Raw genomic sequence first — 57,671 nt, 5'->3', positions numbered from 1 at the left:
CCACGGCTCCCGACGGCCAGGAGCGCCTGGTCGTGCACCGCATCGTGGAGCCCGGCCAGAGCAAGGGCGAGTGGGTCACGCAGGGCGACGCGAACGCCGACCCCGACAGCGCCGCCCTCACGCGCGACGACATCACCGGTCAGGGCCGGCTCCTCGTCCGGTGGGTCGGCCTGCCCAGCACGTGGCTCCGCACCGGACAGCTCGCCCCGCTCGCCGGCTGGCTCGCGCTCACGGTGGCGGCCGTGTGGGTCGCGGCGTGGTCGTGGCCGCGGCGGCAGCGTCCCGACGACCGTCCGACGGGCTCGCTCCACGGGGGCGCCGGTGGGCCGGCGCTGACGCGGGGCGCCGCCCTGGTGACCGCCGTCGCGCTCGTCGGCGGCGGGATGCTGCTGCCCGCCGAACGCGCGTCCGCCGCGTTCTCGGCCAGGACGGCGATGAGCGGCAACTCCTTCACGGTCGGCACCTGGCCGACGCTCGCGCTCGGGCGGGTCTCGTCGTACGCGGTCCTGGCGTCCACGAGGATCGCGAACGTCGCGCTCCTCGGCATCGGCAGCTCTGTCGGCGGCAGCGTCGCCGTGAGCCCGGGCACCTCCGTCACGGGGTTCTGGCCGTGGGACGTCACCGGCAGCACCGACCGGGACACCGCGGCCGCGCGCAACGCGCGCGTCGACGCGCTCGCCCTGTACGAGGGCGCCCGCACCCGGACCGCCACCGCGACGGCGCCCGCGACCGTGACCGGTGCTCTGACCCCGGGTGTGTACCGCCGCACCGGACCGGTCGCCGTCTCGGGCACGCTGACGCTCGATGCGCGGGGCGACTCGTCCGCGCTCTTCGTCGTCCAGGGCAGCTCGCTGACGTTCGGCCAGAACGCGAGGGTCGTGCTGGCCAACGGCGCCTCGCCCGACCGGGTGTTCTTCGTCAGCACCTCGACGACGAGCGTCGGCGACGGCGCCGCCGTCCGCGGTGTCCTGCTGTCCTCGGGGGACATCGTCCTGGGCCGCTCCTCGACGCTCGCCGGACGCGCGGTGTCGGTGAACGGCGCCGTCACGCTCACCGCGGCGAGCGTCACCCAGCCGTAGCGCCCGGAGGAAGCGCGACGAGCGTGATCCCGGCCTGGCCGGTGCGGTTGTTCCACAGCCTCGGCCGGGTGCGCGGGCGGGACGGGTGGCTCGACAGCGCTCCGCAGCCGCCGTGCGCCGCCCCCCGGCGCGCCGGTGCACGAGCGCCTAAGGTCGCCAGATGCGGGAGAGCCGTCAGCGCAGGCCGCGGCGATCGCACGTGACGACGGTCGTGGTCGTCGCCGGCGTCCTCGGGGTCCTGGCCGGCGGTGCGGTCCTGCGCCCGTGGGCCGTGACCGGCACGACGTCGCGGGCGGTCGCCGTCGCGCCGACCACCGGCACGTCCAGCCCGCCGCCGACACCCGCGGCGCCTGCGCCGCCCGTGACCGCCACGCCGACACCCCTCGTGCCCGCGATCGACCTGGCAGGGCAGTCGACCGAGGACCCGTCGAGCACGTGGGTGGTGGTGAACAAGAGCCGACCCGTCGCGCCCCTCGACTTCGAGCCGGCCGACCTGGTCGGCCTCGGCGACGAGAGGGTGCGGACGGTCGTGCACGACGACGCGGTCGCGATGCTCGCCGCGGCGTCGACGGCCGGTGTGCAGCTGACCGTGCTCAGCGGCTTCCGGTCCTACGCCTCCCAGCGCGAGATCTTCGACAGCATGGTCGGCCACCACGGGGTGGCCGAGGCGGAGCAGGTGTCCGCCCGGCCCGGGCACAGCGAGCACCAGACCGGCCTGGCCGTCGACGTCGGGGACCTCACGGACCCGTCGTGCGACTTCCTCCCGTGCTTCGCCACCACACCGGCCGGGCTCTGGGTGGCGGCGCACGCCCAGGACTTCGGCTTCCTCGTGCGGTACACCCCGGAGAACAGCGCGGTCACGGGGTACGCGGCGGAGGGCTGGCACCTCCGGTACGTGGGCCGGGAGCTGGCCGGGCACATGCGGAGCGCCGGGCTGACCACGCTCGAGGAGACGTTCGGTCTGCCCGGCGGGCCGGTGTATCCCTGACCGCGCCATGGATGCATGTTTGCGTGAGCACGCAGATATGCACATACTGATTCGGTGCTCCGTGCCCTGGCTCACCCGGTCTACCGGCGCCTCTTCGCCGCGCAGGTGATCGCCCTGGCCGGAACCGGGCTGGCGACCGTCGCCCTCGGTCTGCTCGCCTACGACCTCGCGGGGGAGCAGGCGGGCAGCGTGCTGGGCACCGCTCTCGCGATCAAGATGGTCGCCTACGTCGTCGTCGCACCGCTGGCTGCGGCCCTGGTCGCCCGGCTCCCGCGCCGACGTGTCCTCGTCGGCTCGGACCTCCTGCGCACGGCGGTGGCGCTGAGCCTGCCGTTCGTCGGGGAGATCTGGCAGGTGTACCTCCTGATCTTCGTGCTGCAGGCGGCGTCCGCGACCTTCACCCCGACGTTCCAGTCCGTCATCCCCGACGTGCTGACCGACGAGGAGGACTACACCGCCGCGCTGTCGTTGTCGCGGCTGGCGTACGACCTCGAGTCCGTCCTGTCCCCGATGCTCGCCGCCGTACTGCTCGTGGTCGTGCCGTCCTCGTCGTTGTTCGTCGGCACCGCTCTGGGGTTCGCCGGTTCGGCGCTGCTCGTGCTCTCGGTCGCGCTGCCCCGCCGAGGCGCTGCCCGCAGCGACGACCCGCCACCGCAGCTGCCCTTCGGGCAGCGCGCGCGCCACGGCGTGACGCTGCTCGTCCGCACGCGTGCGCTGCGCCCGGTCCTGGCGCTCAACCTGGCCGTCGCCGCGGCCGGCGCCCTCGTCCTCGTCCAGACCGTCGTCATCGCCCGCGCGACCTTCGCCCAGGGGGAGGGCGTCGTCGCCCTGCTGCTCGCCGCGGTCGGCGCGGGGTCGATCGGCGCCGCCGTGCTCCTGCCGGGCCTGCTGCGGCGGGTGCCCGAGCGCCGGGTCATGCTCACCGGCGCGTCGCTGCTCACGGCGGCGACCGCGGCGGTGCCGCTCGCGATCGCGGCCTCCACGCCGCTGGTCGGCATCCTGACGGTGGCCGCCCTGTGGCTGGTCGTCGGGGCGGGGTGGTCCGCGACGGAGACCCCCGTCGGACGCATCATCCGCAGGGCCGTCCCGCGCGAGGACCTGCCCGCCGCGTTCGCGGCGCAGTTCTCGCTGTCCCACGCCTGCTGGCTGCTCACCTACCCGGTGGCGGGCTGGCTGGGGAGCGCCGACCTCACGGCCGCCGCGATCGCCCTGGCCGTCGTCGCCGGGGTCGCGACTGCGACGGCGTCCCTCTGGTGGCCGAGAGACGATGCGACGCGCGGCACGGCCGCGGTCGAGACGGCTGTGGTGCCATCATGATCGCCGTGACCGAACAGCACACCGCGGTGCCGGCCCAGGCGGAGCTCGAGCACGCGGTCGAGGTGCTCCGGCTGCTCGCCGACCGCACGCGCCTGGCGATCCTGACCATGCTCGACGGCTCCGAGATGTCGGTGACGTCCATCGCCGAGACGCTCGGGCGACCGTCCGCAGCCGTCTCGCAGCACCTGGCCAAGCTGCGGTCCGGGCGGCTGGTCACCGCCCGCCGCGACGGCACCACCATCTACTACAGCCAGCCCGACGAGCACGTCGCGGCGCTCGTCGCCAACGTCCTGCAGCACACGGAGCACGCGCTGTACGAGGTTCCTCCGCACCACCGCTGAGCCGACACCCGGCCGCACGCGCGAGACCCGTCGCAGCGCGCGGGGGGCGGTGACTCCCTGTACGTTCGTGGGCTCCGGCAGCCGTAGGCAGTGCACGTTGGGGGGAGCCTCATGGGTCCGTTCTCTCGCAGGTCAGCGCAGGTCCCGCGGTCCCGGGAGGTGGCGCCTCCGCGCGACGAGCCACCCGCCTCGACCCGGGGTACCTCGTCGCTGTGGTCCGACGGCTTCGGGCGTGCGGGCACGCGGTCGCTGCAGATCCTCGCGGTCCTGGCCGTCGTCGCGGTGTTCGTCCTCGTGGTCACCCAGCTGACCCTCGTGGTCATCCCGGTGCTCATCGCGCTCGTGCTGGCTGCCGCGATCTCGCCGCTCGTGTCGTTCCTGCGTCGCAAGGGCATGCCGTCGCTGGCGGCCACCTGGATCGCGCTGGTCACGCTCGTCGCGCTCCTGGCGCTCATCCTCTGGCTGGTGGTCGCGGCCGTGGTGAACCAGTGGAGCCAGCTGCGCGACCAGGCCCTGGACGGGTTCGACGAGCTCCAGGCCTACGTCGAGGGACTGCCGTTCGACATCACCGAGGAGCAGATCCAGTCGGTCCGGGACTCCGTCACCGGCCTGCTGCAGTCGGACGCGGTCGGCTCGGGCGCGATCGCCGGGGTGTCGCAGACGGTCGACTTCGTCGCCGGCTTCTTCATCATGATCGTGGTGCTGTTCTTCTTCCTCAAGGACGGTCCGCAGATCTGGGAGTTCCTGCTCCGGCCGTTCGAGGGCCACCGCTACCAGCGCGGCAAGCGCATCGGGGACACGACCGTCCGCACGCTGGGCGGCTACATCCGGGGCACCGCGATCGTCGCGGCCGTGGACGCCGTCTTCATCGGCATCGGGCTCGCGATCGTCGGGGTCCCGCTGGTGATCCCGCTGTCGGTGCTCGTGTTCCTGCTGGCCTTCATCCCGCTCGTGGGCGCGACGGTCGCCGGCATCCTCGCCGCGCTGGTCGCCCTCGTCGCGGTCGGGCCCGTCGAGGCGCTGATCGTGGTCGCGATCGTCGTCGTGGTGAACCAGCTCGAGGGCGACTTCCTGCAGCCCATCGTCATGGGGCGGACGCTGCGTCTGCACCCGCTGGTCATCCTGTTCGCGCTGACCGCGGGGACCGTGCTGGCCGGCCTCACGGGAGCGGTCCTCGCCGTGCCGATCGCGGCGTCGATCTGGCGGGCGGTCCAGGTGTGGGACGGCCACGACCTGCCCGCGCGGTTCGCCCGGCAGAAGCGGCACGAGGCCGTCGAGGCGTGAGCTGAGGCAGGGGTTCCCTGCGGTGGAGCTGGTGCCCGCGAAAGGACTCGAACCTTCGACCTTCTGCTCCGGAGGCAGACGCTCTATCCACTGAGCTACGCGGGCCGCTCACCGACCCGGGGGTCGATGCGGTGCACGACACTACCAGCCGTCGGTCACTCACCCAGCAGTGCGGACAGGTATCGAGTGGTCTCGTCGGCCGCCTTGCCGTCGTCGCCGGCGACGATCGCCTCGACCAGGATGTCGTGCGCGTCGTGGCCGTGCGCGTCGGTGACGAAGTTGAACCGGATGTTCTCGCCGATGGCGTCGAGCAGGTTCTCGTAGAGGGTGACCAGGAGCGGGTTGGCGGTCGCGCGGACGATCGCGCGGTGCAGGTCGAGGTCGGTGCCGACCATCGCGTCGAGGTCGCCGGCGCGGTAGGCGGCCGCCCGCTCGTCGCGACGCTGGAGCAGCGCGGCGGCGTCGGAGGCGGTGCGGCGGCGGGCGGCGAGCCGGGCGGCCTCGACCTCGAGCGCGCGGCGGACCTCGACGACGTCGCGCTGGCGGGCGTCGGCGATCTGGCGGCCCATGGTCACGGCCAGCTCGGAGCGGGACAGCACGTAGGTGCCCGATCCCTGCCGCCGCTCGAGCAGCCCGGCGTGGACCAGCGACTGCACGGCCTCGCGGACGGTGTTGCGGCCCACGCCCAGCAGGTCCACCAGCGCGGGCTCGGGCGGGATCCGCGTCCCCACGGGCCACTGCTCGGTCTCGATGCGTCCGCGGAGCTCGTCGACCGCGGTGTCGATCAGTCCGGTCCGTCGCGCCATCCGGTTAGGCTCCGTTCCGAGGAATCGACGTCTGGTCGTGCAGTCAACACCGGCGGTCGGGCACACGCCAGACCCCGGGGCGGATGATTCCGGCCGCCGCGCCCGCCCGGATCAGGAGTGTCAGTCGTGCCGTCCCTCATGCCGCCGCCGGCCCCCTGGCGGGGCCGCCTCATCGTGCTGGCCGGCATCGTCCTCGTCGGCCTCAACCTGCGCATCGCCGTGGCGGCGGTCTCGCCGATCATCGAGGTGGTCCGGCAGGACTTCGCGATGAGCGCGACGCAGGTGGGCCTGCTGGGCACCGTGCCCGTCGCCTCGTTCGCGCTGTTCGGCTCGCTGGCCACCCCGGTCGCACGCCGGCTCGGCCTCGAGCCGACGATGATCCTCGCCCTGCTGCTGTCGATGTCCGGGGAGCTGCTGCGCGCGCTGGCAGACAGCGCGCCGGCGTTCCTCGGCTGGTCGGTCATCGCGCTCGGCGGTCTCGGGATGGGCAACGTCCTGCTGCCCCCGCTGGTGAAGCGCTACTTCCCGGACCGCATCGGTACCGTCACGGCGTCGTACTCGGTCGCGATGTCCGTCAGCACCGCCGTCCCGCCGCTCGTCGCGCTGCCCGTGGCGCAGGCCGTCGGCTGGCGGTGGTCGGTCGGGATGTGGGCCGTGCTCGGGTTCGCGGCCGTCGTGCCGTGGGTGGTCGTCGTGGCCCAATCCGTGTCGGCACGCTCGCACCTGCGGGACCTCGTGCGCCGCGCACCGCGCAGCGAGCGGCCCGCGGTCCTGGTCCGCGCGGGGGCGGCCGAGAGCCGGCTGGTCTGGCGGTCGCGGCTGGCCTGGGCGCTGGTCCTCACGTTCTTCGCCAACACCACCTGCACCTACGTGCTGTTCGCGTGGCTGCCGCAGATCCTGGCCGACGCGGGGCTCGGTGCCGAGGTCGGCGGCCGGTGGCTGGCGGTCTTCGCGATCCTCGGCCTGCCGGCGTCGATCCTGTCCCCGGTGCTCGCCGCCCGGATGCGCAACCCCTACCCGCTGGTGGTCGGGTTCGCCGCGTGCTGGACCGCCGGGCTCCTCGGCCTGATGCTCTCGCCCGCGCAGGGCACGGCGCTGTGGATGGTCCTGCTCGGCATCGGTCCTGGGACGTTCCCGATCATGCTCGCGCTCATCGGGCTGCGGTCGCGCACGCCCGCGATCGCCGTCGCGCTGTCCGGCATGGTGCAGGGCCTCGGGTACGCGCTCGCGGTCGTCGGGCCGGTCGGCATCGGGGTCCTGCACGTCGCGACGGGCTCCTGGCGCGAGCCGCTGCTCGTGCTGCTGGGTCTCGTCGGGCTGCTGCTCGTGTCCGGCTGGTTCGCCTGCCGGCCGACGATGCTCGGCCCCGAGCCGGGTCGTCAGCCTAGTCCTGAGCCGGCTGCATAAGCCCTCCCACCGGCTCGGTACCCTTCTCCGGTGACTCCCGCCCAGCTCTCCGAGGCCCTCCGGGCCGCCCTCGTGCACGCCGTCGATGACGGGACGTTCGCCCTCGACCCCGCCGCGATCCCTGCGACCGTGCACCTCGAGCGACCCCGGCAGCGCGACCACGGGGACTGGGCCACCAACGTGGCGATGCAGCTGGCCAAGAAGGCCGGCACCAACCCGCGCGCCTTCGCCGAGGAGCTCGCCCGGCGGCTGACCCAGACCGAGGGCATCGCGACGGTCGAGGTCGCCGGCCCCGGATTCCTCAACATCCGGCTCGACGCGGCGGCCGCGGGCGAGCTCGCCCGCTCGGTCGTCGAGCAGGGGGCCGAGTACGGGAAGAACGAGACGCTTGCCGGTGTCTCGCTCAACCTCGAGTTCGTCTCCGCCAACCCCACGGGTCCGCTACACATCGGCGGCGTGCGCTGGGCGGCCGTCGGCGACAGCCTCGCCCGCGTGCTGCAGGCGTCCGGCGCCGCCGTGAGCCGCGAGTACTACTTCAACGACCACGGCGCGCAGATCGACCGGTTCTCGCGCTCGCTGCTGGCGCGCGCGCTGGGCCAGCCCGCGCCCGAGGACGGGTACGGCGGCAACTACATCTCCGAGATCGCGGAGCAGGTCGTGGCCGACGCCCTCGCCGCCGGCGAGACGGACCCGCGGACCCTGCCCTTCGACGAGGCCAACGAGGCGTTCCGCGCGCGGGGCGTCGAGCTGATGTTCGCCGAGATCCGCAAGTCCCTGGAGGACTTCGGCGTCGAGTTCGACGTCTACTTCCACGAGGACTCGCTGCACAAGTCCGGTGCCGTGGACCGCGCCGTCGCCCGCCTGCGGGAGCTCGGGCACGTCTTCGAGGCCGACGGCGCCGTCTGGCTGCGCACCACCACCTTCGGCGACGACCGCGACCGCGTGATCATCCGGTCCAACGGCGAGGCCGCCTACATCGCGGGCGACATCGCCTACTACCTCGACAAGCGCGAGCGCGGCTTCGACCGCGTCGTCATCATGCTCGGAGCCGACCACCACGGGTACATCGGCCGCATGATGGCGATCTGCGCCGCGTTCGGGGACACCCCGGGCGTCAACCTCGAGATCCTCATCGGGCAGCTGGTGAACCTGGTCAAGGACGGCGCCCCGGTCCGGATGAGCAAGCGCGCCGGCACGGTCGTCACCATCGACGACCTCGTGGACGCCGTCGGCGTCGACGCCGCCCGGTACGCGCTGGCCCGCTCGTCGGCGGACTCGATGATCGACCTGGACCTCGACCTGCTGTCCAGCGCGAAGAACGAGAACCCCGTGTTCTACGTGCAGTACGCGCACGCGCGGACCGTCAACGTGGGTCGCAACGCCGCCGAGGCCGGGGTCCGTCGCGAGGACGGCTTCGACGCCTCCCTGCTGGACCACGAGAGCGAGTCCGTGCTGCTGGGGCGCATCGCCGAGTTCCCGCGGGTCATCGCGCAGGCGGCCGAGCTGCGCGAGCCGCACCGCGTCGCGCGGTATCTCGAGGAGCTCGCCGGCAGCTACCACAAGTGGTACGACCAGCGCCGCGTCGCGCCCTTCGGCGACGAGGTGGTCGGCGACGTGCACCGCACCCGCCTGTGGCTGAACGACGCCACGCGGCAGGTCCTGGCCAACGGGCTGGGGCTGCTGGGCGTCTCCGCGCCGGAGCGCATGTGAGCACCACGATCCCCGGCGAGCCCTGGTCCACGGGTGTCGCCCGCGCGGCCGACGGCGCGACGACGGTCGCCGGGGTCGACGTGCGCGCGCTCGCGGCCGAGCACGGCACGCCCGCATACGTCCTCGACGAGACCGACCTGCGCAGCCGTGCCCGCGGCTACCGCCGGGCGTTCGAGACGGCGTTCGCGGAGATCGGCGCCGGGGTCGACGTGTACTACGCGGGCAAGGCGTTCCTGTCCGTCGCGGTCGCGCGCTGGGTGCACGAGGAGGGGCTGCGTGTCGACACCGCGACGGGCGGCGAGCTCGCGGTCGCGCTGCGGGCGGGCGTCCCCGGTGCGGACATCGGCCTGCACGGCAACAACAAGTCCGACACGGAGATCGCCCGGGCGCTCGAGGCCGGGGTGGGCCGGATCATCGTCGACTCCCTGGTCGAGATCGAGCGGGTGGCCGACGCGGCCGCCGCGCGCGGGGGAGCGCCGGCGCCCGTGATGGTCCGCGTGACCACCGGGGTGCACGCGGGCGGCCACGAGTACATCTCGACGGCGCACGAGGACCAGAAGTTTGGCCTCTCGATCGCGTCGCCCGACGGAGACTCTCCGGCCATGCGCGGGCTGCTCGCGGTGCTCGCACGCCCCGAGCTGCGGCTGCTCGGCATCCACTCGCACATCGGCTCGCAGATCCTCGACCCGTCGGGCTTCGAGGTCGCCGCCCGCGCCGTGCTGACCCTGCGCGCGCAGCTCGCGGAGCGCACCGGTGTGCTGGTCGAGGAGGTCGACCTCGGCGGCGGCTACGGCATCGCGTACCTGCCGGGGGAGGTCGCGCTCGACCCGGACCGGATCGCGAAGGACGTCGCCGCCTCCGTCCAGGCGACGGCCGCCGACCTGGGCACCCCGCTGCCGCGGTTCTCCATCGAGCCCGGCCGTGCGATCGTCGGCCCGGCCGGCCTGACGCTCTACACGGTCGGCACGGTCAAGCCGGTGCGGACCGACGACGGGAGCGTCCGGACGTACGTGTCCGTCGACGGCGGCATGAGCGACAACATCCGCCCGGCCCTGTACGGGGCGGCGTACCACGCCGAGGTCGTCGGCCGGCTCGCGAGCGCGCAGACGGTGCTCGCGCGCGTCGTCGGCAAGCACTGCGAGAGCGGCGACATCGTCGTGCACGAGGTGCAGCTGCCCGCCGACGTCCGCGCCGGGGACCTGCTCGCCGTCGCGGCGACGGGGGCGTACGGGCGGTCGATGGCGTCCAACTACAACCACGTCCCGCGTCCGCCGGTCATCGCGGTGAGCGACGGGGAGACCCGCGTGCTGGTCCGCCGCGAGACCGAGGACGACCTCCTGGCGCTCGACCTCGGCTGACCGGCCCACCGGTCGGACCGCTCGTCCCGACAGGCGGGACGCACCCCTATCCTGGGGGCGCTCCCGCCCGATCCGACTGGAGGCCGTCCCGTGCCCTCGCCCGTGCCCGCCCATCCGCCCCTGCGCGTCGCCGTCCTCGGCTGCGGCGTCGTCGGCACGGAGGTGGTGCGGCTGCTCACGACGCAGGCGTCGGACCTGGCGTCCCGCGTGGGTGCACCGCTCGAGCTCGTCGGCATCGCCGTGCGCGACGTCGAGACCGAGCGTGACGCCGTGGTCGACCGGGCGCTGCTCACCGCCGACGCCGAGTCGCTGGTCGAGCGCGCGGACGTCGTCGTCGAGGTGATGGGCGGCATCGAGCCGGCGCGCAGCCTGCTGCTGCGGGCGGTCGCCGGTGGTGCGTCCGTCGTGACCGCCAACAAGGCGCTGCTCGCGCAGGACGGTCCCACGCTGTACGCCGCGGCCGACGAGGCCGGTGTCGACGTGTACTTCGAGGCCGCCGTCGCGGGCGCCATCCCGATCGTGCGCCCGGTGCGCGAGTCGCTCGCGGGGGACCGGGTCACCCGGGTGCTCGGCATCGTCAACGGCACCACCAACTACGTGCTCGACAAGATGGCGTCCGAGGGCCTCGACCTGGACCAGGCCGTCAAGGAGGCCCAGGCGCTGGGCTACGCGGAGGCCGACCCGACGGCGGACGTCGAGGGGTACGACGCCGCCGCGAAGGCCGCGATCCTCGCCTCGCTCGCGTTCCACACCCGGGTGTCCATCGAGGACGTCTCCCGCGAGGGCATCACGTCCCTGACCGCCGACGACGTCCTGTGGGCGCAGCGCACGGGCTACGTGCTGAAGCTGCTGGCGATCGCGGAGCGTGGCACGGCCGACGGCGTCGAGGGTGTCCAGGTGCGCGTGCACCCCGCGCTGGTCCCCGTGAGCCACCCGCTCGCCACGGTCCGTGGTGCGTACAACGCGGTGTTCATCGAGGCGGAGGCGGCGGGCGAGCTGATGTTCTACGGCCGCGGTGCGGGCGGCGAGCCGACCGCGTCCGCGGTGCTCGGTGACGTCGTCTCGGTCGCCCGCCACCGGGTGCTCGGCGGCAAGGGCCCCATCGAGTCCCGCTACGCCGACCTGCCGGTGCTGCCCGCCACGTCCGCCCGCACGCGCTTCCAGGTGCGGCTCGAGGTCGCGGACCGCCCGGGCGTGCTCGCCCAGGTGTCGACGGTCCTGGCGTCGCACGACGTGTCGATCGAGGCTGTCCGTCAGACCCCCGTCACCGAGCTGCCCGACGCCGACTACGCGCGCCTGGTGATCACCACGCACGCGGCCCCCGAGCACGCGTTGCGCAGCACCGTCGAGGCGATCGCCGGTCTCGACGTCGTGCGTCGTGTCGTGTCCGTCCTGCGAGTCGAGGGAGCCTGATGGCCCACCAGTGGCGTGGCGTGATCGCCGAGTACGCCGACCGTCTGCCCGCCCACGTCCAGGAGCGCGTCATCACGCTCGGGGAGGGCGGCACCCCGCTCGTCCCGTCGCCGACGCTCTCGCAGCGCACGGGCGCCGAGGTCTTCCTCAAGGTCGAGGGCATGAACCCGACCGGCTCGTTCAAGGACCGTGGCATGACGACCGCCATGTCGGCCGCCGCCGGGCGCGGGGCCAAGGCCGTGGTCTGCGCCTCCACCGGCAACACGTCGGCGTCGGCCGCCGCGTACGCCACCCGGGCGGGCATGGTCTGCGCGGTGCTGGTGCCGGACGGCAAGATCGCGATGGGCAAGCTCAGCCAGGCGATCGCGCACGGCGCCACGCTGCTGCAGGTCGACGGCAACTTCGACGACTGCCTGATCGCCGCCCGCAAGCTGGCCGAGGCGTACCCGGTCGAGCTGGTGAACTCGGTCAACCCCGACCGCATCGAGGGCCAGAAGACGGGCGCGTTCGAGATCGTCGACGCCCTGGGTGACGCCCCCGACATCCACGTGCTGCCGGTCGGCAACGCGGGCAACATCACCGCCTACTGGCGGGGGTACCGCGAGTACGCGGGACTCGACGCCGGCGCCTCGCACGCCGCGGTCGCCACGCGGACGCCGATCATGTGGGGCTTCCAGGCCGCCGGGGCCGCCCCGATCGTCCAGGGCCACCCCATCGACCAGCCGGAGACCATCGCCACGGCGATCCGGATCGGCAACCCCGCGTCCTGGCCGCAGGCCGAGGAGGCCCGCGACGTGTCCGGCGGCCTGATCGAGGCGGTCACCGACGAGCAGATCCTCGCCGCGCACCGCGTGCTGTCCGCAGAGGTCGGCATCTTCGTCGAGCCCGCGTCCGCCTCCGGGGTCGCGGGGCTGCTGCGGCTCAGCGACGAGGGCCGGGTCCCGGCCGGTGCCCGCATCGTCATCACGGTCACCGGGCACGGGCTCAAGGACCCGCAGTGGGCGCTGCGCACCGCCGACGGCAGCGACGTCGTGCCGGTGCGGATCTCGTCCGACGTGGTGTCCATCGCCACCGCGCTCGGCCTGGACTGAGGCCCGCGATGCGCCTGGGTGCGGACCACGTCCGCGTCCGCGTCCCCGCCACCAGCGCCAACCTCGGTCCGGGCTTCGACGCCTTCGGCCTCGCGCTGGGGCTGTACGACGAGCTCGAGGTGCGGGCGCTCGCGTCGCCGGGCGTGACGGTCGAGGTCACCGGGGAGGGCGCCGGCCAGGTGCCCGACGACGAGCAGCACCTCGTCGTCAGCTCGCTGCGGGCCGCCCTCGACGAGGTCGGCGCGTCACAGACCGGCCTGCACCTCGTCTGCCACAACCGCATCCCGCACGGCCGCGGGCTCGGGTCGTCGGCAGGTGCCGTCGTCGCGGGCATCGTCGCGGCCCGCGGCCTGATCGCCGAGCCGGAGGCGCTGTCCGACGACGTCGCCATCGACCTGGCCGCCCGCATCGAGGGCCACCCGGACAACGCCGCGCCCGCCGTCCTGGGCGGCGCGACCCTCGCGTGGCGCGACGACGGCCGGTTCCGAGCGCTCGACCTGCCGGTCCACGACGACGTCGCCGTCCTCGCGATCGTCCCGCCCAACCACCTGTCCACCAAGGCAGCCCGCGGGGTGCTGCCCGCGACGGTGCCGCACGAGGACGCCGCGTTCCAGGCGGGCCGCGCGGCACTGCTCGTCGAGGCGCTCGGGCGCCGCCCCGACCTGCTGCTCACCGCGACGCAGGACCGGCTGCACCAGGAGTACCGGCGGTCGGTCATGCCGGGGTCCCTCGCGCTCGTCGACGTGCTGCGGGCGGCGGGTGTCGCCGCGGTGGTGTCGGGCGCGGGGCCGACCGTGCTCGTGCTCGCGCGGCGTGCCGGAGAGGGCGCGACGGACGCCGACGAGGCGGTGCGGGCCGCGTTCGGCGGGGCGATGGGCGGCTGGCAGATCCTGCCGCTGCCGGTGGACCGCACGGGCGCGACCGTCCAACGGGTGACATGACCGGGTGAAGTACACCCGCGTCGTTCACCCGGCCGGGTGGTCGGGCCGACAGTGGTAACATCGTCGCGTTCCCCGGACCCCCTCCTCCGGTGGCCCGCGTCGTACGTGACCGGCCACCTCAGAATGAGTAGACGAGCCGGGAGCGATCCAGCCCACCGTGCGCAGACGTCGTCGTACGCAGCGCGTGTGTGGCTCCAGCACCGTCTCGGTCACCTCGACCGGACGTCGGCCGATCCCCGAACCATCGGGTCCCGGCCACCGACGAGGGGAAGGGTCCTTCGTGACAGACATCATCGAACCCGCCGTGAGCAGCTCCGGCGGGTCCGCCCGCAGCGCAGGCATCTCGGCACTCCGCCTGCCCGAGCTGCAGGCGATGGCGTCCGACCTGGGCGTCAAGGGCACGTCCAAGATGCGCAAGGGCGACCTCGTCCAGGCCATCTCGGACGCCCGCGGGGGCTCGCGACCGCAGGCACTGGAGCCGCGCCGCGACCTCAGCAGCGAGCAGAGCACCGCCGTGGCCGGGCCGCCGCCCGCGCGCCGCGCCCGTGCCGCGCGCAGCCGCGCCCCGCAGCTCGACCTCGACGGCGACGCCGCTGCGCCGGTGCAGGAGAGCCCCGCTCGGGAGCGCGCACAGCAGGACCGTTCCACCCCGCCCCACGGTGACGCGCTCGCCGGCCTCGAGGCCGCGCTGGACGCGAGGCTCGCGCCCGTCGAGCACCGCGACGACCGGGCTGCTCGTGCGGCCGAGGCCGTCGGCGGGGTGACGGGGGAGCGCCGCTCGCGCCGTGCCGGCCGGGGCGCCGGTGCGCCGCAGGGCGACGAGGGCGACCGCGCCCAGGCCAACGGGCAGCAGGCGGCCGACGGTCAGCAGACCGACCGCCAGCAGAACGAGCGCCAGCAGAACGACCGCCAGCAGAACGACCGCCAGCAGCGCGACAACCAGCAGGGCGACCGCGCGCAGCGTGACGGCCAGCAGCGGGACGGCCAGCAGGGCGGCCGCCAGCAGGGCACCGCGCAGCAGGGCACCGCGCAGCAGGGCACCGCGCAGCAGGGTGGCCAGCCGCGCCGGGAGTCGGACGAGGACGGCCTCGACGAGCGCGGCGGTCGCCGTCGCCGCTCGCGGGACCGGTACCGCGACCGCGACCGTGACCGTGACCGCAAGGGTCGTGGCACGCGCGGCCGTCCGGGCGCCGGCGAGCTCGCCGGTCTCGACGACATCGAGCTCAGCGACGACGACGTCCTCCTGCCGGTCGCGGGCATCCTCGACCTGATGGACAGCTACGCGTTCGTCCGGACCACGGGCTACCTGCCCAGCGCCAACGACGTGTACGTGTCGCTCAACCAGGTCAAGCGGTACGGCCTGCGCCGTGGCGACGCCGTCACCGGTGCCGTGCGGCAGCCGCGCGAGGGCGAGCAGCCGCCGCAGGGCAACCGCCCGAGCAAGTTCAACGCGCTCGTGCGCCTCGACTCGATCAACGGCGCGGAGCCCGACGCGGCGCGCGTGCGCCCCGAGTTCAACAAGCTCACGCCGCTGTACCCGCAGGAGCGGCTGCGGCTCGAGAGCGAGCAGAACCGCCTGTCGCCGCGCGTGATCGACATCGTCGCGCCCATCGGCAAGGGTCAGCGCGGCCTCATCGTCGCGCCCCCCAAGGCGGGCAAGACGATCATCATGCAGCAGATCGCGAACGCCATCACGACCAACAACCCCGAGGTCCACCTCATGGTCGTGCTCGTCGACGAGCGCCCCGAAGAGGTCACGGACATGGAGCGGACGGTCAAGGGCGAGGTCATCGCCTCGACCTTCGACCGCCCGGCCTCCGACCACACGATCGTCGCCGAGCTCGCCATCGAGCGCGCCAAGCGGCTGGTCGAGCTGGGCCAGGACGTCGTCGTGCTGCTCGACTCGCTGACGCGCCTCTCGCGGGCGTACAACCTGGCCGCCCCGGCGTCCGGGCGGATCCTGTCCGGTGGTGTCGACGCCTCGGCGCTGTACCCGCCGAAGCGGTTCTTCGGTGCGGCGCGCAACATCGAGAACGGCGGCTCGCTGACCATCCTCGCCTCGGCGCTGGTGGAGACGGGCTCCAAGATGGACGAGGTCATCTTCGAGGAGTTCAAGGGCACCGGGAACATGGAGCTCCGGCTCTCCCGCGGCCTGGCGGACAAGCGCATCTTCCCGGCGGTCGACGTCAACGCGTCGGGCACGCGCCGCGAGGAGATCCTCATGCCGCACGACGAGCTGAAGATCATCTACAAGCTCCGCCGGGTCATGGGCGCGCTCGACCAGACGCAGGCCATCGAGCTGCTCATCGGCAAGCTCAAGGAGACCAAGTCGAACGTCGAGTTCCTGCTCCAGGTGCAGAAGACGACGCCCGGCGGCGAGTGACCGACTGACGCGCGGCCCTGTTCCCCCGGGAGCAGGGCCGTCGTCATGTCCGCGCGCTAGCGTGCGAGGGTCCGCCCGTCGCACAGCCGGAGGTCCGAGATGACGAAGACGTGGAGCACACCGCCGCAGGAGGCCCTTCGCGTCGGGCCCGGGTTCGACCTGGCGGCGCTCGACGCGTCGTCGCACCCCGGCTGGGAGCACGGGCGCTCGTCGGCCGAGAACAAGCTCGAGGCGGACGGGAACCGGCTGAGCGAGGTGCAGGAGCGCCTCTACGCGCACGGCCGGACCGGCGGCTCGCGCGCCGTGCTGCTGGTGCTGCAGGGCATGGACACCTCGGGCAAGGGCGGGATCGTCCGGCACGTCCTGGGCATGGTCGACCCGCAGGGCGTGCAGCTGCGCTCGTTCGGGGTGCCGACGGAGAAGGAACGGTCGCAGCACTACCTGCAGCGGATCCGGGAGGCGCTGCCGGTGGGCGGGCGCATCGGTGTCTTCGACCGCTCGCACTACGAGGACGTGCTGGTGGTCCGCGTGAACGAGCTGGTGCCGCGCGAGGTGTGGGAGCCGAGGTACGACGAGATCAACGCCTTCGAGCGGGAGGTCGTCGACGCGGGGACCGTGGTCGTCAAGGTGATGCTGCACGTCTCGCCGGAGGAGCAGAAGGCGCGGCTGCGCGAGCGGTTGGAGCGTCCCGACAAGTACTGGAAGTACAACCCGAACGACGTCGACGAGCGCGCGAGGTGGCCTGCCTACCGGGAGGCGTACCAGGCGGTGCTGGACCGGACGAGCACCGAGCACGCGCCCTGGTTCGTGGTCCCCGCCGACTCCAAGTGGTACGCCCGCCTCGCCGTCGGCGCCCTCGTGCTCGACGCCGTCGAGAGCCTCGGCCTGGACTGGCCGCCGGCGGACTTCGACGTCGAGGCGGAGAAGGCGCGGCTCGACGCCCAGCCGTTCTGACTCCTGAGCCGGGGATGATTTCGGGCCCCGTCGCTGTTCTGGCACAATGGTTCGCTGGTCTGCGGTTCACCGGCGCCAGTCGCGCGTCCGGACCCGGAGACACCCACCCAAGGAGATAGATCTGTGAAGGCTGACATCCACCCCGAGTACGTGACCACCGAGGTCACCTGCACCTGTGGCAGCACGTTCGTCACCAAGTCCACCGTGACGTCCGGCAAGATCCACGCCGACGTCTGCAGCGCCTGCCACCCGTTCTACACGGGCAAGCAGAAGATCCTCGACACCGGCGGCCGCGTGGCCCGGTTCCAGGCGCGCTACGGCAAGAAGGCCGACGCCTAGCACTCCCTCAGCGCCGGTGCCCGGCGCGGACGACCGCCCTCCATGGCGGTGTCCGCGCGGGCACCGGCGCTGTGTCGTTGCCGGAGCCTGAACGAGCCTCAGTCGTCAGAAGGACACCCGTCATGAGCGAGGCATTCGCCGCCGCCGAGCCGCTGCTCGCCGAGCACGCGCAGATCGAGGCCCAGCTGGCCGACCCCGCGGTGCACGCCGACGCCGCGAACGCGCGCCGGCTGGGCCGCCGGTACGCCGAGCTGGGCCGGGTCGCGCAGGCGTACACGGCGTGGAGGGCCGCGTCCGACGACGCCGAGGCCGCCGCCGAGCTGGCCGAGGTCGACGAGAGCTTCGCCGCCGAGCTGCCGTCGCTCCAGCAGGCCGCCGACGCCGCCTCCGCCCGGCTGCGCGAGGTCCTCATCCCGCGCGACCCCGACGACTCCCGCGACGTGATCCTCGAGGTCAAGGCGGGGGAGGGTGGCGAGGAGTCGGCGCTGTTCGCCGCGGACCTGCTGCGGATGTACACGCGGTACGCGGAGAAGATGGGCTGGGCGACGCAGCTGCTGGGTGCCACGGAGTCGGACCTCGGCGGCTACAAGGACGCACAGCTCGCGATCAAGGCCCGGGGCGCGGTCGCACCGGAGGACGGTGTCTGGGCGCACCTGAAGTACGAGGGCGGCGTGCACCGCGTCCAGCGGGTGCCGGTCACCGAGTCGCAGGGGCGCATCCACACGTCCGCCGCGGGCGTCCTGGTCTTCCCCGAGGCCGAGGACGAGGCCGAGGTGGCCATCGACCCGAACGACCTGCGCATCGACGTCTACCGGTCCTCCGGGCCCGGCGGCCAGTCCGTCAACACCACCGACTCCGCCGTCCGCATCACGCACCTGCCCACGGGCATCGTCGTGTCGATGCAGAACGAGAAGTCGCAGCTGCAGAACCGTGAGGCCGGCATGCGCGTGCTGCGCGCCCGGATCCTGGCCGCCCGTCAGGAGGAGGCGGCAGCCGCGGCGAGCGAGGCCCGGCGGTCGCAGGTCCGCACGGTCGACCGCTCCGAGCGCATCCGGACGTACAACTTCCCCGAGAACCGCATCGCGGACCACCGCACCGGCTACAAGGCCTACAACCTCGACGCGGTGCTCGGCGGTGAGCTGGCGCCCGTCGTGCAGTCCGCGATCGACGCCGACGAGGCGGCGCGGCTGGCGTCGGCGGGGCAGTCATGAGCGCTCCCGACCTGCGTGCGCTCGTCGAGGGGGCGTCGCGGATCCTGGCCGACGCCGGGGTCCCGTCCCCGCGGCACGACGCCACGGCGCTCGCCGCCCACGTCCTCGGGCAGGAGCGGCTGGAGCTGGTGCTCGCACCGCCCGTGCCCGACGGGTTCCCCGAGCGGTTCGCCGGCCTGGTCGAGCGACGGCGGAACCGCGAGCCGCTCCAGCACCTGGTCGGCTCGACCGGGTTCCGCTACCTGACGCTCCTGGTCGAGCCCGGCGTGTTCGTGCCGCGCCCCGAGACCGAGGTCGTCGCGCAGGTGGCCATCGAGGAGGCCGCCCGGCTGACGGACCCCCTGGTCGTCGACCTCTGCTGCGGTGCCGGGGGGATCGCGCTGTCGGTCGCCACCGAGGTGCCCGGCGCGCGGGTGGTCGCGGTGGACCTGTCCCTGGAGGCGGTCGACCTGACCCGTCGCAACGCCGTCGCGGTGCAGGCGGACGTCCGCGTCGAGCACGGCGACGTCGCCGACCCGGCGCTGCTGCAGGAGCTCGACGGGACCGTCGACGTCCTCGTCGCCAACCCGCCGTACATCCCGCCCGACGCGGAGCCGGTTGACCCCGAGGTGCGCGACCACGACCCGGACCTCGCTCTCTACGGCGGCGGTCTCGACGGGCTGGACGTACCACGCGCGGTCCTTGGTGCGGCCGCGCGGCTCCTGGTCCCCGGCGGGCTCCTGGTGATGGAGCACGCAGAGGTGCAGGACGCGGCCGCCCGCGAGGCCGCCCGCGCGACGGGAGCGTTCGTGGACGTCGAGTCCCGGCCCGACCTGACCGGCCGCCCGCGGATGCTCGTCGCGCGGCGAGCCGCACAGCCGCACGTGACAGACTCGGCGCCGTGAACGAGCGGATCACCCCCGCGAGCGACCCCGCCACCTGGGGCCCGGCGCTCGACGAGGCGGTCAACGTCCTGTCCCGTGGGGGACTCGTGGTGCTGCCCACGGACACCGTCTACGGCATCGCGGCCGACGCCTTCACGCCACCGGCGGTGCAGGCGCTGCTGGACGCCAAGGGTCGTGGCCGGCAGATGCCGCCCCCCGTGCTGATCGCGGACGTGCGCACGCTCGACGGCCTGGCCACCGACGTGCCTGCGGGCGCGCGCGCCCTCGCGGAGGCGTTCTGGCCCGGTGGGCTCACGCTCATCGTGCGCGCCCAGCCCTCGCTGGCGTGGGACCTGGGCGAGACGCGCGGCACGGTCGCGCTGCGGGTGCCGGACCACGAGACCGCCCGGGCGCTGCTGCGCCGCACGGGCCCGCTCGCGGTCTCCAGCGCGAACCGCACGGGCTCGCCGGCCGCCGTGACCGCCCAGGACGCGTACGAGCAGCTCGGTGACTCCGTCGCGGTGTACCTCGACGGCGGCGACGCACCCGGCCAGGTCGCGTCCACCATCGTCGACGCCACAGGACCCGCCCTGCGCCTGGTGCGCGCCGGGGCGCTCACCCTCGACCAGCTCAACGAGATCGCGCCCGTCGAGGAGCCGCCCGCGTGAGGGTCTACCTGCTCGCGCTGCTCATCTCCGCCACGGTGGCGTACCTGATGACGCCGCTGGCCCGCTGGTGCGCGCTGCGCTGGGGGGCCATCACGGCCGTCCGGGACCGCGACGTGCACGCCATCCCGACGCCTCGCCTGGGCGGGATGGCGATGTTCGCGGGGATCCTCGTCGCCATCGTCATGACCAGCCGCCTGCCGTTCCTCGAGAACGTGTTCGCCAACCCGCGGCCGATCGTCGGCATCGTCGGGGGCGCGGCGATCGTGTGCGCGCTGGGGGTGGCCGACGACATCTGGGACCTGGACTGGCTCACCAAGCTCATGGGACAGGTGCTGGCCGCCGGGTTCCTCGCGTGGCAAGGCGTGCTGCTCTACCAGCTGCCCACCGGGGACGTGCAGACGATCGGGTCGACGCGGATGTGGGCGTTCTTCACGGTCCTCACGGTCGTCATCGCCATGAACGCCGTGAACTTCGTGGACGGCCTCGACGGTCTCGCGGCCGGCGTCCTGGCCATCGGCGGCACCGCGTTCTTCCTGTACGCGTACCTGCTGACCGAGGGCGCCAACCCGGGCGCGTACGCCAACGCCAACCTCGCGGCCCTCGTGCTCGCCGTGCTGGTCGGTGCGTGCGTCGGCTTCCTGCCGCACAACGTGTACCCGGCCCGCATCTTCATGGGCGACTCCGGTGCGATGGTGCTCGGCTTCGTGTTCAGCGCGGCCGCCATCGTCGTCACCGGTCAGATCGACCCCGAGCAGGCACTGGTGCGCCAGCGGTTCCCCGCGTTCCTGCCGATGCTCCTGCCGTTCGCGGTGCTGCTGCTCCCGCTGCTCGACATGGGGCTCGCGATCGTCCGCCGCGTCGGCGCCGGCAAGTCCCCGTTCCACCCCGACCGCATGCACCTGCACCACCGGATGCTGCAGCTGGGCCACTCGCACCGCCGCGCGGTCGCGATCATGTACGTCTGGACCGCGGTGTTCGCGTTCGGCGTCGCCGCCCTGGTCCGGTGGGAGACCACTGTCGTCCTCATCACGTTCGGGGTCGCCGTGCTCGTCGCCACCCTGCTCACGCTCGGGCCGCTGCGCGGCCGGTCCGCCACACCGCCCCTGGAGGCCGTCCGATGACCACCCCAGCCCCCACCCCGGCTGCCACCCCGCCCTCCGCCAACGAGGCGGTCTTCCGGCAGTCGCTGCGGGACATGCTCGTCCTGCTCGGCGTGCTGACCGTGCTCGGTGTCGGCATCGGCTACCTGGTCGACGGCATGGCCGGCGTCTGGGGTGCGCTGATCGGGGTGGGCATCGCCCTGATCTTCTCCGGGACCACCGTGATCTCGGTCCTGAAGACGGCTCGCTCGGCGCCGACCACGATGATGGCCGTGATCATGGGCGCCTGGCTGGGCAAGCTCGTCGTGGTCATCGTCGTGCTCGTGATCCTCAAGCAGTTCGACTTCTACAACCCGCAGGTGCTGTTCCTCGTGTCGATCGCGGGGGTCATCGGGTCGGCCGTCCTGGACGCCCGTGCGGTGCAGCGCGGACGGGTCGGCTACTTCGAGGCGTAGACCCTCCCGGAGGGCCTTCCCGGGCGTCCGGGGAGCCTGGACCACGTCCTGACCAAGCCCGTCCATAGGTTAGGCTTTCGCCATCCAAGACGGCCCGGCGCCGTGCTCGTGCCCGCACTGATGCGGCACTCGGCGCACACGACCACAGGAGACCGCCCTGTTCAGCCTTGCGACGATCATGCCGCTCGCCGCGGAAGAAGACGGCGGCGCCACGTTCCACCCGCCGTCTCTCGCGGACTTCTTCCCGCCGGCCATCTGGTTCGAGGGGACGCCGTTCGAGATCAACCGGATCATCCTGGTCCGGCTGATCGCCGTCGTCGCGCTCATGCTCATCTTCATCATCGGCGCCCGCCGGGCCAAGCTGGTCCCGGGCCGCTTCCAGAGCATCCTCGAGATGGGTCTGGACTTCTGCCGGAACTCGATCGCCTACGAGATCCTCGGGGAGAAGGACGGCAAGAAGTACGTCCCGATCATCACGACGATCTTCTTCGCGGTCTTCTTCTTCAACATCACGGGCGTGATCCCGTTCCTGAACATCGCGGGGACGTCGGTGATCGGCCTGCCGATCATCTTCGCGCTGTGGGTGTACTTCATGTACCTGTGGCAGGGCGTCAAGAAGTTCGGCGTCGGCGGGTACCTCAAGCACAGCCTGTTCCCGCCCGGCGTGCCGTGGCCCATCTACATCCTGCTGACCCCGGTCGAGGCGCTGCAGGTCTTCATCCTGCGGCCCGCGACGCTGGTCATCCGGCTCCTGGCCAACATGATGGCCGGCCACCTGCTGCTCGCCCTGTGCTTCGCGGCGACCTCGTTCCTGTTCTTCGAGGCGTCCGGCGCGCTGAAGGCGTTCGGTGCCGTGACGTTCGTCGCCGGCTTCGCCTTCTTCCTGCTCGAGGTCTTCGTGGCCGCCCTGCAGGCGTACGTGTTCTCGATCCTCACCGCCGTCTACCTGCAGATGTCGATCACCGAAGAGCACTGATCGACAGCCTCACCGCGACGGGCTGATCCCCGGACCGTCGCCCCTGACCGGACGCGCCGCGCGGCGCGCAGATGAAAGGAACCACCCCGTGGAAATCTCCGGACTCGCTCTCGTCGGATACGGTCTCGCGGCCATCGGCCCCGGCATCGGCCTCGGCATCCTGTTCGGCAAGACGATCGAGGGCATGGCGCGCCAGCCCGAGATGGCCGGCCAGCTCCGCTCGACCATGTTCGTCGGCCTGGCCTTCATCGAGATCCTCGCGCTCCTGGCCATCGCCACCCCGTTCTTCCTGTGATCACCGCGCCGCTCGTCGCTGCCGCGCACAGCGCGGTGGTGGCTGCTGAGGAAGTCGAGGAGGTCAACCCCCTCCTCCCGCACACCTACGACATCGTCTGGTCGTTGGTGATCGTGGTGATCATCGCCGTCGTGTTCATCAAGTACGCCCTGCCGAAGTTCCAGGCCGTCCTCGACGAGCGCGCGGAGAAGATCGAAGGCGGTCTCAAGCACGCCGAGACCGCACAGGCCGAGGCAGCCGAGCTGCGCGCGGAGTACGAGCAGCAGCTCGCCGACGCCCGCACCGAGGCGGCCCGCATCAAGGAGGCCGCTCGCGCCGAGGGCGGTGCCATCGTCACGGAGCTCAAGGCGAAGGCGGCGGCCGAGGCTGCGCGCACGGTCGAGACGGCCCAGCGCCAGATCGAGGCCGAGCGTCAGCAGGCAGCGGTCTCGCTGCGCAACGACGTGGGCGCGCTCGCCACCGAGCTCGCCTCGAAGATCGTCGGCGAGTCCCTCGAGGACACCGCCCGGCAGTCGCGTGTCGTCGACCGGTTCCTCGAGGAGCTCGAGGCGAACGCGAGCGCAACGGCATCGTCGACCACGAGCGCCGGCAAGGAGAACTGATGCGCGGCACGAGTCTGGCGTCGCTCGACGCGGCACAGCTCCGGTTCGAGCCGGTGCTGTCCGCGGCGGGTGCGCAGGGGATCACGCTCGGCGAGCAGCTGTTCGCCGTCGTCGACGCCCTGGACTCCTCGGGCTCGCTGCGGCGGACCCTGTCGGACCCGGCCATCGACGGTGACGCCAAGGCAGGGCTGGTCTCGAGCGTCCTCGGCCGGCTCGACCCCCGCGTCGTGGACGCGGTGTCGGGCCTGGTGAAGGCGCGCTGGTCGTCCGCCGACGACCTGATCGAGGCCGTCGAGCACCTGGGCTTCGACGCCGTGCTCGCGTCCGCGCAGGCCGGTGGCGAGCTCGAGCGCGTCGAGGACGAGCTCTTCCGCATCACGCGGTCCCTCGTGGGCCAGCGCGAGGTGCGGCAGGCGCTGTTCGACCCGCGGGTCCCCGGCGACAAGCGTGCGGGCCTCGCGGAGGACCTGCTGCGCGGCAAGGTCGCCGACGCCACCCTCGCGGTGGCACGGCGCGCGGCCGCCTCGCCGCGCGGACGACGGTTCGTCGCGACGCTCGGCCTCGTGGGCGACCTCGCGGCTGCACGGCGCCAGCGCATGGTGGCGTCCGTGACCTCCGGCAGCGAGCTCTCGCAGGCGCAGATGGACCGCCTCGGCGCCATCCTGCAGCAGGCGTACGGGCAGGAGCTCCAGCTCAACGTGACGGTGGACCCCGCGATCATCGGGGGCCTGCGCATCCAGGTGGGCGCGGACGTGGTCGACTCGACCGTGCTCGCCAGGCTCGCCGACGCACGACGACGACTTGCCAGCTGAGAATCGGCCCCCGGCCGGTCCCTTGAACGACGTGCACGAACGTACGACCGCCCGACCGGCGGTCACGACAGGAGAAGAGCAATGGCTGAGCTGACGATCCGGCCGGACGAGATCCGGGCCGCGCTGGACAGCTTCGTGAAGTCCTACGAGCCGACCGGCGTGGTCTCCGAAGAGGTCGGCCGCGTGACCCTGACGGCTGACGGCATCGCCCAGGTCGAGGGCCTTCCGGGCGCGATGGCGAACGAGCTGCTGCGGTTCGAGGACGGCACGCTCGGCCTCGCGCTCAACCTCGACGTGCGCGAGATCGGCGTCGTCGTCCTGGGTGAGTTCACGGGCATCGAGGAGGGCCAGGAGGTCCGCCGTACCGGTGAGGTGCTGTCCGTCCCGATCGGTGACGGCTACCTCGGCCGCGTCGTCGACCCGCTGGGCCAGCCCATCGACGGTCTGGGCGAGCTGGCCACCGAGGGCCGTCGCGCCCTCGAGCTGCAGGCGCCCGGCGTCATGGCGCGCAAGAGCGTGCACGAGCCCCTGCAGACCGGCCTCAAGGCCATCGACGCGATGATCCCGATCGGCCGCGGCCAGCGCCAGCTGATCATCGGTGACCGCCAGACGGGCAAGACGGCGATCGCGATCGACACGATCATCAACCAGAAGGCCAACTGGGAGACGGGCGACACCGACAAGCAGGTCCGCTGCATCTACGTCGCCATCGGTCAGAAGGGCTCCACCATCGCCGCCATCCGCGGCGCCCTGGAGGAGGCCGGCGCGCTGGAGTACACGACCATCGTCGCGGCGCCCGCGTCCGACCCGGCCGGCTTCAAGTACCTCGCGCCCTACACCGGCTCGGCCATCGGCCAGCACTGGATGTACCAGGGCAAGCACGTCCTCATCGTCTTCGACGACCTGTCCAAGCAGGCCGAGGCCTACCGTGCCGTGTCGCTGCTGCTGCGTCGCCCGCCGGGCCGCGAGGCGTACCCCGGTGACGTGTTCTACCTGCACTCCCGTCTGCTCGAGCGTTGCGCCAAGCTGTCCGACGAGCTGGGCGGCGGCTCGATGACGGGTCTGCCGGTCATCGAGACCAAGGCCAACGACGTCTCGGCGTACATCCCGACCAACGTCATCTCCATCACGGACGGTCAGATCTTCCTGCAGTCCGACCTGTTCAACGCCGACCAGCGCCCGGCCGTCGACGTCGGCATCTCGGTGTCCCGCGTCGGTGGTGCCGCGCAGGTCAAGGCGATGAAGTCGGTCTCCGGCACGCTGAAGCTGGACCTCGCGCAGTTCCGGTCGCTCGAGGCGTTCGCGATGTTCGCGTCCGACCTGGACGCCGCGTCGCGCGCCCAGCTGACCCGTGGCGCTCGCCTCATGGAGCTGCTCAAGCAGGCGCAGTACTCGCCGTACCCGGTCGAGGACCAGGTGGCGTCCATCTGGGCCGGCACCAAGGGCAAGCTGGACGACGTCCCGATCGCCGACGTGCGCCGGTTCGAGTCCGAGCTGCTCGACCACCTGCGCCGCAACACCGAGGTGCTCTCGACCATCGCGTCGACCGGCAAGCTCGACGACGACACCGAGAAGGCTCTCGGCGCGGCGGTCGACGAGTTCCGGAACGGCTTCCTGGTGGGCGACGGCACGACGCTGGTCGGCTCGTCCGACGACGGCGCCGAGGTCGAGATCGAGCAGGAGCAGATCGTCCGGCAGAAGAAGGGCTGACGTGGCAGGTCAGCAGCGCGTCTACCGGCAGCGGATCCGGTCGACAGAGTCGCTGAAGAAGATCTTCCGTGCGATGGAGCTCATCGCTGCCTCGCGCATCGGCAAGGCCCGCGACCGGGTGACGGCGGCGACGCCGTACTCCCGTGCGCTGACCCGTGCGGTGTCGGCCGTGGCCACGCACTCGAACGTGTCCCACTCGCTCGTCACCGAGCGGACGGACACCAAGCGGGTCGCGGTCCTGGTCGTCACGTCGGACCGCGGCATGGCCGGTGCCTACTCGGCCAGCGCGATCCGTGAGGCCGAGCGCCTCATCGGTCGCCTGACCGAGCAGGGCTTGGAGCCGATCGTCTACGCCGTCGGCCGCCGCGCCATCTCGTACTACACGTTCCGCGGCCGCGAGCTCGTGCAGCAGTGGGCGGGCAACTCGGACGCCCCGTCCGTCGAGACGGCCGCCGACATCGCCGAGACGCTGCTCGCGGCGTTCGAGGCACCGGTCGACGAGGGCGGTGTCGCGGAGCTGCACGTCGTGTACACGCACTTCCGGAACATGGTGTCGCAGGCCCCCCGGGTCATCCGCCTGCTGCCCCTCGAGATCGTCGAGGGCGTCGAGGCGCGCGACGAGAACGAGATCCCGCCGCTGTACGAGTTCGAGCCCTCCCCGGAGGCCGTGCTCGACGCGCTGCTCCCGATGTACGTGCGCAGCCGCATCTACACCTGCCTCCTGCAGGCGGCGGCCTCCGAGCTCGCTGCCCGGCAGCGCGCGATGCACACCGCGACCGAGAACGCCGAGGACCTGGTGCGCATGTACACCCGGCTCGCCAACCAGGCCCGCCAGGCCGAGATCACCCAGGAGATCAGCGAGATCGTGTCGGGCGCCGACGCGCTCGCCTCCTGACGACTACGTCCCCACAGACGAACCGGAGAAACACCATGACTGCTACCACTACCGAAGCTGCCGTCGAGCACGCGTCCGGTCCTGGCGTGGGTCGGGTCGCGCGGGTCATCGGCCCCGTCGTCGACATCGAGTTCCCGTCCGACCAGATCCCCGAGATCTACAACGCGCTGCAGGTCGACATCGACCTGTCGACGCAGGGCGAGGGCGAGGCCGAGGGCGTCACGACGATGACGCTCGAGGTCGCCCAGCACCTCGGCGACTCGCTCATCCGCGCCATCGCGCTGAAGCCGACCGACGGCCTGGTCCGCGGCGCGCTCGTGCGCGACACCGGCGAGGCGATCAGCGTGCCCGTCGGCGACATCACCAAGGGTCACGTCTTCAACGTCATCGGCGACGTGCTCAACCTCGGCGAGGGCGAGAAGCTCGAGATCACCGAGCGCTGGCCCATCCACCGCAAGCCCCCGGCCTTCGACCAGCTCGAGAGCAAGACCGAGATGTTCGAGACCGGCATCAAGGTCATCGACCTGCTGACGCCGTACGTGCTCGGCGGGAAGATCGGCCTCTTCGGTGGAGCGGGCGTCGGCAAGACGGTCCTCATCCAGGAGATGATCCAGCGCGTCGCGCTCAACCACGGCGGTGTGTCGGTGTTCGCCGGTGTCGGCGAGCGCACCCGTGAGGGCAACGACCTCATCGTCGAGATGGAGGAGGCCGGCGTCTTCGACAAGACGGCGCTCGTCTTCGGCCAGATGGACGAGCCGCCGGGCACGCGTCTGCGTGTCGCCCTGTCGGCGCTGACCATGGCGGAGTACTTCCGCGACGTGCAGAAGCAGGACGTGCTGCTCTTCATCGACAACATCTTCCGGTTCACGCAGGCCGGCTCCGAGGTGTCGACCCTGCTCGGCCGCATGCCGTCCGCGGTCGGCTACCAGCCGAACCTGGCCGACGAGATGGGCCTCCTGCAGGAGCGCATCACCTCGACGCGTGGTCACTCGATCACCTCGCTGCAGGCGATCTACGTGCCCGCCGACGACTACACCGACCCGGCCCCGGCCACGACGTTCGCGCACCTCGACGCGACGACGGCGCTGTCGCGTGAGATCGCGTCGCGCGGTCTGTACCCGGCCGTGGACCCGCTGACGTCCACCAGCCGCATCCTCGACCCCCGCTACGTCGGCCAGGCGCACTACGACGCCGCGACGCGCGTGAAGTCGATCCTGCAGCGCAACAAGGAGCTCCAGGACATCATCGCGATCCTCGGCGTCGACGAGCTGTCGGAGGAGGACAAGACGGTCGTCGCACGTGCCCGTCGCATCCAGCAGTTCCTCTCGCAGAACACGTACATGGCCGAGAAGTTCACGGGTGTCGTCGGCTCGACGGTGCCGCTGAGCGAGACGGTGGAGGCCTTCGGCAAGATCGCCGACGGCGAGTTCGACCACATCTCCGAGCAGGCGTTCTTCAACATCGGTGGCCTCGAGGACCTCGAGCGCAACTGGGCCCGCATCCAGAAGGACTACGGCGTCTGAGAACGCCCTCGCGGGGCGCCGTCGTCCGACGGCGCCCCGCGCGTAGTCCCGCACACCACTGAAGGAGGGTCTCGTGGCAGACATCGAGGTCGAGCTCGTCGCCACCGCCGGCAAGCTCTGGTCCGGCACCGCCCGCATGGTCTCGGCCAAGGCCGGGGAGGGTGAGATCGGCATCCTGGCCGGTCACGAGCCCGTGCTGTCCGTGCTGCAGCCCGGCGAGCTCCGCGTGTTCCCGGTCGGGGGCGGCGAGCCGAAGCGCTGGCAGGTCGAGGGCGGGTTCCTGTCCTTCGACTCGAACCACCTGACCATCGTCGCCGACAACGTCGTCGAGGGCGCTCGCCCCGCGTCGTCCGCCGCCACGCACTGAGGGCGCCGGGACGGTGAGCGGACACGTCGTCGCACTCGTGAGTGTGATCGTCGTGCTGCTGCTCGCCGTCGTCGCCGTGTGGTTCTCGCGGGTCCACACGCTGAACCGCCGGGTCGGGTCGTTCCACTGCGCGCTGGGTCGTACCGCCCAGGGGCCCTGGTCCTTGGGCGTCGCGCAGTACGGCACGGACCGGCTCTACTGGTGGCGCTACCGGTCGCTGAGGGCTCGACCGCACACGCGGTGGCAGCGGGTCGGGCTCGCGGTGCTGGAGCGCACCGACTGGCACGCCGGCCAGGTCGTCGTGACGTGCCGCCCCGGCGCCGAGACGGAGCCCGTCCACCTGCTGATGAGCGCCGAGGCGTACGCCGGCCTCACGTCGTGGATCGAGGCGACGCCGTCGCGCGTCGGCTCGGTCATCTGATCCCCCAGGAAGAGAGCTCATGCGCCTCGTCGTGGCGTCCTGCTCCGCGCGCTACAGCGGCCGGCTGAACGCGCACCTGCCCCTGGCCAGGCGCCTCCTGGTGGTCAAGGCCGACGGCAGCGTGCTGCTGCACTCCGACGGTGGGTCGTACAAGCCGCTGAACTGGATGAGCCCGCCGTGCACGCTCGCGGTGTCGGAGCCGTCCGCGGAGGCCCAGGCTGCGGGGGTGACGGCCGTCTGGACGGTCCAGCACCAGAAGTCGGACGACCGCCTGGAGATCGACCTCTACGAGGTGGTGCACGACTCCGCGCACGAGCTCGGGGTGGACCCCGGGCTGGTCAAGGACGGCGTGGAGGCTCACCTGCAGGAGCTCCTCGCGGCGCAGATCCTCCTGCTCGGCACGGGGCACACCCTCGTGCGTCGGGAGTACCCGACGGCCATCGGCCCGGTCGACATCCTCGCCAAGGACCCGGCGGGCGGCACGGTCGCGGTCGAGATCAAGCGTCGCGGGGACATCGACGGGGTCGAGCAGCTGACCCGCTACCTCGAGCTGCTCAACCGTGACCCGCACCTGGCGCCGGTGCGCGGGGTGTTCGCCGCGCAGGAGATCAAGCCGCAGGCCAGGGTGCTGGCCACGGACCGGGGCATCGGCTGCCTCGTGCTCGACTACGACACCATGCGCGGCGTCGACGACAGCAGCACGCGCCTCTTCTAGCCGGACCACGTCACATCGCCGACCTCTTGAACCTGTTCAGTTGAACGTGTTCAAATGCTCTCATGAGCGACGACACCAAGGCCCTCGTCCGGTCCACGGCCCTCCGGCTCTTCCGTGAGCGCGGCTATGCCGCCACGACGATGCGCGCGATCGCGCAGGAGGCTGGCGTCGCGACCGGCAACGCCTACTACCACTTCGCCTCCAAGGACCACCTCGTCCAGGAGCTCTACCTCGACGTCACCAGCGAGCACGCGGTGGCCGCCCGCGCCGTGCTGGCGCAGGGCGGCGACCTGACCGCGCGTCTGCGCGGGGTGATGCTGGCGGGGGTGGACGCGTTCGCCGAGTACCACGCGTTCGGCGCCGAGTTCGTCACGGTGGCCATCCGGCCCGGGTCGGCGGCCAGCCCGTTCTCGGCGGAGTCGAGCCGGTCGCGCGAGCTGAGCCAGGACGTCTTCCGCGAGCTGGTCGAGGGTGCGTCGCCCGCGGTGCCGACGGCACTCCGCGAGGAGCTCCCGGACCTGCTCTGGCTGGCGCAGCTCGGCGTCACGCTGTTCTGGGTCTACGACGGGTCGCCGGGCCAGCGCCGCACCCGCACGCTGGTGGAGGGCGCGGCGCCGCTGATCGGCCGGCTGGTCCGGCTGTCGCGGCTGCCGGTGCTGCGCGGCGCGGCCGACGACGTCCTGGCGCTGGTCCGGGCGGTGCGCTCGTGAGCGAGCTGTCGCCGGTGGCCGAGGACGCCCTGCGCGTGGTCGTCGGGCTCGGCACCGTCGTCGTCCTGCCGCTGGGGCTCCGGCTGCTCGGGGACCGCGCCGTCCCGCGGTCCCGCTCGCTGCTGTGGCCGCTGGCCGGCCTGCTCGCGGCGGTGAGCGTGTGGTTGCCCGTCGGAGCGCCGGCCGCACTGCTCGCGACGCCCTTCGCGGCCGCGTGTCTCGTGCTGGCCGTGTGCACCGTGCGCGTCCGGACGTTCCCCGTCGCCGTCGCGCTGGCCACGCCGCTGGTCGGAGCGGCGGCCCTGGTCGCCGAGCGGGCGGGCTGGGGCCTCCTCGGGTTCTCCGGCGGCTACCTCGCCCTCACCGTCCCGCACATGCTCTTCGCCGGGTTCGGCGCGTGCCTCGTGGTCGGTCTGGTGGCGCAGACGACGGCGACCCCGTTGACCCGCGTGGCGGGTGTGGCCGTCCCCCCCGGCGTGCTCCTCGTCCTGGCCGGCTACTTCGTCTCCGACGCCGCCGAGCTGGTCGGGGCGGTGGTCCTCACGGCCGGCCTGTGGTGCGCCGCGGCCGCGACCGTGGGGCTCGTAGGCTCCCGGACGGCTCGGCTGCTCCTGCGGGTGGGCGCGGTGACGATCGCGGTGTCGATGCTCCTCGCGCTCTGGTGGGCGGTCGGTGAGGCGACCGGCCTGGCGCACCCGAGCCTGTCCTGGATGGCGGTGACGCACGGGGTCGCCAACGCCGTGGGCTTCGTCCTGTGCAGCCTCCTCGGGCTGCGGCTCCTGCCGACGACCCCGCAGCCGCCCGGGCTGACGTACGCCGAGATCGGCGCCACGCAGGCAGGTCGGCTGCCGCAGGGGTACCGGCACCTGCGGGTGCGGCACCTGCTGATGTCCGGGGCGACGACCCTCGACCTCGCCTCCGTGGGCGACGCGCTGCTGCGCTGGCGGGTGCACGAGGCGGCCCTGGTCCAGGTGCTGCCGGACGGTCCGGAGGCCGTCCCGGGTCTGCGGGTGGTGAGCCGTCCGGGTGCCGGCCCGGTGTCCCTGCCCGTGCCGTGCGAGGTGGTCTGGGTCGAGCGCACCACGGACCGGGTCGGGTTCGCGTACGGCACGCTGCCCGGTCACCCGTTCCGCGGGGAGGAGGCGTTCACCGTCGAGCGCGACGACGCCGGGGACCTCTGGTTCGTCGTGACGGCCTTCTCGGTGCCGGACCGGTGGTGGGTCCGGCTGGCCGGTCCCCTCACCGTGGTCGGTCAGCGGCTCTACCTGCGGGTGCTCGCGCGGGGCGCCCGCCGGCTGGCCGTCGTCCGGCAGCTCGGCCGCGTGTCGTGACCGCGCAGGACGTCCGAGGCGTGGGCGTGATCGCGGCGCTGTGCGTGCGCTGCGTCGCGGTGCTCACGGTGGTGAACACGGTGCTGTTCGTCGTGGCGGTGGTGGTCAGCACGACGCTCGACCCACAGGCCGGGGTGTCGCCCACCGCGGTCTACATCCTCGTCGTGGGGCTCCTCGTCGCGTGCGTGCCGATCCTCCTCGTCGGCTTCCCGGCCGGTGTGCTGACCGCCCACCTGCTGCGCGGCTCGTCCCGGGAGCGGGTGCACGTGCTCGTGTTCGCGCTGGTCGGCGCGGTCCTGTCGGTCACGATCTTCGCCACGCTCGACTACCTGAGCGTGGTCCCGTGGTTCACCCTCGTCGCGGCAGCGGAGGGCGCGGTCGGTGCCGGTGGTGCGCGCTGGTGGACCGGGCGCATGCACGCGCGTCGGGCGCCGATCGACGACGCGCAGGGTGCGGCCCTCCCATGGGGAAGGATTGGCCCGTGAGCACCGACACCCCCCTGGTCCTGCGTGGTCGGCTCGTCACCCCCCGGGGGGTGCTCGACGACGGCATCGTGGTCGTCGACGGCGCCACCATCGTCTGGGTGGGTCCAGCGGACGGGCTGCCGCGCGGGTGGGCAGCGCCCGAGGCGAGCGGGACGACGATCCTGCCGGGACTGGTCGACCTGCACTGCCACGGCGGCGGCGGGGCGAGCTTCCCCGACGCGGTCGACGCCGCGGACGCGCAGCGGGCCGTCGACGAGCACCGCCGGCACGGCACCACGAGCCTCGTCGCGTCGCTGGTCACGGCGCGCCCGGACGTCCTACTGACGCGCACCGCGGTGCTCGCCGGGCTGGCGGACGCGGGAGAGATCGTCGGCATCCACCTCGAGGGGCCGTTCCTGTCGGTGGATCGGTGCGGGGCCCAGAACCCCGCGGACATGCTCGACGGCGACCCGGAGCTGGTCCGCAGCCTCGCGGAGGCGGCCCGAGGGCACCTGGTCACCATGACGGTCGCGCCGGAGGTGCCGGGCGCCGAGGAGGTCGTCGCCGCGCTCGTCGACGTCGGCGCCGTGCCGTCGATCGGCCACACCGACGCGACGGCGGAGCAGGTCGACGACGCCGTCGACCGTGGGTTCGACCTGCTGGCTGCCCGGTCCAACGGCCGGCTCACCGCGACGCACCTCTTCAACGGCATGCGCCCGCTGCACCACCGCGAGCCCGGCCCGATCGCCGCCTGCCTCGCCGCAGCGGCGCGCGGGGAGCTCGTGGTCGAGCTCGTGGCGGACGGCACGCACCTGGCCGACGGGACCGTCCGGTCGGTGTTCGACCTCGTCGGTGCGGGCTCGATCGCGCTGGTGACGGACGCGATGGCGGCCGCGGGCATGCCCGACGGCGAGTACCGGCTGGGCCCGATGGGCGTACGGGTGGCCGACGGGGTCGCGCGGATCGCCGACGAGACCGGCGCGATCGCCGGGGGAGTGGCGCACCTGCTCGACGTGGTGCGTCACGTGGTCACTGCGGGGATCCCGCTGGAGGACGCGGTGCTCGCCGCGGCGACGGTGCCGGCGGACGTCCTCGGCCGGCGCGACCTCGGCGCGCTCGCCGCGGGCCGCCGGGCGGACCTCGTGGTCACGGACGCCGACCTCGTGCCGCTGCGCGTGCTGCGCGGGGGAGCCTGGGTCTAGCGGGGCTCGAGCAGGACCACCGGGGTCACGGTCGTCCGCGTCGCCGCGTACGCGTCGAGCGTGGGGTTGACGGCCGTCCACACCTTCCAGAGCCGCTCGCGCTCGGGCCCGACGACGGTGCGCGCACGGACCGGTCGCGGTGCCTGACCGTCCAGCCGGACGACCGCGTCGGGCTGCGCCTCGAGGTTGAGCCACCAGGCGGGGTGACCCTCGATCCAGCCGTTCATCGCGAGCAGCACCAGGCGCGGTCCGTCCTCGAGGTAGCCGAGGATGACGCTGCGCTCCTGGCCGGAGGTGCGGCCGGTCGTCGTGAGGCGCAGGGCGCCCCAACCCCGCTTGTTCGTCGGCAGCCACAGGAACCGACCGCCGCTGAGCCGGTAGAGGCCGCGGTGCACGCGCCACGCCACCCGGATGAACCACGCCGGCGGCAGCCTGGGGGCACGCTCCGGTTCCGTCACCGGCCCACCGTAGCGGGTTGGTGCCCGGCGGTTACCCGAGGCCGCGCAGCGCACCGAGGCGCACCGGACCGGTCAGGACGAGGCGCAGGTCGCCGACCCCCGTCGCCGGGAGCCCCACCTCCACGGTCGACCAGTCGTACCGCCCGCCGGCGGGGACGTCCGCGGCACCCAGCGACCGCCACCCGCGCCCGTCCCGCACCTCGAGGCGCACCGACCCGCCGCGTGCCACGTCGAGCTCGACGTGGCCGACCCCGGTCAGGTCGACGTCCCGGAACAGCACCCAGCCGGTCCGTCGACCGCGGCTGACCTCGAGGGCGTCGCCGGTCTCGCGAGTGCGCTCGGCGAACGTCACGTCGTCGCGCTCGTCGTGGTCGATCGCCCGGACCCACGCCGTGAGCGTGCGCGCGGGGACGGGTTCGCCGGCGACGTCGACCTCGACCGCGAGGGGCAGGTCGGCCGACGACGGCCCGGCGTGCAGCTCGTACCGCCCGGGCTCGACGACGAACCTGCTGCGGGTGACGTCCCAGACCGCGAAGGCGTCGGCCGCCACGTCGAGGGCGACGACCGCGGTCTGCCCGGGGTCGAGCCGGACGCGTCGGTGCGCGACGAGCCGTCGGTGCGGCAGGGGCAGCCGGTGCTCGGGCGCGGACGCGTAGACCTGGACCAGCTCGTCGACGGGTCTGTCCCCGGTGTTGCGGACGGTCACGCGGACGGACTGGGCCGACCCGTCGAGGACCTCGTACGCCACGGTGGTGTAGCTCAGGCCGTGGCCGAACGCCCACCGGGCGGGCCGTGCGGCGTACCAGTGCGTGAGCCCGCCGCCGATGACGTCGTAGTCGAGCAGGTCGCCGGCGTCCTGCTCGGTCTCGGGCCATGCCTGGGCGAGACGACCCTGGGGCTCGGCGTCGCCACGGAGCACGTCCGCGACGGCGTGGCCGAGCTCCTGGCCGCCGTGCGAGGTCCAGACGACCGCGGCAGCCTGGTCGCCGAGCGTGCCGAGCACGTACGGGTAGGACGAGACGACGACGAGAACGGTCGAGGGGTTGGCCTCCAGCACCGCGCGGGCGAGCTCGGCCTGCGACTCGGGCAGCCGCAGGTGCGGGCGGTCCTCGGTCTCGCGGCCGAGCAGGTGCGGGTCGTTGCCGACCGCCAGCACGACGACGTCGGCGTCCCGGGCGGCGTCCACCGCGCGCACCGTGCCGGACCGGACCGTGCGCAGCGTGAACCGTTCCGCGGTCGCCGGGGAGGCCGCGTCGGCGACGAGCACGCCGCCGTCGCGCTGCACCATCAGCCACCGTCCCGAGCCCACGTGCTGCAACGAGAGCGAGCCGTCCTCGTGCCGGTGCGCGCGGAAGCTCTCCTGCGCGACCCACCCGTGCACGCTGGTCGCGTCGGCGCGCAGGATCCAGCCGGCACCCGTCCACAGCAGTCCCGTGCCGGCAGCGCGGAGCGTCAGGACGCCCTCGCCCCAGTCGGTGACGTCGTGCAGGGCTGCGGTGGGCGCTGTCGCGGTGAGGATCCCGTCGGCGCCCACGTCGACGTAGGCGCCGGTGGTGGCCGAGCGCAGCGCGACGGTGTCCGCGCCGGTGACCACGTCGGCAGGCTCGAGGGCCTCGGCGATCGAGATCGTGTAGGGCGGGGTGCCGGAGTACCAGTCGACCAGCACCTGGTCGGCGTGGGGTCCCACCACGGCGACGCGTGCGCCGGGTCGCAGGGGAAGCACGCCGTCGTTCTCGAGCACGACCACCGCGCGCGTCGCGGCCTCGCGGGCGAGGGCGCGGCTGGCGGGTACGTCGAGGTCGGCGGTCGTGACACCCGCCCACGGGTCGAGGTCGGGGTCCAGCTCGCCGGTCGACAGCCGGAGCTCCAGCTGGCGCAGGGCGGCACGGTCGACGTCGGCCTGGTCGAGGAGGCCGCGCTCGAGGGCGGCCGTCAGGTGCGCGATCGTCCGCGAGGGGTCGGCGTCGTGGTCGGTGAACGAGTCCACGCCGGCCCGTACGGCCGCGGCGGCGGCCTCGACGTGGTCGTCGTAGTAGCGCTCGCCGACCACCAGGTTGGTGGGGGCGCCGGCGTCCGAGACGACGAAGAGCGATGCGGGGGTCCACCCGCGGACCTCGTCGAGGAGCTCGCGCGCGACGTGGTTGGGGCGGCCGTTGACCAGGTTGTACGACGGCATCACGGCGCCCACGACGCCGGCCTCGATCGGGCCGCGGAACGCCGGCAGCTCGTACTCGTGGAGCACGCGGGGGGACAGCTGCGCGCTGGTGACGCTGCGGTCGGTCTCGTTCCCGTAGGCGACGAGGTGCTTGAGCGTCGGGACGGTCCGCCAGTAGGTCGGGTGGTCGCCGCGCAGACCCCGAGAGTACGCCGTGGCGAGGTGCGCGGTCAGGTGCGGGTCCTCGGAGTACCCCTCCTCGTTGCGGCCCCACCGCGGGTGCCGCAGGGGGTTGACCACGGGCGCCCAGACGTTCAGCGAGACCGTCGGGTCGGCCGCGTGCTTGGCCCGGACCTCGGTCCCGACCACGGCGCCGACCCGCTCCAGCAGGTCCGCGTCCCACGTCGCGGCGAGCCCGACGGGCTGCGGGAACGTCGTGGCGGTACCCAGCCACGCGACCCCGTGCAGGCCCTCGGTCCCGGTGCGGAACGGTCCGAGACCGACGCGGGTGACGGGAGCGGCGTGCTGGTGCAGGAGGGCGAGCCGCTCGGCCGGCGTGAGCTGGTCGAGGAGCTCCTGGGCGCGGGCGGCGAAGGGCCGGGCGGGGTGCGGGTGGTCGGCCACAGGGTCCTCGTCGTCGAGTGGTGGGAGTCGGCGCACGAATCGTTTAGGAAGACGAACGTCGAACCGATTCGATGATGGTTCGACCGGATCCGAGCGGGCATCGTGCGGCATTCATGGTGCTTGACGGCCCTGTTTGTCGCAAGTGCCGATCCATGGCTCTCAGGTCTTGCCTCACCCGAGGCGGCGACATAGAGTCTCGCCGTCGAACCGCTTCGACGCGATCTCCACAAGGAAGTGAAGGGACGCAGATGAACGCCACGCCTACTTTCGGCCGGTTGGGCGACCACGCGGTCGACCGCCGCCGGTTCCTGGGCCTGATCGCGACGGGCGCGGCCGTCGTCGGGATCCCGGGTCTCCTGACAGCCTGCTCGACCACGCCGACCCCGGCCGCCACGAACCCCGCAGCCGCCGCCGGGGACGTGATCCCCAAGTACATCCCGGTCACCTACATCGACCCCGACTACCCGAGCGTCAACGGCTCGGTCCCCGGGTACGAGTCGATCCCGGCCGAGCTGGTGCAGTCGGTGAAGGACGCCCCCGGCACCGGTGTGGTCTACACCGCGATGACGCCGCTCTGGGGCACCGTCCCACCCAGCAAGGGCAACAAGTACTACGAGGCCGTGAACGACATGCTCGGCTCGGAGATCCAGTTCCAGATCACCGACGGCAACGTCTACGGCGACAAGCTGGCGACCGTGCTGGCCTCCGCGAAGGACGTCCCGGACTGGGTGTGCATCCCCACGTGGAACCTGCCGCCGCGGTTCGGCTCCGAGATCGTCGAGAACGTCTTCCAGGACCTCACCCCCTACCTCGCGGGCGACAAGGTCACGCCGTACCCGAACCTGGCCAACATCTCGTCGGACGCCTGGAAGTTCTGCGTCTTCAACGGCAAGCTCTACGGACTGCCGTTCCCGGGCGAGGTCATCACGGACGCGATCTTCTACCGCCGGGACGTCCTCGACAGCCTGGGCATCACGCCGGACGTCAAGAACGGCCAGGACCTCCTGGACCTCGCGCTCGAGCTGACCGGCGGCAGCACGTGGGGCGCCGAGGACCTGTGGAACTCGGCCGCGATCATCCACGCGGTCCCGCCGAAGTGGAAGCTCGACGGCGACACGCTGGTGCACCGCGTCGAGACCGAGGAGTACCGCGAGGCGCTGGCCTGGAACGCCGCGCTGTTCGCCAGCGGCGCCGTGCACCCGGACGCGGTCGCCGACCAGTCCGGCGAGGCCAAGGCCCGGTTCCAGTCCGGCAAGTCGCTCATCGCCAACGACGGCGTCGGCGGCTGGCACGAGGCCATGCGCGACAACCTGGCCAGCAACCCCGCGTACTGGCAGCAGCCCTTCGACCCGTTCGCCGCCGACGGCGGCACGCCCGTGCTCTGGAAGGGCAACCCGGCGAACATCTTCTCGTTCCTCAAGAAGACGGACGACGAGGAGAAGATCAAGGAGCTCCTGGCGATCGCCAACGTGCTCGCGGCGCCGTACGGCACCACCGAGTACGACACGATCAACAACGGCGTCGAGGGCGTGCACTACACGCGCGGGGACGACGGGCTCCCGGTGCCCACCGAGCTGGCCGCCACGGAGCTGCAGCCGACGTACATCTTCCTGGTCGACCCGCCGATCTCCGAGACGCACGTGCAGTACCCCGGGTACGTCAAGGCGGCCTCGGAGTGGAAGGCGAACGCCGCCCAGTACGCGGCCGACCCGCTGTTCTACGCGCAGCAGATCGTCGAGCCGCAGCAGTACGCGTCCATCGGCCAGCCGTTCGTCGACCTGGAGAAGGACATCTCCCGCGGGCGCAAGGACATGAAGGACCTCGACGCGGCCGTCGAGACGTGGCGGGCGTCGGGCGGCGAGGAGCTGCGGGCGTACTACCAGGACATCCTGGACCAGCAGAGCTGATGTCCTTGGCCGAGCTCGTCCGGCGCCGTCCCTCTGAGGTGAAACCCGGGGAACCCGGGGGGGCAGTGCCGGCACAGATTCCGAAGATCCCGACGCGCAAGATCGGCTGGCGCGTCCGTCTCAAGCGCGACCGCTCGCTGCTGCTCATGGTCACGCCGGCCATCGTGCTGCTCGGCGTCTTCGCGTACGTGCCGATGCTCGGCAACGTCATCGCGTGGCAGAGCTACTCGCCGTACACGGGGTTCCTGCGCAGCCCGTACGTCGGCTGGGCCAACTTCGAGCGGGTGTTCGCCAACCCGCTGTTCCTCGACGCGGTCGAGAACACCCTGATCATCACGGCGTTCCAGCTGGTGTTCTTCTTCCCCATCCCGATCCTGCTGGCGCTGCTGCTCAACAGCGTCATCACGCCGCGGCTGCGCACCACCATCCAGTCGATCGTCTACCTGCCCCACTTCTTCTCGTGGGTGCTGGTGGTGACGGTGTTCCAGCAGATCTTCGGCGGCGCCGGGCTGATCAACCAGACGCTGCGCGACCACGGGCTGGGCTCCGGGTTCGACATGATGACGAACCCCGACACGTTCCTCATCCTCATCACGATGCAGTCGGTGTGGAAGGACGCGGGCTGGGGGATCATCATCTTCCTCGCCGCGCTCAGCACGGTGCCGCCCGAGCAGTACGAGGCGGCCGCGGTCGACGGGGCCAGCCGGTGGCGACGGATGTGGCACGTCTCGTTGCCCGCGCTGCGGCCGGTCATCATCCTGCTGCTCATCCTGCGGCTCGGCGACGCGCTGACCGTCGGCTTCGAGCAGCTCATCCTGCAGCGCGGTGCCGTGGGAGCCGACGTCGCCGAGGTCATCGACACCTACGTCTACTACCAGGGTGTCGTCTACGGGGACTGGAGCTTCGCCGCCGCGGCGGGGCTGGTCAAGGGGGTCGTCAGCCTCGCGCTCGTGCTGGGGGCGAACAAGCTGGCGCACGTGTTCGGTGAGTCGGGGGTGTACAAGCGCTCATGAGTGGACAGACACAGGAGATCTCTGCGCAGGCCGTGGTGCTGCCGGAGCCACGCAAGCGGCCACGCCGCTCGAAGCACCGTCCCGCCTGGGAAGGGCGCCCGTCGGTCGGCGGCCACGTCCTGAAGGCGCTGGTGCTCACTGCCGTCGTCCTGGCGGTCGTCTTCCCGCTGTACACGGTGATCCTCACCAGCCTCTCGACGCAGGCGGAGACCATCCGCGTCGGCGGGCTGGTGACCGTGCCCGGCGAGCTGACGTTCAACGCCTACACGCAGATCCTCGGGGGCGGCATCGTCACGCGCGCCGCCCTGGTGAGCACCTTCATCACGGTCGTCGGGACCGTGCTGTCCACCACCGTGTCGGTCATGGGCGCCTACGGGCTGTCCCGGCCGGGCTCGTTCGCGCACCGCCCGATCCTGTTCGTCTTCCTCATCACGATGTTCTTCGGCGCCGGGCTGATCCCGACGTACCTGCTGGTCAGCTCGCTGGGCCTGATCAACAGCTACTGGGCGCTGATCCTGCCCGGCGCGGTGTCGGCGTTCAACGTGCTCATCCTGCGCAACTTCTTCATGGGCATCGACGTCGCCATCCTCGACGCCGCGCGCATCGACGGGGCGGGGGACTGGCGGATCCTCGGCCGGATCGTCCTGCCCATGTCGCGCGCCGTGATCGCGGTGGTCGCGCTGTTCTACGGCGTCGGCTACTGGAACGCGTTCTTCAACGCGATCCTCTACATCAACGACAACGCCAAGTGGCCGCTGCAGCTGGTGCTGCGCTCGTACGTGCTGCAGGGCGTGACCCTGCCGGGCAGCGGGGTGGGGCAGGTCGACGTCGCGACGGGCGCGGTGACCGGTCTGCCCATCAAGATGGCGGTCATGGTCCTCGCCATCGTGCCGATCCTCATCGTGTACCCGTTCGTGCAGCGGCACTTCACCAAGGGCGTGATCTTCGGCGCGATCAAGGGATGAGCTCGTTCGAGGCGCTGACGCGCGAGCGCGGGATCCTCTACGGGGGCGACTACAACCCGGAGCAGTGGTCGCCCGACGTGTGGCGCGAGGACGTCGCGCTCATGCAGGCGGCCGGCGTCACCCTGGTGACGGTCGGGGTGTTCTCCTGGGCGATGCTCGAGCCGCGACCCGACGAGCTGCGCTGGGACTGGCTCGACGAGGTGCTCGACCTCCTGCACGCCGGCGGGATCGCGGTCGACCTGGCGACGCCGTCCGCGTCGCCGCCGCCGTGGCTCGCGCGGCTGGACCCGACGACGTCGGCGGTGGACGCCGCGGGCGTGCGCATGAGCGTGGGGTCGCGCAACCACTTCTGCCCGGGGTCGGCCGTGTACCGGGACCGGGTGGCCCGGTTCGTCCGCGCGCTCGTCGACCGGTACGCCGGGCACCCCGCGGTGGCGATGTGGCACGTCGGCAACGAGTTCGGGCAGGCGTGCTTCTGCGACCTGTGCGCCGACCGGTTCCGCACCTGGCTGCAGGACCGCTACGGCGACCTCGACGCCCTCAACCGCGCGTGGGGCACCGCGTTCTGGAGCCAGCGGTACGGCGACTGGCCGGAGATCGTGCCGCCGCGGACCGCGCCGTACGTGCACAACCCCACGCAGCTCCTCGACTTCCGCCGGTTCACGTCCGACCAGCTGCGCGACGTCTACCGCCTGCAGGCCGAGATCATCCGCGGGTCCTCGGCGGCGCCCGTCACGACGAACGCGATGGGCTTCTTCCCGCTGGTCGACCAGCTCTCCTGGGCCGACGACCTCGACGTCGTCGCCGACGACCACTACGCCGACCCCGCCGACCCGTCGGCCCCCGCGCGCGCCGCGCTCACGCACGACCTGACCCGAGGGGTCGGCGGTGGCCGACCGTGGGCGCTGCTGGAGCAGGCGGCCGGCGCCGTGAGCTGGCGGCCGCACAACCTGCCCAAGCCGGCCGGCGGGATGCTGCGGGACTCGCTGCGCGCCGTCGCGCACGGAGCCGACGCGGTCTGCTACTTCCAGTGGCGCGCCTCGGTGCAGGGCTCCGAGCGGTTCCACTCGGCGATGCTGCCGCACGCCGGCGCCGACACCGACCTGCACCGGGAGGTCCGTGAGCAGGGACGGCTCCTGGGCCTGCTCCGTGACGTGGTCGGGACGCGGGTGGAGGCGCGGGTCGCGATCGTCGTCGACTGGCCGTCGCTCTGGGCCGGTGAGGCGGACTCGCTGCCGAGCACCCTCCTGCGGGTTCCGGACCAGCTGGCGGCGTACCACGAGCCGTTCTGGCGGGCGGGGATCGCGACCGACGTCGTCCCGCCCGGTGCCGACCTGGACCGCTACGACCTGGTGGTCGTGCCGCTGCTGCACCTCGTCTCGGACGCCGACGCCGCGAACCTGGCCCGGGTCGCCGAGCGTGGCGGCACGCTGCTGGTCGGCCCGTTCAGCGGGATCGCCGACGAGGACCAGCGCGTCCGGCAGGGCCGTTTCCCGGTGCCGTGGGCCGATGTGCTCGGGGTGTCGGGCGAGCAGCACCGGCCGCTGCCGCCGACCGGCGTCCCGGTGCACTCGGAGCACTACGGCACCTTCACCGCCTCGCTCTGGTCGGAGCACCTGAGCGCGGACGGCGCCGAGGTCCTCGCCACCTACGCGGGTGCGGGTCTCGACGGCCGCCCGGCCGTCCTCCGGCACGGCAGCGCCTGGTACGTCTCGACCGTCCCGCCGGCGCCGGTGCTCGCCGCGATCGTGGCCGACTGCCTCGCGGCGGCCGGCGTCGCCCCACCGCTGCCTGCGGTGCCGGACGGCGTCGAGGTCGCGCTGCGCGGCGGTCTGCTGTTCGTGCTCAACCACGGCGACGCCGACGCGGAGGTGCCCTGGACGGGCCGGGACCTGCTCGCGCAGTCGGACGTCGACGGGCTGCTGCGGGTGCCCGCGGGCGGTGCCGCCGTGCTAGCGCGACGGGGCAGCGGTGCTGGTCCGGGTGGTCAGGACGGGCGCGAGGAGGCGGGTCTCGGCGGGCTGGTCCCCGGTGAGCCGGCCGATAGCCATGTCGACCGCGACGCTGCCGATGGTGTGCGCGGGCAGGTCGACGGCGGTCAGCGCCTCGGTCTGACCCAGGGCCACGTCCTCCGGGCACACGGCCACGACCGAGATGTCCCGGGGGACGTCCTTGCCGCGCGACCGCAGGGTCTCGAGCACCGCGGGCAGGGCCACCTCGTTGTGCACGATCACGCCGGTGACGTCGGGCAGGGCTGCGAGCACCTGGTCGACGGCCTCGATGGCGCCGCTGTGGGAGGACTCGCACGTCTCGAACACGGCGTCGAGGCCGAGGCGGGCGGACTCCTGCGTGAACCCGCGCACGAGCCGCGCGGCGTAGGTGGTGCGCCGGCTGAGCACGGCCCGCGGGGAGCCGATGAGCGCGATCTGCCGGTGCCCGAGCCCGGCGAGGTGGTTGACCGCGGACCGTCCGGCGGCCTCGAAGTCCAGGTCGACGCAGGAGAATCCTGTGGCGTCGCGGGGCAGGCCGATGAGCACGGCGGGCTGGCGCTGCCGGCGCAGGATCGGCAGCCGGGGGTCCTCCGCCTCGACGTCCATCATGATCACGGCGTCGACCATGGAGCCCGCCGCGACCCGCTCGATCCCGTCGTGGTCGTCCTGGGTGAGCAGCAGCACGTCGTGCTTGAACGACTGCGCACGCGTGACGACGCCGGTGACGAACTGCATGATGACGCCGACGTTGACGTCGACGCGCAGCGGCGCCATGAGCGCGAGCACCTGGGTGCGCTGGGACGCGAGCGCACGGGCGCCGGCGTGCGGCCGGTAGTCGAGCTCGCGCACGGCGCGCTCGACACGGGCGCGGGTCTCGGCGGAGATCGGGCGCTTGCCGGAGAACGTGTAGGAGACGGTCGACACCGAGACCCCCGCCGCGCGTGCCACGTCGTCGATCGTCGCCATGTCGTCATCCCCTCGTCGACGCCCGCCGGGGCCACCCCAGCGAGTCGAAGCACCGTCGAAACGGTCGCCGTCATTCCACCATCCTGGACAGCGTTCGCGCTGCCCTTTAACGTAATACCAGCATCGAAACGCTTCGATGAAGGAACCGGTCCCCGGACCCACGACGCGAAGGCGCCACGATGAAGTTCACCGACGGCTACTGGCAGCACCTCCCGGGCGTCACGGTCCTGCGTCCGCGCGAGATCGCGGACGTCGTCGTGGGCGAGGACACGCTCACGGTCCACGCGTCGACCGTGCCGCTCACCTCGCGCGGCGACACGCTCAACAAGGCCCTGGTGACGGTGACGTTCCACAGCCCGATGGACGACGTGATCGGCGTGCGCATCGAGCACCACCGCGGCGGAGTCGACCGCGGGCCGTCGTTCGCACTGAACCGCACGCCCGCGGACGTCAAGGTGGTCGAGGCCGAGGACGCCGCGGACGGCGTCGCGACGTTCCGCGCCGGCGCCCTGACCGCCCGCGTCTCCACGCGGGGCGCCTGGAACGTGGAGTTCGAGGCCGACGGGAAGGTGCTGACCTCGTCGACGGCCCGCTCCGTGGGCGTCGTCACCGACGCGCGCGGCGACGCGTACGTGCACGAGCAGCTGGGTCTCGGGGTCCGCGAGCACGTCTACGGCCTGGGCGAGCGGTTCGGCGCCTTCGTCAAGAACGGGCAGTCCGTCGACATCTGGAACGAGGACGGCGGCACGGCCAGCGAGCAGGCGTACAAGAACGTGCCGTTCTACCTGTCCGACAAGGGCTACGGGGTGTTCGTCGACCACCCCGGTCGTGTCTCGTTCGAGGTCGGCTCCGAGGCCGTCTCCCGCACGCAGTTCTCGGTGGCCGGCGAGTCCCTCGAGTACTACGTCATCCACGGTCCGACGCCCAAGGACGTGCTGCGGCACTACACCGCGCTGACCGGCCGCCCCGCACAGGTCCCGGCCTGGTCCTACGGGCTGTGGCTGTCCACCTCGTTCACGACGCAGTACGACGAGGCGACCGTGATGTCGTTCGTCGACGGCATGGCCGAGCGCGGGCTGCCGCTGAGCGTCTTCCACTTCGACTGCTTCTGGATGCGCGCCTACCACTGGACCGACTTCACGTGGGACCCGGCCACGTTCCCGGACCCCGAGGGGCTCCTCGCCCGGCTGCACGCCAAGGGGCTGAAGGTCTGCGTCTGGATCAACCCGTACATCGCCCAGCGCTCCGCCCTCTTCGACGAGGGCCGCGCGGCCGGCTACCTGGTGACCCGGGCCGACGGCAGCGTGTGGCAGACGGACCAGTGGCAGTCCGGCATGGGTCTGGTCGACTTCACCAACCCCGAGGCGGTCGCCTGGTACCAGCGCTACCTGCGGCACCTGATGGTGCAGGGCGTCGACGCCTTCAAGACCGACTTCGGCGAGCGGATCCCCACGGACGTCGTCTGGCACGACGGCTCCGACCCGGAGCGGATGCACAACCACTACACGCACCTCTACAACCGCGCGGTCTTCGACGTGCTCGAGGCCGAGCGCGGCGAGGGGGAGGCCGTGCTGTTCGCGCGGTCCGCGACCGCGGGCGGGCAGCAGTTCCCGGTGCACTGGGGCGGCGACAGCGAGTCGACGTTCGTCTCGATGGCGGAGACCCTGCGCGGGGGGCTGTCGCTCGCGTCGTCGGGCTTCGGCTACTGGAGCCACGACATCGGCGGGTTCGAGGGCAAGCCGGACGCCGCCGTGTTCAAGCGCTGGCTGGCGTTCGGTCTGCTCTCGTCGCACAGCCGACTGCACGGCTCGGACTCCTACCGCGTGCCGTGGGCGTTCGACGAGGAGGCCGTCGACGTCGCCCGGCTGTTCACCCGGCTCAAGCTCTCGCTCATGCCCTACCTGGGCCGGCTGGGTCAGGACGCCCACGCCTCCGGTCTCCCGGTGATGCGGCCGATGGTGCTGGAGTTCCCCGACGACCCCGGCGCGGCGACCGTCGACACCCAGTACATGCTCGGCGAGAGCCTGCTCGTGGCCCCGGTGTTCACGGCCGAGGGTGACGTGGACGTCTACCTGCCGGAGGGCACGTGGACGTCGCTGCTCACGGGCGACCAGGTGACCGGGCCGCGCTGGGTCCGCGAGCGGCACGGGTACCTGTCGGTGCCCCTCTACGTCCGGCCCGACAGCGTGCTACCCGTCGGTGCGCGCTCGGACCGGCCGGACTACGCGTGGGCCGACGGCGTCACGCTGCACCTGGTCGAGCTGGCCGACGGCCACCGGTCCGTGACGCGGGTGGGGGAGGCGAGCTTCGTCGTGACCCGCGAGGGCTCCACGGTCCGCGTCGAGGCACGGGGCGCCTCGGCGCCCTGGCGGGTCGAGGTGGGGGTCGGCGGACAGGTCGTCGACGCCGCCGTGCCCGACGAGGTCGTCGAGATCACCGTCTGAGGCGCCCGCTCCCGCGGCCCCGAAAGGGGTGGCGGGAGCGTTCCCACGCCGTGTATCGTATCGTTTCGACAATCGCATAGCAGGTCTGACCCGGCCGGCACAGCCGCCGGCCCGACGGCCAGACCCGCCGCCTGCCCCGCAGGCACCCCACCCGTCCCACCCGTCCGTCCGACCGAAGGACCTGCACATGACGACTTCGCGCCCCTCCGGACGCCAGTTCCCCTCCGACTTCCTCTGGGGCTCGGCCACCGCCTCGTACCAGATCGAGGGTGCGTTCGACGAGGACGGCCGTGGTCCGTCCATCTGGGACACCTTCTCCCGCACACCGGGCAAGGTCCTCGACGGCGACACCGGCGACGTCGCGGCCGACCACTACCACCGGGTCGAGCAGGACGTCGCGATCATGCAGGACCTCGGCCTGCAGGCCTACCGGTTCTCGATCGCGTGGCCCCGCGTCCAGCCGACCGGCTCCGGCGAGTTCAACCAGGCCGGCCTCGACTTCTACGTCGACCTGGCCGACCGCCTCATCGCCGCCGGCATCAAGCCCGTCGCGACGCTCTACCACTGGGACCTCCCGCAGCCGCTCGAGGACGAGGGCGGCTGGGCCAACCGCCAGACGGCCGTCAACTTCGGCGTCTACGCGCGCAAGCTGGCCGAGGTGCTGGGCGACCGGATCCACGTGTGGACCACGCTCAACGAGCCGTGGTGCTCCGCGTTCCTCGGGTATGCGTCGGGCGTGCACGCCCCCGGCGTGACCGACGACGCCGCCGCGCTCGCCGCGGTCCACCACCTCAACCTCGCGCACGGCCTGGCCGGCCGGGCCATCAAGGACGTGCTCGGCGAGGACACGCCGATCTCGGTGACCCTCAACCTGCACGTCACGCGGGCGAACACCGACTCGCCGCAGGACCTCGAGGCCAAGCGCCGCATCGACACCATCGCCAACGAGGTGTTCCTGGGCCCGATGCTGGACGGCGAGTACCCCAAGGAGGTCTTCGCCGACACCGAGCACATCACCGACTGGTCGTTCGTGCAGGAGGGTGACCTCGACGTCATCAAGGTCCCGCTCGCGCTGCTCGGCGTGAACTACTACTCCACCGGTCGCGTCCAGCACGGCACGCCCGCCGGTGGCGACGGCACCCCGGGCCCGGACGGCCACCGCTCGTCCGCCAACAGCCCCTGGGTCGGCGCGACGACCGTCGAGTGGCTCCCGCAGCCCGGTCCGTACACCGCGATGGGCTGGAACATCGAGCCGCAGGGCCTCGTGGACCTGCTCCTCGAGATCCGCGACCGGTACCCGAGCCTGCCCATGGCCATCACGGAGAACGGCGCCGCCTTCTACGACGAGGTCAGCGCGGACGGCCGCGTGCACGACGCCGACCGCGTCGCGTACCTGCACGACCACATCGACGCGGTCGGCGAGGCCATCGAGCGCGGCGCCGACGTGCGCGGCTACTTCGTCTGGTCGCTCATGGACAACTTCGAGTGGTCCTACGGCTACGACCGCCGTTTCGGCGTGGTCCGGGTGGACTACGACACCCTCGAGCGCACCGTGAAGGACTCGGGCCTCTGGTACCGCGAGCTCCTGCGCACGAGGACGATCCCGACCCCGGAGTCCGCAGCCCTCTGACGTACCCGCCGACGGCCGAGCCCCCACCCGGGTGCTCGGCCGTCGGCGTCCCCCACCTGCAACGTCCGCACTCCGTGGGGCTCCACCCCGCACGAGTGCGGACGTCCCAGCTCCCCGCCGCTGACGTCCGCACTCCGGTGGGTTCCACGCCGCACGGGTGCGGACGTCCCGGTGCGGTGGGGGAGGATGGGGTGGTGGGACGACGATCGACCAAGCGGCCGTACGGGGCCGAGCACGTCGAGCTCGACGTCGACCGGGCGACGGGCGGGCGGCGCTCCGAGTCGGGCGCCGACGGCGAGTGGACCGTCCAGCAGGTCCGCGGCTCGGACCGCGAGTACCGCTGCCCCGGGTGCGACCAGCTGGTGGGTGCCGGCACCGCGCACGTCGTCGCGTGGCGCACCGACGGGCTGTTCGGCGAGGCGCTCGACGACCGCCGCCACTGGCACACCTCGTGCTGGCAGGCCCGCGCCCGCCGCGGGCCGACGCGCCGATGACGCCGAGGACCGCCCCGCCGACGCGCGCACCGCGCCTCGTCGCCACGGACCTCGACGGCACGCTCCTGCGCCCCGACGGCACGGTGTCCGCGCGCACCGCGGACGCGCTGGTCCGTGCCGCCGACGCCGGGATCGAGGTGGTGTTCGTGACCGCCCGACCGCCGCGGTGGCTGCGCGAGCTCGCGTCCCACGTCGCCGGGCACGGGGTCGCCATCTGCGCCAACGGCGCCGCGGTGCTCGAGGTGGGCACGGGCCGCGTGCTGGCCGAGCGCGGGATGCCGCGCGACCTGGTCGGCGAGATCGCCGACCGCGTCCGCGCCGCCTGGGGCGGTCCGCGGGCGGTCCACCTCGCCACGGAGAGCGCGGACGGCTTCGCGTACGAGCACCTCTTCCGCTCCAGCCACCCCGTGCCGGCGGGCAGCCCGACGGCGGACCGCATCGAGGACGTCCTCGGCGCGTCGACGTTCAAGCTGCTCGTCCGCACCACGCGGCCGGCCGGCGACGGCTACGCGGACGAGCTCGCGGCCGTCGTGGGTGACCTGGCGATCGTCGCCGACTCCGGGGCGGAGGGGCTGGGGGAGATCTCCGGCCCGGGCATCACCAAGGCCGCGACGCTGGCCGACTGGGCGGCGGCGCGCGGCATCGAGCCGACCGACGTGTGGGCGGTCGGCGACGCCCGGAACGACCTGTCGATGCTCGGCTGGGCGGGGACGTCCTTCGCGGTGGCCAACGCCCACCCGCACGTCCTCGCGGCCGCGACCCGCCGCTGCGCGTCGAACGCGGACGACGGCGTCGCCGACGTGCTGGACCTCGCGCGTGCCCTGGCCGACGGCGTCCTAGGCTCGACCCGATGACCACGCCCACGTCGGACCCCAGCCTCATCCGCTCGCTCACCGTCCTGCCGGCGGTGCGCCAGGACGTCGAGCTGCATACCGCGGACGGGCTGACGCTCGTCGGCGAGCTGGCCCGCCCGGCCGACGCACCGCCCGCCGCGACGCTCGTGACCCTGCACCCCCTGCCCACGCACGGCGGCTACATGGACTCGCACGTCTTCCGCAAGGCGGCGTGGCGGTTGCCCGCGCTCGCGGACCTCGCGGTGCTCCGGTTCAACACGCGCGGCACCTCGAGCCCGCGGGGGACCAGCGGCGGAGCGTTCGACGGCGGTGTCGCCGAGCGGTTCGACGTCCACGCCGCGATCGAGTTCGCCGAGTTCCACGACCTGCCGAACCGCTGGCTGGTCGGCTGGTCGTTCGGCACCGAGCTGGTCCTCATGCACGGCCGCGACCCGTCGATCGCGGGCGCGATCCTGCTCTCCCCGCCCCTGCACCGCGCCACGGACGCGGACCTGGACGCGTGGGCGGACTTCGGCAAGCCGCTCGTCGTCCTGGTCCCCGAGCTCGACGACTACCTGCGTCCCGACGAGGCCCGGCGCCGGTTCGCGCGGGTCCCGCAGGCGGAGGTCATCGGCGTCGACGGCGCGAAGCACCTGTGGGTCGGCGAGTCGGCCGTCCGCCGGGTGCTCGACGAGATCGTCGCCCACGTACGCCCCGACCACCCGGTCCCGCTGCCCACCACCTGGACCGGCCCGAGCACGACGGCGAAGGACGACGCATGAGCCTGCACACGTATCGCGCCGAGGGCGAGGGACTGCCCCTGGTCCTCCTGCACGGGTTCCCCCTGGACCACCGCATGTGGGACGAGGTGGCCGCGCAGGTCCCCGCCGGTCGTGCCGTGCACGCGGTCGACCTGCCGGGGACGCCGGGGAACGCGGCCGACCTGCCGGAACCGGCGCTCGAGGCGTCGGCGGACCTCGTCGCGGACGCGCTGCGCGGTGCGGGCGTCGAGCGGGCCGTCGTCGCCGGGCTCTCGATGGGCGGCTACGTCGCGCTCGCGCTCCTGGAGCGCCACCCTGGGCTCGTCGCCGCGCTGGCGCTGGTGGACACCAAGTCGACCGCCGACGCTCCCGAGGCGCGCGCCAAGCGGCTGCGGATCGCCGACGAGGTCGAGCGGGCGGGGTCCGTCGACCCGGTCCGTGACATGCCCGCGGCGCTGCTCGGGGAGTCGACCAGGTCGTCGCAGCCCGAGGTCACCGACCAGGTCGCCGCGTGGATCGACGAGCAGGAGCCGGCCGGGATCGCCTGGTCGCAGCGGGCCATGGCAGCGCGCCCCGACCGCTCGGCGGTGCTGCGCGCGTTCGACGGACCCGTGGTGGTCGTCGTGGGCGACGAGGACACCGTCACCCCGGTCGAGGCCGCGGAGCACCTGGTCGCGACAGCCCCTCGCGCGCTGCTCGTCGTCGTCCCGCGTGCGGGGCACCTCTCGTCGGTCGAGCGGCCGGCGGAGGTCGCGGCGGCCCTCGCCGACCTGGGCCAGGCGGCCGACTCCGCCTGACGTGGGTGCGAGGCGTCAGCGCGCGAGCACGCGCGCGAGCGCCTCCGACATGTCGAGGGACTCGCCGTCCTTGCCGCCCGCGCCGATCACGAGCGGGGGAGCGGTGGGCTCCGGGGTCACCCCGCGGAACCGCGCAACCAGGCTCGACGGCGCGGTGAGCACGTAGAACTTGCCGTCGGTGTCGACCGCGACCGTCTCGTCACGGCGCAGGTACCACCCGACGAGCGGCGTCCGGTACCGGGCCCGCCCGTCGTAGCTGCGCGCGAACAAGGGCTCGGGCGACGGACCGACCTTGGTCGCCCGGCGCACGAACGCGTCGATCTGCTCCTGCGCCTGGGCGGACTCGGCCCGCTGCCTGCTGGCCAGCAGCTCACCGTGCGCCTCCGCAGCCGCCCGCCGTTCCTCGCGCCAGCGGGCAGCCTTCTCGTCGGTCACGTTCGCCTCTGTCTGTGCCGGGCCGGGCCCGTCAGCGGGACGGCGCGGTCGCGTCGTCCGTGGCGGGCTGGTCGTCCTGGGCATCGGCAGCCGGGGCGGCGTCCTTGACGTCGTCCTGCGGGGCAGCCGAGTCGTCCGGCGTCGCCTGCTCGTCCGTGGCGCTCTCCTCGGCCGGGGTCTCGGAGACCACCGGGATGGCGGCCGAGACGGGCGCGGGGCGTGCCTTCGTCGGCCGCGAGGCGGGGCGGGCGGGCTTCCCGGCAGGTGCGACCTTGGCCTGGTCGTCCGCACCGTCCGACGAACGCTCCTGCTCCGCCGGCGCCTTCGCGGGGGCCGACTTCTGCTCGGGCACCCCTCCGGACGCAGCAGCCGACGCGCGCTCCTCGGGAGCGGCCTTCGCTGCCGGGGCCGACTTCTGCTCCTTCTCGAACGCGGCCTCCGCCCGGCTGGCCCGCTCGAGCGTGGCCCGGTCGGGGTTGTGCCCGAGGAGGTTGCGCAGCTCGTCCAGGTAGGACGTGATCGACTCGCGCTGGCGGTTGAGGTCCTCGACCTGACGGGTCGCCGTCGTCCGCTCGCGCTCCGACTCGATCATCGAGTCGGAGATCTGCTTCTCGGCGTGCTCGCGGGCCTCGGCGACGACGCGGTCGGCGTTCCTGCGCGCGTTGGAGAGGAGCTCCTTGGCGTGCTGCTCGGCGTCCGTCCGCACCTTGTCGGCCTGCGCGAGGGCCTTCGCCACCCGCTGCTCGGCCTCGGCGGCGTGCGCCTCGGCGTCCCGCACGAGGCGCTCGGTCTCCGCCCGCGCGGTCTCGTGCCGCTCCGCGTCCTCACGCTCGGCCGCCTCCCGGCGCGACGCGATGCCCAGCTCGGCGTCGGCCAGCTGCTGCTCCGCGTCGCGGATCAGCTCGTCGGCACGGGCCTTCGCCGACGAGGTCACCTCGGCCGCCGACCGGCGTGCCTCGGTGATCGCGCGCTCGACCTCGAGCCGCGCCCGCTCCCGCAGCTCCGCGGTCTCCCGCTCGGTCGCCGCCCGCAGCTCGGTGGTCTCGCGCTCGGTGACCTCCTGCAGCTCGGCCGCCTCGCGCGCCGTCAGGTCGCGCAGGTGGGACGTCTCCTGGGCGGCGCGCTCGCGCAGCTCGGTGGTCTCGCGCTCCGCCTGCATGCGCAGGTCGGCGGCGTACCGCTCCGAGTCGCCGCGCAGGGCGAGGACGGTCTGCTCGGCGTCGGCCCGCTGGGCGGCGAGCTCGTCGGACGTCGTCGCGCGCAGCTCGCCGGTCTCGCGGTCGGCCTGGGCGCGGACGAACGCCGCGTACTGCTCGGCCTCGACCCGCAGCGCGGTGACCTCGGACGCGACCCGCTGCTGCAGCGCGGCCGAGTCCCGCTCGGCGGCGGCGCGCAGGCCGTCCGCGTACTCCTGGGTCTGCACGCGCAGCGACGTGACGTCGTCGGCGGCCTGCTGACGCAGGGCGGCCACCTCGGCTGCCACGTCGCGGCGCTGCTGGGCCACGTAGCGGTCGACCTCGACGCGCGCCGCGGCCAGCTCGCCCTCGACCCGCTGCCGCAGCTCGGTGGTGTCGGCGTCGGCGCTCTGGCGCAGGTCCTGCGCGTACCGCTCGGCCTCCTCGCGCTGCGCGGTGGTCTCGGTCTCGGAGCGGGACCGCAGCTCGCTCGCGGTCCGTTCCGTCGCGATGCGCAGCTGGGTCGCCTCGTGCTCGACGCTCGCGCGCAGGGTCCCCAGCTCGCGCTCGAGCGAGCTGCGGCGCTCGCTCTCCTCGGTCGTGATCGCGCTCTGGATGCGGGCGGCCTCGCGCTCGGCGGAGCCGACGAGCTCCTCCGCGCGGCGCTGTGCGGCGAGCAGCGTGCTCTCGGCCTCCGCGGCGGCGGTGGTCTTGACCTCGTCGGCCTCGCGACGGGCGGTGGCGACGAGCTCGGCCACCTCGTTCTCCGCCCGCGCGCGCAGCTGCCCCGACGCGAGCTTGGCGCGGGCCAGGGCGTCGGCCGCCTGGGCGTTCGCCTGCGAGACGACGTCCGAGGACTGCTCCTCCGCGGAACGCAGCAGCTGCTCGATCCGCGAGCCCAGGCCGGAGTACGTGGGCCGCTCGGCCTCCCGCAGCTGGCGGTGCGCCTCGGACAGCTCACCGGCCACCTGCATGGCGCGTCCGTCGAGGGACTCCACCTGGGCGCGGGCGTCGGCGAGGGCCTTCTCCAGCCCGGCGAGACGAGCGTCGACGGCTTCGCGTTCGTAGCCGCGGAAGTTGACGACGGGGAAGGGGGTCCGGGCGTCGGGCACGAGCAGTCCTCCTGGGCACTGTGGCTCCGTGGAGCTGCCTCGGACGAGGCGCTCGTCTGCTTCCGGAGCCCGCCGGTCAGGATACGCGTGTTCCCGGCGCCGCGGACGTGCGCAGGCCCGGGTATGCACGCTCGGGCGGATCCGTCCACTCGTCCCCGGTTCGGCTGCCCGGAGTGCCTCGGCCTATCCTGGTTCCCCCCGTCCCTGGAGGATCCTGCGTGCTCAAGCGACTGACCGCTGCCGTGATCGGCATCGTCGGACTGGTCGTCATCGGTCTCGGCATCGCGTCCGCGACGGTGTGGCGAGCCGACGACGTGCTCGTCGCGACGACGTCCGGCGGCGCGAACACCCTGGTCACCGACCCGGGTGTCCTCGAGCTCGGCGGCGACCCGGTGACCGTCACGGCGACCGTGCCGGACGACGGCACGGTGGTGCTCGCCATCGGGCGGGACACCGACGTCGCCGGGTGGGTGGGCACGGACGCGCACGGTCAGGTCACCGGGCTGTCGAGCTGGCACACGCTGGCGGTCGACGAGGTCGAGGCGCCGGCACCGACGCCCGTCCCCACGGACGCGGCCGCCGCACCCGCCGACCCGGCCCAGCCGGACGCAGCCGCACCCTCGCCCACCGAGGGCACGGCGGACGCTCCCGTCCCGGTCGCGGACCCCAGCGAGTCCGACCTCTGGGTCGCGCAGGACACCGGCACGGGGTCGGCGGAGCTCGTCTGGCCCGCGACCGAGGGCCGGTGGAGCCTGCTCGCCGTCAGCACCGGGGACTCCCCGCCGACCCTCGAGCTGGCCTGGCCGCGCGTGGTGACGACGCCGTGGCTGTGGCCCTGCGTCGCCGTCGGGACGCTCCTGGTGCTCCTCGCGGCCTGGCTCCTGCTGCGCGGCGCCCGCCGCCGGCGCGCGGGGCTCGACGCACCGCAGTGGCACCCGGTGACCACCGGAGCGACGCCGACGGTCGTCGTCAGCGACGACATCGACGCGATCCCCGTCCTCACCCGTCGACAGATGCGGGAGGCCGCGCAGGCGCACATGGCGAGGCCCCGCACGGGGCCGGTGCCGCAGGTACCCGCACCCCAGTCCGCACCGTCCGCTTCCCCCGCACCGGCCGAGCCGTCACGCGCGCCGGTGCCCACGGGCGCGTCGGCGGGTGCGGCAGGGACGGCAGGTGCCGCGACGAGCCGGCGGGCGCTGCGCCCGCCCACCGGGGCCATCCCGGTGACGCCGTCGAGCCCGGCACCCGACCAGCGGACCCCTGCGCCGGGCTGGGCGCCGGCAGCAGACCGCACGCCGGGCGCGCCGCCGCCGCCCCCGGGACGTCAGACCCCTGCACCCGCGCTGCCGACAAGCGCGCCGGGTCGCCCGAGCACCACGCCCGCCGGGCCCGCTGGGCCTGGCGGCACGCCCGGCCGGCCGGCCGGCGCACCTGCGGTTCCCGGTCGCCCGGGCGACGAGGTGCCGGCTGCGCCGCACGGCCGACCGTCGTGGGTCCGCGGCTCGGCGGGACCCGCCACCACCTCGGCTCCCGGAGCCGCACCCGCTCCCGTCGCCGGACCGGACCGCAGCGGTCCCGCGGGCTGGTCGGCGGTCCCGCCGCCGCCCGGCGCCCGCGTGCGTCCCGGCTCGCCCGCCGGGCCCGACTCGTCCGCCCACGCCGGCCGGCCCACGTGGGTGCGTCCCGGCACCGCCGACGCGGCGCCCCCGGACGACCCGGCGACCGCCGGCTCTCGTGCCGACGCCTGGCGCCGTGCATGGGGACTGCCGCCGACCGAGGGTGCCCCGGACGGCACGCAGGACGAGACGAGCTCGAGAGGGGAGCAGCGATGACGCGCACACCACGGTCCCGCCGGCTCGTCGTCGCCGGGGGCGTCGCGCTCGTGCTCTCTCTGGGCGCCTGCGCCACGCCGCTCCCGCAGCCCGCTCCGGAGCCGGTGCCCGCCGTCGACCCGCCGGCGACGACGGTCGTGCAGTCCACGGACGTGCTCTCCGACGTCGGCGCGGTCCTCGCGGCCGCCGACACGGCCCTCGACGCGGCCCAGCTGCCGCCGCGGGTGGAGGGACCCGCGCTCGCGGTGCGCAGCGCGGAGTACGTGCGCGCCACGGCGACGGCCGGTGCCAAGCCGCCGACCGTCCTGCCCACCGAGGAGCAGGCGCTGATCGTGCCGCAGACCGACGCCTGGCCGCGCACGCAGCTGGTCGTCACCAAGCAGCCCGACGACCTGCAGGCGCCGCGCATCCTCGTGATGCAGCAGACCGCGCCGCGCGAGCCGTACCGCCTCTGGGGCTGGGGACGCATGGGCGCCGGCGTGCAGATGCCGGCGACGGCTGCGCCGGAGACGGGCAGCCCGGTGCTGGCGCCGGACGCGACCGGGCTCCTGGTCACGCCGGCCGAGGCGCTGGCGCAGTACGCGGACGTCCTGGCGAACGGTGCCGCCTCCCCGTACGCGGCGACGTTCCAGCCGGACACGTTCCGCACGAGCATCGAGGCCGCCCGCCAGGCCACCGTCGAGAACGTCCAGGCGGCGGGGTCCGCGACGGAGACCTACACGCCCGAGGCCGCACCGGTGGTCGCTCTGCAGACGGTCGACGGCGGGGCGATCGTGGTCGGTCAGCTGTCGACGGTGTCCACGGTGACGCTGACGGTGGCGGGCGGCACGATCCCGATCTCCGACCCCTTCTACGCGGCGCTGACGGGCAAGCAGAGCGCCGGCAGCAACTTCGTCCGCGCGTTCACCGACGTCCTGGTCATGTACGTGCCCCCCGCCGGCAGCACGGCACTCGTGCAGCTGCTCGCGGCGGAGCACGCCGTGACGTCGGCGACCGCCGAGTGACCGCCCGACCGACAGCACGCCAGACCAGCCGCCGACCCTGACACAGGCCACGAAGGAAGAACGCCGCATGTCGCAGCCCACCGGACCCCGTCCCCCCCTCGACGTGCGTGGAGCGGTCGACCTGTCCACCCTGAACCGTCCGGCGACACCCGCGCCGGGAACCCCGGGCGGGCTGTCCTCGCCGGGCGCGTACGTGGTGGACGTCGACCAGACCACGTTCCCCGACCTGGTGCAGAGCTCGACGCAGCACCCCGTGGTGGTCGTCCTGTGGTCGCCGCGCAGCGAGGCCAGCGCCACGGTCGCCGCGGACCTGGCGTCGCTTGCCGACGAGGACGCCGGACGGTGGCTCCTCGCCCGCATCGACGCCGAGGCGAACCCGCAGATCGCGCAGGCGTTCCAGGCCCAGAGCGTGCCGACGGTGGTCGCGGTGCTCGCCGGCCAGCCGCTGCCCCTCTTCCAGGGCGCCTACCCCCGCGACCAGGTGCGTGCCGTCCTGGACCAGGTGCTCGCCGCGGCCGAGGCGAACGGCATCACCGGCCGCGCCGCGCCGAACGACCCGGACGCCCCCGTCCAGCAGGAACCCGAGCCGGAGCTGCCGCCACTGCACCAGGCGGCCTACGACGCGATCGAGCGCGACGACCTGGCGGCGGCGACCGCCGCGTACGAGCAGGCGCTCAAGGAGAACCCGCGCGACGCCCTCGCCCGCGCCGGCCTGGCGCAGGTCGGTCTGCTCGACCGGACGCGCGACCTCGACCTGCAGGCGGCCCGCGCGGCCGCCGCGGCGGACCCGGGCGACGTCGACGCGCAGCTGGCCGTGGCCGACCTCGACATCCTCGGCGGCAAGGTGGAGGACGCGTTCGGCCGGCTGGTCGACGTGCTGCGGACGACGTCGGGACCGGAGCGCGAACGGGTGCGGGTGCGCCTCGTCGACCTGTTCGAGGTCATCGGGGGAGACGACCCGCGCGTGATCGCCGCCCGACGCGCGATGGCGAGCGCCCTGTACTGACCCGGTCGGCGCATCTGTCCAGGTCAGCGGCCTGGATCGAGACGTGACCCGCGTCACCGGTCACGGACTTGCCCTTCCGGCCCGGCCCTGCGTAATCTTCTCGACGTCGCCCGGCAGGGAGGAACGGACACCGCGGATCGAACCGCAGTGGCTGGTCCCCCGGAGCGACGTCCTCGGACTCTTCGACCGGCGGCCAGATCTCCGGTCACGTGGAGTGTCCGGACGCGGAACTCCGGTTCCTCCCCAGCTGAACTTCCTCTGACCAGGGAGTTTGACGGGGAAGGGCCGCTCCGCTAAGTTAGAACGGTTGCCTCCGGACAGGTTGAAAGGCCTGGAGG

The 57,671-nt window shown here is 73.1% G+C and carries 51 protein-coding genes, 1 tRNA gene and 1 pseudogene (1 of these 53 running past the window's edge); 46 read left to right on the top strand and 7 right to left on the bottom strand.

Features of this window, described 5'->3' with window-relative positions; genetic code table 11:
- From CXY01_RS15610 to CXY01_RS15590, 5 genes are all read left to right on the top strand, one after another.
- Positions 1-1,079, top strand: partial view of an ice-binding family protein gene (locus CXY01_RS15610; RefSeq protein WP_146928833.1) — the 3' portion only. The gene continues 328 nt to the left of window position 1, outside the view; the window shows 1,079 of its 1,407 coding nt (coding positions 329-1,407); its start codon lies off the left edge, out of view; the stop codon is at positions 1,077-1,079.
- Between the two features lie 199 nt (positions 1,080-1,278).
- Positions 1,279-2,067: a M15 family metallopeptidase gene (locus CXY01_RS15605; RefSeq protein ID WP_186813429.1), complete on the top strand. Its 789-nt coding sequence runs from the start codon at positions 1,279-1,281 to the stop codon at positions 2,065-2,067.
- Positions 2,068-2,121: 54 nt separating this feature from the next.
- Positions 2,122-3,384 carry an MFS transporter gene (locus tag CXY01_RS15600; protein WP_146928827.1) on the top strand — a complete coding sequence of 421 codons (1,263 nt, stop codon included), beginning with the start codon at positions 2,122-2,124 and terminating at the stop codon, positions 3,382-3,384.
- The gene (locus CXY01_RS15595; RefSeq protein WP_146928824.1) at positions 3,381-3,725 is read left to right on the top strand and encodes an ArsR/SmtB family transcription factor; all 345 of its coding nucleotides are present in this window, start codon (positions 3,381-3,383) and stop codon (positions 3,723-3,725) included. Before CXY01_RS15600 ends, CXY01_RS15595 begins: the two co-directional genes overlap by 4 nt.
- A 111-nt stretch (positions 3,726-3,836) precedes the next feature.
- On the top strand, positions 3,837-5,009 hold the full coding sequence (locus CXY01_RS15590) for an AI-2E family transporter (RefSeq protein WP_146928821.1): 1,173 nt from the start codon (positions 3,837-3,839) through the stop codon (positions 5,007-5,009).
- A 29-nt stretch (positions 5,010-5,038) separates the two neighbouring features.
- On the opposite strand, the gene CXY01_RS15585 is transcribed toward CXY01_RS15590, so the two are convergent.
- Positions 5,039-5,114, bottom strand: a tRNA-Arg gene (locus CXY01_RS15585).
- Positions 5,115-5,164: 50 nt separating this feature from the next.
- Positions 5,165-5,815, bottom strand: coding sequence for a FadR/GntR family transcriptional regulator (locus CXY01_RS15580; RefSeq protein ID WP_146928818.1), 651 nt, complete (start codon positions 5,813-5,815; stop codon positions 5,165-5,167).
- Positions 5,816-5,941: 126 nt separating this feature from the next.
- Between CXY01_RS15580 and CXY01_RS15575 the strand changes: the two genes are divergently transcribed.
- From CXY01_RS15575 to CXY01_RS15440, 28 genes are all read left to right on the top strand, one after another.
- Positions 5,942-7,222: an MFS transporter gene (locus tag CXY01_RS15575; RefSeq protein WP_246125417.1), complete on the top strand. Its 1,281-nt coding sequence runs from the start codon at positions 5,942-5,944 to the stop codon at positions 7,220-7,222.
- A 30-nt stretch (positions 7,223-7,252) separates the two neighbouring features.
- The gene (argS, locus tag CXY01_RS15570) at positions 7,253-8,932 is read left to right on the top strand and encodes an arginine--tRNA ligase (RefSeq protein ID WP_146928813.1); all 1,680 of its coding nucleotides are present in this window, start codon (positions 7,253-7,255) and stop codon (positions 8,930-8,932) included.
- Positions 8,929-10,290: a diaminopimelate decarboxylase gene (gene lysA, locus CXY01_RS15565; RefSeq protein ID WP_146928810.1), complete on the top strand. Its 1,362-nt coding sequence runs from the start codon at positions 8,929-8,931 to the stop codon at positions 10,288-10,290. Before argS ends, lysA begins: the two co-directional genes overlap by 4 nt.
- A gap of 90 nt (positions 10,291-10,380) precedes the next feature.
- Positions 10,381-11,703 (top strand): homoserine dehydrogenase, encoded by a 1,323-nt coding sequence (locus CXY01_RS15560; RefSeq protein WP_246125415.1) that lies wholly within the window; start codon positions 10,381-10,383, stop codon positions 11,701-11,703.
- The gene (gene thrC / locus CXY01_RS15555) at positions 11,703-12,794 is read left to right on the top strand and encodes a threonine synthase (RefSeq protein ID WP_146928807.1); all 1,092 of its coding nucleotides are present in this window, start codon (positions 11,703-11,705) and stop codon (positions 12,792-12,794) included. The genes CXY01_RS15560 and thrC overlap by 1 nt, the downstream gene beginning before the upstream one ends.
- A gap of 8 nt (positions 12,795-12,802) precedes the next feature.
- A complete protein-coding gene (gene thrB / locus CXY01_RS15550) occupies positions 12,803-13,735 on the top strand; it encodes a homoserine kinase (protein WP_146928804.1) in 933 nt (310 codons plus the stop codon).
- A gap of 280 nt (positions 13,736-14,015) precedes the next feature.
- Entirely contained in the window at positions 14,016-16,118 is a 2,103-nt protein-coding gene (rho, locus tag CXY01_RS15545; RefSeq protein WP_146928801.1) for a transcription termination factor Rho, read from the top strand.
- Between the two features lie 99 nt (positions 16,119-16,217).
- Positions 16,218-17,072 (top strand): PPK2 family polyphosphate kinase, encoded by an 855-nt coding sequence (locus tag CXY01_RS15540; RefSeq protein ID WP_146928797.1) that lies wholly within the window; start codon positions 16,218-16,220, stop codon positions 17,070-17,072.
- 123 nt (positions 17,073-17,195) lie between these two features.
- Positions 17,196-17,411, top strand: coding sequence for a 50S ribosomal protein L31 (rpmE, locus tag CXY01_RS15535; protein WP_146928794.1), 216 nt, complete (start codon positions 17,196-17,198; stop codon positions 17,409-17,411).
- A 122-nt stretch (positions 17,412-17,533) separates the two neighbouring features.
- Entirely contained in the window at positions 17,534-18,622 is a 1,089-nt protein-coding gene (prfA, locus tag CXY01_RS15530; RefSeq protein WP_146928791.1) for a peptide chain release factor 1, read from the top strand.
- A complete protein-coding gene (gene prmC / locus CXY01_RS15525; protein WP_146928788.1) occupies positions 18,619-19,506 on the top strand; it encodes a peptide chain release factor N(5)-glutamine methyltransferase in 888 nt (295 codons plus the stop codon). Before prfA ends, prmC begins: the two co-directional genes overlap by 4 nt.
- Entirely contained in the window at positions 19,503-20,153 is a 651-nt protein-coding gene (locus tag CXY01_RS15520) for an L-threonylcarbamoyladenylate synthase (RefSeq protein WP_146928785.1), read from the top strand. Before prmC ends, CXY01_RS15520 begins: the two co-directional genes overlap by 4 nt.
- Positions 20,150-21,274 carry a glycosyltransferase family 4 protein gene (locus tag CXY01_RS15515; protein WP_146928782.1) on the top strand — a complete coding sequence of 375 codons (1,125 nt, stop codon included), beginning with the start codon at positions 20,150-20,152 and terminating at the stop codon, positions 21,272-21,274. The genes CXY01_RS15520 and CXY01_RS15515 overlap by 4 nt, the downstream gene beginning before the upstream one ends.
- Positions 21,271-21,708 carry a Cg1360 family ATP-synthase-associated protein gene (locus CXY01_RS15510; protein WP_146928779.1) on the top strand — a complete coding sequence of 146 codons (438 nt, stop codon included), beginning with the start codon at positions 21,271-21,273 and terminating at the stop codon, positions 21,706-21,708. The genes CXY01_RS15515 and CXY01_RS15510 overlap by 4 nt, the downstream gene beginning before the upstream one ends.
- Positions 21,709-21,886: 178 nt before the next feature.
- Positions 21,887-22,684: a F0F1 ATP synthase subunit A gene (gene atpB / locus CXY01_RS15505; RefSeq protein ID WP_146928776.1), complete on the top strand. Its 798-nt coding sequence runs from the start codon at positions 21,887-21,889 to the stop codon at positions 22,682-22,684.
- Between the two features lie 88 nt (positions 22,685-22,772).
- Positions 22,773-22,979, top strand: coding sequence for an ATP synthase F0 subunit C (gene atpE / locus CXY01_RS15500; RefSeq protein WP_146928773.1), 207 nt, complete (start codon positions 22,773-22,775; stop codon positions 22,977-22,979).
- A gap of 35 nt (positions 22,980-23,014) precedes the next feature.
- Positions 23,015-23,581 (top strand): F0F1 ATP synthase subunit B, encoded by a 567-nt coding sequence (locus CXY01_RS15495; protein ID WP_246125430.1) that lies wholly within the window; start codon positions 23,015-23,017, stop codon positions 23,579-23,581.
- Positions 23,581-24,393, top strand: a complete 813-nt coding sequence (locus tag CXY01_RS15490) for a F0F1 ATP synthase subunit delta (RefSeq protein ID WP_146928770.1) — start codon at positions 23,581-23,583, stop codon at positions 24,391-24,393. The genes CXY01_RS15495 and CXY01_RS15490 overlap by 1 nt, the downstream gene beginning before the upstream one ends.
- Positions 24,394-24,474: 81 nt before the next feature.
- Positions 24,475-26,103, top strand: a complete 1,629-nt coding sequence (atpA, locus tag CXY01_RS15485) for a F0F1 ATP synthase subunit alpha (protein WP_146928767.1) — start codon at positions 24,475-24,477, stop codon at positions 26,101-26,103.
- A 1-nt stretch (position 26,104) separates the two neighbouring features.
- Positions 26,105-26,998 (top strand): F0F1 ATP synthase subunit gamma, encoded by an 894-nt coding sequence (locus CXY01_RS15480; protein WP_146928764.1) that lies wholly within the window; start codon positions 26,105-26,107, stop codon positions 26,996-26,998.
- Between the two features lie 35 nt (positions 26,999-27,033).
- The gene (gene atpD / locus CXY01_RS15475; RefSeq protein WP_146928761.1) at positions 27,034-28,521 is read left to right on the top strand and encodes a F0F1 ATP synthase subunit beta; all 1,488 of its coding nucleotides are present in this window, start codon (positions 27,034-27,036) and stop codon (positions 28,519-28,521) included.
- A 73-nt stretch (positions 28,522-28,594) separates the two neighbouring features.
- Positions 28,595-28,888 (top strand): F0F1 ATP synthase subunit epsilon, encoded by a 294-nt coding sequence (locus CXY01_RS15470; RefSeq protein WP_146928757.1) that lies wholly within the window; start codon positions 28,595-28,597, stop codon positions 28,886-28,888.
- Positions 28,889-28,925: 37 nt separating this feature from the next.
- Positions 28,926-29,309 carry a DUF2550 family protein gene (locus CXY01_RS15465; protein WP_186813428.1) on the top strand — a complete coding sequence of 128 codons (384 nt, stop codon included), beginning with the start codon at positions 28,926-28,928 and terminating at the stop codon, positions 29,307-29,309.
- 19 nt (positions 29,310-29,328) lie between these two features.
- Complete coding sequence (nucS, locus tag CXY01_RS15460; RefSeq protein WP_146928750.1) at positions 29,329-30,024, top strand: endonuclease NucS; 696 nt, start codon at positions 29,329-29,331, stop codon at positions 30,022-30,024.
- Between the two features lie 62 nt (positions 30,025-30,086).
- Positions 30,087-30,734 carry a TetR/AcrR family transcriptional regulator gene (locus CXY01_RS15455; protein WP_146928747.1) on the top strand — a complete coding sequence of 216 codons (648 nt, stop codon included), beginning with the start codon at positions 30,087-30,089 and terminating at the stop codon, positions 30,732-30,734.
- Entirely contained in the window at positions 30,731-32,065 is a 1,335-nt protein-coding gene (locus CXY01_RS21070; protein ID WP_222594566.1) for a YndJ family transporter, read from the top strand. Before CXY01_RS15455 ends, CXY01_RS21070 begins: the two co-directional genes overlap by 4 nt.
- A complete protein-coding gene (locus CXY01_RS15445) occupies positions 32,062-32,550 on the top strand; it encodes a hypothetical protein (RefSeq protein WP_146928744.1) in 489 nt (162 codons plus the stop codon). Before CXY01_RS21070 ends, CXY01_RS15445 begins: the two co-directional genes overlap by 4 nt.
- Positions 32,529-33,731 carry an N-acetylglucosamine-6-phosphate deacetylase gene (locus CXY01_RS15440; protein ID WP_146928741.1) on the top strand — a complete coding sequence of 401 codons (1,203 nt, stop codon included), beginning with the start codon at positions 32,529-32,531 and terminating at the stop codon, positions 33,729-33,731. Before CXY01_RS15445 ends, CXY01_RS15440 begins: the two co-directional genes overlap by 22 nt.
- On the opposite strand, the gene CXY01_RS15435 is transcribed toward CXY01_RS15440, so the two are convergent.
- Both CXY01_RS15435 and CXY01_RS15430 read right to left on the bottom strand, forming a co-directional pair.
- Positions 33,728-34,189 (bottom strand): nitroreductase/quinone reductase family protein, encoded by a 462-nt coding sequence (locus tag CXY01_RS15435; protein ID WP_222594565.1) that lies wholly within the window; start codon positions 34,187-34,189, stop codon positions 33,728-33,730. The genes CXY01_RS15440 and CXY01_RS15435 overlap by 4 nt on opposite strands.
- A gap of 31 nt (positions 34,190-34,220) precedes the next feature.
- On the bottom strand, positions 34,221-36,968 hold the full coding sequence (locus CXY01_RS15430; protein ID WP_246125412.1) for a glycoside hydrolase family 3 protein: 2,748 nt from the start codon (positions 36,966-36,968) through the stop codon (positions 34,221-34,223).
- Between the two features lie 248 nt (positions 36,969-37,216).
- Here CXY01_RS15430 and CXY01_RS15425 point away from each other — a divergent pair, with 248 nt between their 5' ends.
- The 4 genes and pseudogenes from CXY01_RS15425 to CXY01_RS15410 all read left to right on the top strand — a co-directional run.
- Positions 37,217-38,875: a type 2 periplasmic-binding domain-containing protein gene (locus tag CXY01_RS15425; RefSeq protein WP_146928736.1), complete on the top strand. Its 1,659-nt coding sequence runs from the start codon at positions 37,217-37,219 to the stop codon at positions 38,873-38,875.
- On the top strand, positions 38,875-39,888 hold the full coding sequence (locus CXY01_RS15420) for an ABC transporter permease (protein ID WP_146928733.1): 1,014 nt from the start codon (positions 38,875-38,877) through the stop codon (positions 39,886-39,888). The genes CXY01_RS15425 and CXY01_RS15420 overlap by 1 nt, the downstream gene beginning before the upstream one ends.
- Positions 39,885-40,853: a carbohydrate ABC transporter permease gene (locus CXY01_RS15415; RefSeq protein WP_146928730.1), complete on the top strand. Its 969-nt coding sequence runs from the start codon at positions 39,885-39,887 to the stop codon at positions 40,851-40,853. Before CXY01_RS15420 ends, CXY01_RS15415 begins: the two co-directional genes overlap by 4 nt.
- Positions 40,850-42,748 (top strand): annotated as a pseudogene (locus tag CXY01_RS15410) (beta-galactosidase); the annotation flags it as partial. The gene CXY01_RS15415 and the pseudogene CXY01_RS15410, both read left to right, overlap by 4 nt.
- 57 nt (positions 42,749-42,805) lie before the next feature.
- On the opposite strand, the gene CXY01_RS15405 reads toward CXY01_RS15410, so the two are convergent.
- Positions 42,806-43,810, bottom strand: a complete 1,005-nt coding sequence (locus CXY01_RS15405) for a LacI family DNA-binding transcriptional regulator (RefSeq protein WP_146929172.1) — start codon at positions 43,808-43,810, stop codon at positions 42,806-42,808.
- Between the two features lie 179 nt (positions 43,811-43,989).
- Between CXY01_RS15405 and yicI the strand changes: the two genes are divergently transcribed.
- From yicI to CXY01_RS15375, 6 genes are all read left to right on the top strand, one after another.
- Positions 43,990-46,254, top strand: a complete 2,265-nt coding sequence (yicI, locus tag CXY01_RS15400) for an alpha-xylosidase (RefSeq protein WP_146928727.1) — start codon at positions 43,990-43,992, stop codon at positions 46,252-46,254.
- A gap of 187 nt (positions 46,255-46,441) precedes the next feature.
- Positions 46,442-47,884, top strand: coding sequence for a GH1 family beta-glucosidase (locus CXY01_RS15395; protein WP_146928724.1), 1,443 nt, complete (start codon positions 46,442-46,444; stop codon positions 47,882-47,884).
- A gap of 194 nt (positions 47,885-48,078) precedes the next feature.
- On the top strand, positions 48,079-48,378 hold the full coding sequence (locus tag CXY01_RS15390) for an Rv1322 family protein (protein ID WP_146928721.1): 300 nt from the start codon (positions 48,079-48,081) through the stop codon (positions 48,376-48,378).
- Positions 48,375-49,232, top strand: a complete 858-nt coding sequence (locus tag CXY01_RS15385) for an HAD family hydrolase (protein ID WP_146928718.1) — start codon at positions 48,375-48,377, stop codon at positions 49,230-49,232. Before CXY01_RS15390 ends, CXY01_RS15385 begins: the two co-directional genes overlap by 4 nt.
- Positions 49,229-49,993 (top strand): alpha/beta hydrolase, encoded by a 765-nt coding sequence (locus CXY01_RS15380; RefSeq protein WP_146928715.1) that lies wholly within the window; start codon positions 49,229-49,231, stop codon positions 49,991-49,993. Before CXY01_RS15385 ends, CXY01_RS15380 begins: the two co-directional genes overlap by 4 nt.
- Positions 49,990-50,769, top strand: coding sequence for an alpha/beta fold hydrolase (locus CXY01_RS15375; protein WP_146928712.1), 780 nt, complete (start codon positions 49,990-49,992; stop codon positions 50,767-50,769). The genes CXY01_RS15380 and CXY01_RS15375 overlap by 4 nt, the downstream gene beginning before the upstream one ends.
- A 15-nt stretch (positions 50,770-50,784) precedes the next feature.
- Here CXY01_RS15375 and CXY01_RS15370 read toward each other — a convergent pair whose 3' ends face one another.
- Both CXY01_RS15370 and CXY01_RS15365 read right to left on the bottom strand, forming a co-directional pair.
- The gene (locus tag CXY01_RS15370; protein WP_146928709.1) at positions 50,785-51,204 is read right to left on the bottom strand and encodes a hypothetical protein; all 420 of its coding nucleotides are present in this window, start codon (positions 51,202-51,204) and stop codon (positions 50,785-50,787) included.
- Between the two features lie 31 nt (positions 51,205-51,235).
- Positions 51,236-53,491, bottom strand: coding sequence for a coiled-coil domain-containing protein (locus tag CXY01_RS15365; RefSeq protein ID WP_246125408.1), 2,256 nt, complete (start codon positions 53,489-53,491; stop codon positions 51,236-51,238).
- A 218-nt stretch (positions 53,492-53,709) separates the two neighbouring features.
- Here CXY01_RS15365 and CXY01_RS15360 point away from each other — a divergent pair, with 218 nt between their 5' ends.
- The 3 genes from CXY01_RS15360 (at position 53,710) to CXY01_RS15350 (ending at position 57,333) form a co-directional block, all read left to right on the top strand.
- On the top strand, positions 53,710-55,323 hold the full coding sequence (locus tag CXY01_RS15360; protein ID WP_146928706.1) for a hypothetical protein: 1,614 nt from the start codon (positions 53,710-53,712) through the stop codon (positions 55,321-55,323).
- Positions 55,320-56,327, top strand: coding sequence for a DUF8094 domain-containing protein (locus tag CXY01_RS15355; RefSeq protein WP_246125406.1), 1,008 nt, complete (start codon positions 55,320-55,322; stop codon positions 56,325-56,327). The genes CXY01_RS15360 and CXY01_RS15355 overlap by 4 nt, the downstream gene beginning before the upstream one ends.
- Positions 56,328-56,394: 67 nt before the next feature.
- A complete protein-coding gene (locus CXY01_RS15350) occupies positions 56,395-57,333 on the top strand; it encodes a tetratricopeptide repeat protein (protein ID WP_146928703.1) in 939 nt (312 codons plus the stop codon).
- The last annotated feature ends 338 nt before the right edge of the window (positions 57,334-57,671 follow it).

The sequence above is a fragment of the Cellulomonas xylanilytica genome, from assembly GCF_007989805.1.
Classification (GTDB): Bacteria; Actinomycetota; Actinomycetes; order Actinomycetales; family Cellulomonadaceae; genus Cellulomonas; species Cellulomonas xylanilytica.
The sequence above is the reverse complement of the archived record's forward strand: the minus strand, read 5'-3'. Positions and strand labels throughout refer to the sequence as shown.

Excerpts from the sequence above, each read along its gene's own strand:
- atpD (WP_146928761.1), top strand. The coding sequence starts at position 27,034 with ATGACTGCTACCACTACCGAAGCTGCCGTCGAGCACGCGTCCGGTCCT.
- CXY01_RS15455 (WP_146928747.1), top strand. The coding sequence starts at position 30,087 with ATGAGCGACGACACCAAGGCCCTCGTCCGGTCCACGGCCCTCCGGCTC.
- thrC (WP_146928807.1), top strand. The coding sequence starts at position 11,703 with ATGGCCCACCAGTGGCGTGGCGTGATCGCCGAGTACGCCGACCGTCTG.
- CXY01_RS15350 (WP_146928703.1), top strand. The coding sequence starts at position 56,395 with ATGTCGCAGCCCACCGGACCCCGTCCCCCCCTCGACGTGCGTGGAGCG.
- CXY01_RS15425 (WP_146928736.1), top strand. The coding sequence starts at position 37,217 with ATGAACGCCACGCCTACTTTCGGCCGGTTGGGCGACCACGCGGTCGAC.
- CXY01_RS15490 (WP_146928770.1), top strand. The coding sequence starts at position 23,581 with ATGCGCGGCACGAGTCTGGCGTCGCTCGACGCGGCACAGCTCCGGTTC.
- CXY01_RS15580 (WP_146928818.1), bottom strand. The coding sequence starts at position 5,815 with ATGGCGCGACGGACCGGACTGATCGACACCGCGGTCGACGAGCTCCGC.
- CXY01_RS15380 (WP_146928715.1), top strand. The coding sequence starts at position 49,229 with ATGACCACGCCCACGTCGGACCCCAGCCTCATCCGCTCGCTCACCGTC.
- atpB (WP_146928776.1), top strand. The coding sequence starts at position 21,887 with ATGCCGCTCGCCGCGGAAGAAGACGGCGGCGCCACGTTCCACCCGCCG.
- prfA (WP_146928791.1), top strand. The coding sequence starts at position 17,534 with ATGAGCGAGGCATTCGCCGCCGCCGAGCCGCTGCTCGCCGAGCACGCG.
- thrB (WP_146928804.1), top strand. The coding sequence starts at position 12,803 with ATGCGCCTGGGTGCGGACCACGTCCGCGTCCGCGTCCCCGCCACCAGC.
- prmC (WP_146928788.1), top strand. The coding sequence starts at position 18,619 with ATGAGCGCTCCCGACCTGCGTGCGCTCGTCGAGGGGGCGTCGCGGATC.
- yicI (WP_146928727.1), top strand. The coding sequence starts at position 43,990 with ATGAAGTTCACCGACGGCTACTGGCAGCACCTCCCGGGCGTCACGGTC.
- CXY01_RS15510 (WP_146928779.1), top strand. The coding sequence starts at position 21,271 with ATGACCACCCCAGCCCCCACCCCGGCTGCCACCCCGCCCTCCGCCAAC.
- CXY01_RS15590 (WP_146928821.1), top strand. The coding sequence starts at position 3,837 with ATGGGTCCGTTCTCTCGCAGGTCAGCGCAGGTCCCGCGGTCCCGGGAG.
- CXY01_RS15375 (WP_146928712.1), top strand. The coding sequence starts at position 49,990 with ATGAGCCTGCACACGTATCGCGCCGAGGGCGAGGGACTGCCCCTGGTC.
- CXY01_RS15385 (WP_146928718.1), top strand. The coding sequence starts at position 48,375 with ATGACGCCGAGGACCGCCCCGCCGACGCGCGCACCGCGCCTCGTCGCC.
- CXY01_RS15420 (WP_146928733.1), top strand. The coding sequence starts at position 38,875 with ATGTCCTTGGCCGAGCTCGTCCGGCGCCGTCCCTCTGAGGTGAAACCC.
- CXY01_RS15540 (WP_146928797.1), top strand. The coding sequence starts at position 16,218 with ATGACGAAGACGTGGAGCACACCGCCGCAGGAGGCCCTTCGCGTCGGG.
- CXY01_RS15440 (WP_146928741.1), top strand. The coding sequence starts at position 32,529 with ATGGGGAAGGATTGGCCCGTGAGCACCGACACCCCCCTGGTCCTGCGT.
- CXY01_RS15415 (WP_146928730.1), top strand. The coding sequence starts at position 39,885 with ATGAGTGGACAGACACAGGAGATCTCTGCGCAGGCCGTGGTGCTGCCG.
- CXY01_RS15595 (WP_146928824.1), top strand. The coding sequence starts at position 3,381 with ATGATCGCCGTGACCGAACAGCACACCGCGGTGCCGGCCCAGGCGGAG.
- CXY01_RS15405 (WP_146929172.1), bottom strand. The coding sequence starts at position 43,810 with ATGGCGACGATCGACGACGTGGCACGCGCGGCGGGGGTCTCGGTGTCG.
- CXY01_RS15355 (WP_246125406.1), top strand. The coding sequence starts at position 55,320 with ATGACGCGCACACCACGGTCCCGCCGGCTCGTCGTCGCCGGGGGCGTC.
- CXY01_RS15395 (WP_146928724.1), top strand. The coding sequence starts at position 46,442 with ATGACGACTTCGCGCCCCTCCGGACGCCAGTTCCCCTCCGACTTCCTC.
- nucS (WP_146928750.1), top strand. The coding sequence starts at position 29,329 with ATGCGCCTCGTCGTGGCGTCCTGCTCCGCGCGCTACAGCGGCCGGCTG.
- atpA (WP_146928767.1), top strand. The coding sequence starts at position 24,475 with ATGGCTGAGCTGACGATCCGGCCGGACGAGATCCGGGCCGCGCTGGAC.